This is a genomic window from Actinoplanes solisilvae (genome assembly GCF_003999975.1).
Lineage (GTDB): Bacteria > Actinomycetota > Actinomycetes > Mycobacteriales > Micromonosporaceae > Actinoplanes > Actinoplanes solisilvae.
This window is the reverse complement of the sequence record NZ_RJAC01000009.1, coordinates 168,559-225,963: the sequence shown is the minus strand read 5'-3', so window position 1 is coordinate 225,963 and position 57,405 is coordinate 168,559. Positions and strand designations below refer to the sequence as shown.

Annotated in this window: 51 protein-coding genes and 3 pseudogenes (2 of these 54 cut by a window edge); 39 read left to right on the top strand and 15 right to left on the bottom strand. The window is 70.1% G+C overall.

The window, feature by feature from the left end; translation table 11 throughout:
• Nucleotides 1-1,195, bottom strand: partial view of a M28 family peptidase gene (locus EER30_RS48855; protein ID WP_127502709.1) — the 5' portion only. Its footprint begins 410 nt before the window's first position; 1,195 of the gene's 1,605 nt are visible here — the first part of the coding sequence; its start codon is at nt 1,193-1,195; its stop codon lies off the left edge, out of view.
• A 375-nt stretch (nt 1,196-1,570) separates the two neighbouring features.
• Between EER30_RS48855 and EER30_RS23740 the strand changes: the two genes are divergently transcribed.
• The 7 genes from EER30_RS23740 to EER30_RS23710 all read left to right on the top strand — a co-directional run bounded on the left by EER30_RS23740 (nt 1,571) and on the right by EER30_RS23710 (nt 10,812).
• Nucleotides 1,571-2,338 carry a hypothetical protein gene (locus EER30_RS23740; RefSeq protein WP_127502708.1) on the top strand — a complete coding sequence of 256 codons (768 nt, stop codon included), beginning with the start codon at nt 1,571-1,573 and terminating at the stop codon, nt 2,336-2,338.
• A 46-nt stretch (nt 2,339-2,384) separates the two neighbouring features.
• Nucleotides 2,385-3,263: an alpha/beta hydrolase family protein gene (locus EER30_RS23735; RefSeq protein WP_127502707.1), complete on the top strand. Its 879-nt coding sequence runs from the start codon at nt 2,385-2,387 to the stop codon at nt 3,261-3,263.
• A 93-nt stretch (nt 3,264-3,356) separates the two neighbouring features.
• Entirely contained in the window at nt 3,357-4,472 is a 1,116-nt protein-coding gene (locus tag EER30_RS23730) for an acyl-CoA dehydrogenase family protein (RefSeq protein ID WP_205650382.1), read from the top strand.
• Nucleotides 4,469-5,287: a phosphate/phosphite/phosphonate ABC transporter substrate-binding protein gene (locus tag EER30_RS23725; protein WP_127502706.1), complete on the top strand. Its 819-nt coding sequence runs from the start codon at nt 4,469-4,471 to the stop codon at nt 5,285-5,287. Before EER30_RS23730 ends, EER30_RS23725 begins: the two co-directional genes overlap by 4 nt.
• A complete protein-coding gene (locus EER30_RS23720; RefSeq protein WP_127502705.1) occupies nt 5,265-6,434 on the top strand; it encodes a ferritin-like domain-containing protein in 1,170 nt (389 codons plus the stop codon). Before EER30_RS23725 ends, EER30_RS23720 begins: the two co-directional genes overlap by 23 nt.
• 116 nt (nt 6,435-6,550) lie before the next feature.
• Nucleotides 6,551-10,519 carry a SpoIIE family protein phosphatase gene (locus tag EER30_RS23715; RefSeq protein WP_127502704.1) on the top strand — a complete coding sequence of 1,323 codons (3,969 nt, stop codon included), beginning with the start codon at nt 6,551-6,553 and terminating at the stop codon, nt 10,517-10,519.
• Complete coding sequence (locus tag EER30_RS23710; protein WP_127502703.1) at nt 10,516-10,812, top strand: STAS domain-containing protein; 297 nt, start codon at nt 10,516-10,518, stop codon at nt 10,810-10,812. The genes EER30_RS23715 and EER30_RS23710 overlap by 4 nt, the downstream gene beginning before the upstream one ends.
• Nucleotides 10,813-10,866: 54 nt before the next feature.
• On the opposite strand, the gene EER30_RS23705 is transcribed toward EER30_RS23710, so the two are convergent.
• Entirely contained in the window at nt 10,867-11,646 is a 780-nt protein-coding gene (locus EER30_RS23705) for a hypothetical protein (RefSeq protein ID WP_127502702.1), read from the bottom strand.
• A 144-nt stretch (nt 11,647-11,790) separates the two neighbouring features.
• Nucleotides 11,791-13,098 carry an extracellular catalytic domain type 1 short-chain-length polyhydroxyalkanoate depolymerase gene (locus EER30_RS23700; RefSeq protein WP_127502701.1) on the bottom strand — a complete coding sequence of 436 codons (1,308 nt, stop codon included), beginning with the start codon at nt 13,096-13,098 and terminating at the stop codon, nt 11,791-11,793.
• Nucleotides 13,099-13,375: 277 nt separating this feature from the next.
• Here EER30_RS23700 and EER30_RS23695 point away from each other — a divergent pair, with 277 nt between their 5' ends.
• Entirely contained in the window at nt 13,376-14,311 is a 936-nt protein-coding gene (locus tag EER30_RS23695) for a PaaX family transcriptional regulator (RefSeq protein WP_127502700.1), read from the top strand.
• Between the two features lie 22 nt (nt 14,312-14,333).
• Here the strand turns inward: EER30_RS23695 and EER30_RS23690 are convergent, their stop codons facing one another.
• Nucleotides 14,334-15,104 (bottom strand): FadR/GntR family transcriptional regulator, encoded by a 771-nt coding sequence (locus tag EER30_RS23690; RefSeq protein ID WP_240670261.1) that lies wholly within the window; start codon nt 15,102-15,104, stop codon nt 14,334-14,336.
• 143 nt (nt 15,105-15,247) lie between these two features.
• On the opposite strand from EER30_RS23690, the gene EER30_RS23685 reads away from it, so the two are divergent.
• Genes EER30_RS23685 through EER30_RS23665 form a run of 5 tightly spaced genes read left to right on the top strand, consistent with a single transcriptional unit; the run spans nt 15,248 to nt 21,855 of the window.
• Complete coding sequence (locus tag EER30_RS23685; RefSeq protein WP_127502699.1) at nt 15,248-16,513, top strand: ABC transporter substrate-binding protein; 1,266 nt, start codon at nt 15,248-15,250, stop codon at nt 16,511-16,513.
• A 4-nt stretch (nt 16,514-16,517) separates the two neighbouring features.
• Nucleotides 16,518-17,468, top strand: a complete 951-nt coding sequence (locus tag EER30_RS23680) for a carbohydrate ABC transporter permease (protein ID WP_205650381.1) — start codon at nt 16,518-16,520, stop codon at nt 17,466-17,468.
• Nucleotides 17,468-18,295 (top strand): carbohydrate ABC transporter permease, encoded by an 828-nt coding sequence (locus EER30_RS23675; RefSeq protein ID WP_127502698.1) that lies wholly within the window; start codon nt 17,468-17,470, stop codon nt 18,293-18,295. Before EER30_RS23680 ends, EER30_RS23675 begins: the two co-directional genes overlap by 1 nt.
• 1 nt (nt 18,296) lies before the next feature.
• Nucleotides 18,297-19,460 carry a mandelate racemase/muconate lactonizing enzyme family protein gene (locus EER30_RS23670; RefSeq protein WP_127502697.1) on the top strand — a complete coding sequence of 388 codons (1,164 nt, stop codon included), beginning with the start codon at nt 18,297-18,299 and terminating at the stop codon, nt 19,458-19,460.
• Nucleotides 19,461-19,470: 10 nt separating this feature from the next.
• On the top strand, nt 19,471-21,855 hold the full coding sequence (locus tag EER30_RS23665; RefSeq protein WP_127502696.1) for a ricin-type beta-trefoil lectin domain protein: 2,385 nt from the start codon (nt 19,471-19,473) through the stop codon (nt 21,853-21,855).
• A gap of 151 nt (nt 21,856-22,006) precedes the next feature.
• On the opposite strand, the pseudogene EER30_RS49995 reads toward EER30_RS23665, so the two are convergent.
• Nucleotides 22,007-22,132: pseudogene (locus tag EER30_RS49995) on the bottom strand (hypothetical protein); the annotation flags it as partial.
• Nucleotides 22,133-22,728: 596 nt separating this feature from the next.
• Here EER30_RS49995 and EER30_RS23655 point away from each other — a divergent pair.
• Nucleotides 22,729-25,143, top strand: a complete 2,415-nt coding sequence (locus tag EER30_RS23655) for a penicillin-binding protein (RefSeq protein WP_127502695.1) — start codon at nt 22,729-22,731, stop codon at nt 25,141-25,143.
• Nucleotides 25,140-26,381: a diacylglycerol/lipid kinase family protein gene (locus EER30_RS23650; protein WP_127502694.1), complete on the top strand. Its 1,242-nt coding sequence runs from the start codon at nt 25,140-25,142 to the stop codon at nt 26,379-26,381. Before EER30_RS23655 ends, EER30_RS23650 begins: the two co-directional genes overlap by 4 nt.
• Nucleotides 26,382-26,388: 7 nt before the next feature.
• On the opposite strand, the gene EER30_RS23645 is transcribed toward EER30_RS23650, so the two are convergent.
• Entirely contained in the window at nt 26,389-27,270 is an 882-nt protein-coding gene (locus EER30_RS23645; protein ID WP_127502693.1) for a phosphatidylinositol mannoside acyltransferase, read from the bottom strand.
• 117 nt (nt 27,271-27,387) lie between these two features.
• Between EER30_RS23645 and EER30_RS23640 the strand changes: the two genes are divergently transcribed.
• Complete coding sequence (locus tag EER30_RS23640; RefSeq protein WP_127502692.1) at nt 27,388-28,173, top strand: class I SAM-dependent methyltransferase; 786 nt, start codon at nt 27,388-27,390, stop codon at nt 28,171-28,173.
• A gap of 157 nt (nt 28,174-28,330) precedes the next feature.
• Here EER30_RS23640 and EER30_RS23635 read toward each other — a convergent pair whose 3' ends face one another.
• Nucleotides 28,331-29,122 (bottom strand): metallophosphoesterase family protein, encoded by a 792-nt coding sequence (locus EER30_RS23635; RefSeq protein WP_127502691.1) that lies wholly within the window; start codon nt 29,120-29,122, stop codon nt 28,331-28,333.
• Between the two features lie 188 nt (nt 29,123-29,310).
• Complete coding sequence (locus tag EER30_RS23630) at nt 29,311-29,772, bottom strand: VOC family protein (RefSeq protein WP_205650380.1); 462 nt, start codon at nt 29,770-29,772, stop codon at nt 29,311-29,313.
• Nucleotides 29,773-29,886: 114 nt separating this feature from the next.
• On the opposite strand from EER30_RS23630, the gene EER30_RS23625 reads away from it, so the two are divergent.
• Both EER30_RS23625 and EER30_RS23620 read left to right on the top strand, forming a co-directional pair.
• Nucleotides 29,887-31,173 (top strand): VWA domain-containing protein, encoded by a 1,287-nt coding sequence (locus EER30_RS23625; protein WP_432417562.1) that lies wholly within the window; start codon nt 29,887-29,889, stop codon nt 31,171-31,173.
• Nucleotides 31,173-31,898 carry a peptidase gene (locus EER30_RS23620; RefSeq protein ID WP_240670260.1) on the top strand — a complete coding sequence of 242 codons (726 nt, stop codon included), beginning with the start codon at nt 31,173-31,175 and terminating at the stop codon, nt 31,896-31,898. Before EER30_RS23625 ends, EER30_RS23620 begins: the two co-directional genes overlap by 1 nt.
• Nucleotides 31,899-31,944: 46 nt before the next feature.
• On the opposite strand, the gene EER30_RS23615 is transcribed toward EER30_RS23620, so the two are convergent.
• The gene (locus tag EER30_RS23615) at nt 31,945-32,544 is read right to left on the bottom strand and encodes a dihydrofolate reductase family protein (RefSeq protein WP_127502687.1); all 600 of its coding nucleotides are present in this window, start codon (nt 32,542-32,544) and stop codon (nt 31,945-31,947) included.
• A gap of 135 nt (nt 32,545-32,679) precedes the next feature.
• Between EER30_RS23615 and EER30_RS23610 the strand changes: the two genes are divergently transcribed.
• The 5 genes from EER30_RS23610 (at nt 32,680) to EER30_RS23590 (ending at nt 34,916) form a co-directional block, all read left to right on the top strand.
• On the top strand, nt 32,680-33,006 hold the full coding sequence (locus tag EER30_RS23610) for a PadR family transcriptional regulator (RefSeq protein WP_127502686.1): 327 nt from the start codon (nt 32,680-32,682) through the stop codon (nt 33,004-33,006).
• On the top strand, nt 33,003-33,359 hold the full coding sequence (locus tag EER30_RS23605; protein WP_127502685.1) for a DUF1048 domain-containing protein: 357 nt from the start codon (nt 33,003-33,005) through the stop codon (nt 33,357-33,359). The genes EER30_RS23610 and EER30_RS23605 overlap by 4 nt, the downstream gene beginning before the upstream one ends.
• Before the next feature lies 1 nt (nt 33,360).
• Entirely contained in the window at nt 33,361-33,675 is a 315-nt protein-coding gene (locus EER30_RS23600; protein ID WP_127502684.1) for a DUF1048 domain-containing protein, read from the top strand.
• Between the two features lie 130 nt (nt 33,676-33,805).
• Nucleotides 33,806-34,450, top strand: a complete 645-nt coding sequence (locus tag EER30_RS23595; RefSeq protein WP_127502683.1) for a DUF3159 domain-containing protein — start codon at nt 33,806-33,808, stop codon at nt 34,448-34,450.
• A gap of 4 nt (nt 34,451-34,454) precedes the next feature.
• Nucleotides 34,455-34,916, top strand: coding sequence for a DUF427 domain-containing protein (locus EER30_RS23590; RefSeq protein WP_127502682.1), 462 nt, complete (start codon nt 34,455-34,457; stop codon nt 34,914-34,916).
• A 5-nt stretch (nt 34,917-34,921) separates the two neighbouring features.
• Here the strand turns inward: EER30_RS23590 and EER30_RS48850 are convergent, their stop codons facing one another.
• Nucleotides 34,922-35,779 (bottom strand): hypothetical protein, encoded by an 858-nt coding sequence (locus tag EER30_RS48850; protein WP_240670259.1) that lies wholly within the window; start codon nt 35,777-35,779, stop codon nt 34,922-34,924.
• A 179-nt stretch (nt 35,780-35,958) separates the two neighbouring features.
• Between EER30_RS48850 and EER30_RS23580 the strand changes: the two genes are divergently transcribed.
• From EER30_RS23580 to EER30_RS23560, 6 genes and pseudogenes are all read left to right on the top strand, one after another.
• The gene (locus EER30_RS23580) at nt 35,959-36,690 is read left to right on the top strand and encodes a DUF7873 family protein (protein WP_127502681.1); all 732 of its coding nucleotides are present in this window, start codon (nt 35,959-35,961) and stop codon (nt 36,688-36,690) included.
• Between the two features lie 25 nt (nt 36,691-36,715).
• Nucleotides 36,716-36,811, top strand: a pseudogene (locus tag EER30_RS47270).
• Between the two features lie 633 nt (nt 36,812-37,444).
• Nucleotides 37,445-37,783: a hypothetical protein gene (locus tag EER30_RS23575; protein ID WP_127502680.1), complete on the top strand. Its 339-nt coding sequence runs from the start codon at nt 37,445-37,447 to the stop codon at nt 37,781-37,783.
• 13 nt (nt 37,784-37,796) lie between these two features.
• Complete coding sequence (locus EER30_RS23570) at nt 37,797-37,970, top strand: CsbD family protein (protein ID WP_127502679.1); 174 nt, start codon at nt 37,797-37,799, stop codon at nt 37,968-37,970.
• 58 nt (nt 37,971-38,028) lie between these two features.
• Nucleotides 38,029-38,655, top strand: coding sequence for a DUF4232 domain-containing protein (locus EER30_RS23565; protein WP_127502678.1), 627 nt, complete (start codon nt 38,029-38,031; stop codon nt 38,653-38,655).
• Nucleotides 38,656-38,827: 172 nt separating this feature from the next.
• Nucleotides 38,828-39,400 (top strand): DUF3455 domain-containing protein, encoded by a 573-nt coding sequence (locus EER30_RS23560; RefSeq protein ID WP_127502677.1) that lies wholly within the window; start codon nt 38,828-38,830, stop codon nt 39,398-39,400.
• A gap of 46 nt (nt 39,401-39,446) precedes the next feature.
• On the opposite strand, the gene EER30_RS23555 is transcribed toward EER30_RS23560, so the two are convergent.
• Nucleotides 39,447-40,433 (bottom strand): S1 family peptidase, encoded by a 987-nt coding sequence (locus EER30_RS23555; protein WP_127502676.1) that lies wholly within the window; start codon nt 40,431-40,433, stop codon nt 39,447-39,449.
• A 109-nt stretch (nt 40,434-40,542) separates the two neighbouring features.
• Entirely contained in the window at nt 40,543-41,367 is an 825-nt protein-coding gene (locus EER30_RS23550; protein ID WP_127502675.1) for an alpha/beta fold hydrolase, read from the bottom strand.
• Between the two features lie 241 nt (nt 41,368-41,608).
• Between EER30_RS23550 and EER30_RS23545 the strand changes: the two genes are divergently transcribed.
• The 6 genes and pseudogenes from EER30_RS23545 (at nt 41,609) to EER30_RS23520 (ending at nt 47,592) form a co-directional block, all read left to right on the top strand.
• Nucleotides 41,609-42,595, top strand: a complete 987-nt coding sequence (locus tag EER30_RS23545) for an ATP-binding cassette domain-containing protein (RefSeq protein WP_127502674.1) — start codon at nt 41,609-41,611, stop codon at nt 42,593-42,595.
• On the top strand, nt 42,592-43,419 hold the full coding sequence (locus EER30_RS23540) for an ABC transporter permease (RefSeq protein WP_127502673.1): 828 nt from the start codon (nt 42,592-42,594) through the stop codon (nt 43,417-43,419). The genes EER30_RS23545 and EER30_RS23540 overlap by 4 nt, the downstream gene beginning before the upstream one ends.
• Before the next feature lie 484 nt (nt 43,420-43,903).
• Nucleotides 43,904-44,902, top strand: coding sequence for a hypothetical protein (locus tag EER30_RS23535; RefSeq protein WP_127502672.1), 999 nt, complete (start codon nt 43,904-43,906; stop codon nt 44,900-44,902).
• A gap of 194 nt (nt 44,903-45,096) precedes the next feature.
• The gene (locus EER30_RS49435; protein ID WP_255436818.1) at nt 45,097-45,231 is read left to right on the top strand and encodes a hypothetical protein; all 135 of its coding nucleotides are present in this window, start codon (nt 45,097-45,099) and stop codon (nt 45,229-45,231) included.
• An 882-nt stretch (nt 45,232-46,113) separates the two neighbouring features.
• Nucleotides 46,114-47,102: pseudogene (locus EER30_RS23525) on the top strand (IS30 family transposase).
• Between the two features lie 10 nt (nt 47,103-47,112).
• Nucleotides 47,113-47,592, top strand: a complete 480-nt coding sequence (locus EER30_RS23520; RefSeq protein ID WP_127502670.1) for a hypothetical protein — start codon at nt 47,113-47,115, stop codon at nt 47,590-47,592.
• Nucleotides 47,593-47,605: 13 nt separating this feature from the next.
• Here the strand turns inward: EER30_RS23520 and EER30_RS23515 are convergent, their stop codons facing one another.
• Entirely contained in the window at nt 47,606-50,830 is a 3,225-nt protein-coding gene (locus EER30_RS23515; protein ID WP_127502669.1) for an ATP-binding protein, read from the bottom strand.
• Between the two features lie 130 nt (nt 50,831-50,960).
• Here EER30_RS23515 and EER30_RS23510 point away from each other — a divergent pair, with 130 nt between their 5' ends.
• From EER30_RS23510 to EER30_RS23495, 4 genes are all read left to right on the top strand, one after another.
• Complete coding sequence (locus EER30_RS23510; RefSeq protein ID WP_127502668.1) at nt 50,961-51,950, top strand: Bug family tripartite tricarboxylate transporter substrate binding protein; 990 nt, start codon at nt 50,961-50,963, stop codon at nt 51,948-51,950.
• The gene (locus EER30_RS23505; RefSeq protein ID WP_127502667.1) at nt 51,947-52,444 is read left to right on the top strand and encodes a tripartite tricarboxylate transporter TctB family protein; all 498 of its coding nucleotides are present in this window, start codon (nt 51,947-51,949) and stop codon (nt 52,442-52,444) included. The genes EER30_RS23510 and EER30_RS23505 overlap by 4 nt, the downstream gene beginning before the upstream one ends.
• Before the next feature lies 1 nt (nt 52,445).
• Entirely contained in the window at nt 52,446-53,939 is a 1,494-nt protein-coding gene (locus EER30_RS23500; protein ID WP_127502666.1) for a tripartite tricarboxylate transporter permease, read from the top strand.
• Nucleotides 53,940-54,003: 64 nt separating this feature from the next.
• Nucleotides 54,004-55,257 carry an SGNH/GDSL hydrolase family protein gene (locus EER30_RS23495; RefSeq protein ID WP_127502665.1) on the top strand — a complete coding sequence of 418 codons (1,254 nt, stop codon included), beginning with the start codon at nt 54,004-54,006 and terminating at the stop codon, nt 55,255-55,257.
• A 368-nt stretch (nt 55,258-55,625) separates the two neighbouring features.
• Here EER30_RS23495 and EER30_RS23490 read toward each other — a convergent pair whose 3' ends face one another.
• Nucleotides 55,626-56,456, bottom strand: a complete 831-nt coding sequence (locus EER30_RS23490) for an enoyl-CoA hydratase/isomerase family protein (protein ID WP_127502664.1) — start codon at nt 56,454-56,456, stop codon at nt 55,626-55,628.
• A gap of 201 nt (nt 56,457-56,657) precedes the next feature.
• A protein-coding gene (locus EER30_RS23485) for a TetR/AcrR family transcriptional regulator C-terminal domain-containing protein (RefSeq protein WP_127502663.1) crosses the window boundary here: on the bottom strand, nt 56,658-57,405 show its 3' portion. 122 nt of this gene lie beyond the right edge of the window; 748 of the gene's 870 nt are visible here — the last part of the coding sequence; its start codon lies beyond the right edge, outside the window; its stop codon occupies nt 56,658-56,660.

The window sequence follows — 57,405 nt, the reverse complement described above, 5'->3', positions numbered from 1 at the left end:
CGGTGGCCTGCCGGCGTGCGGCGAAGAAGCCCTCGAAGACCTTCTCGATCTGCGCCGAGCCGTCCGGGCCGGGTCCGGCGCCGGTGCCGTCCGAGTTGTCGCCGTCGTACACACCGAACGTGTAGTTGGGCGAGCCGATCATGTCGAAGTTGAGGTAGAGCGCGATGTTCGCGTGGTCCGCCTCGCTCAGGTTGTTCACATAGAACGTCGAGCCGACCAGGTTGGCCTCCTCGGCGCCCCACCACGCGAAGCGCAGCTTGTTCTTCGACTTGAGGTTGCGGGCCTGCAGCGCGACCTCGAGGATGCCGGCGCTGCCGGTGCCGTTGTCGTTGATGCCCGCGCCCTCGGGAACCGAGTCGAGGTGCGCGCCGCTCATGACGACCTCGTTCGGGTCGCCCCACTTCGACTCGGCGATGACGTTCTCGGTCGTGCGAACGTCGGCCACTGTCTCGGTGGTGAGCGTGAGGTTCAGGCCCGCGGTGCCCGCGAAGGCAACACCCTGGGCGTACGAGATGCCGATCGCGGGGATGCCGACCGGCGTGCCCAGCGTGCCGAAGAACAGGTCGTTGCGGTCCGGCGCGGCCGAGTCACCCTGGTTCATGATGATGACGCCGGTCGCCCCCGCGGCCTCGGCGTTGGCCGCCTTCTGGCCGAACGGGCACGAGCCCCGCTGTACGAGCGCGATGCTGCCGGTCACGCCGACGAAGTCAGCCGCCTCGCAGCCCGAGGTGCTGGTGTTCGGGGTCGTGAGCTGCAGGTCGACCGGGACGACCGAGCCGGTCGCGGTCCCGCTGCCCGAGCAGTCCATGACGTCGTAGTCGGTCTGGTCGACGTACGTGGCCGGAGTGGGGGCGTTCTGCGCGAACGCCGAGCCCTCCTCCTGGCAGAAGTTGAACTCGAACGGCTGGCGGGTCACCTTGTAACCGGCCGCCCGCATAAGGGTCGAGACGTAGTCGGCGCTGCGTCCGTAGCCGGGCGTGCCCGAGGCCCGGGTGCCGCCGCTGAGCTTCGCGATCGCCTGGAAGGCGACCAGGTGGCGCAGCACGCCGGCGAGCGTGACGGACTTGACCAGGTTCTTGGTGCTGTTGTTGCTGTTGCCGTGCGCCTGTGCGGGCTGGGCAACGGCGAAGGTGCCCAGCAGCACCGCCACGAGGGCGACAGCCCCCAGACGTCTCCGCGTAGAGCGAGACACCACGTCGTGCTCCTCTCAGAAGTTGATATCCAGCAACCTAAATTCGTCTATGGCGAGGCGGAACCGGCCGACCGGGCACCGCCATGCGACGGCCGTCCAAACCGGTGCCGCTTATGCCCTTTTGCGCGTCAAGGCGTACGCAAGAAGGCTTAGCCTCTCTGTTGTGTACTCAGCGTGATCGAGGGACACGTCGTGACCAGGGCGGCACGCAAAGCTGTCCTCACGTTCCGTTATCGCCAGGATCGGCCCCATTGGCGGGCGGCCTGACCGGACAGGTCAACCACGTTGGAGATCGACTCCGGCAACGGCGTTGAGCTGCGAAAACGCCGTACGTGCCGACTTGGGCCGGGTCTTGACGGGCTGGCCATGATGTTCGGCGTGGCAGCGGAACTACCCGACCTCAGATCGCGGCGGCGGCGCCCGACCTCGCCGCGCCACTCCTTCTACGACACCTCGTACGACGCCCCGGAGAACCTCGTGCCCGTCCGGGGGGACGCGATCCAGGCGCTGAACCACGAGGTGCTGATCCGGCGCTCGCTGGAGGTATCGCCCAACGGCTTCATCACGATCGTCAGCATCATCCAGGGCGTGGCGCTGGCCCTGCTCGCCCAGAACACGTTCGCCAAGCCCGGCCTGCTGGTCTATGCCCAGAGCATCGCCCTGCTGCTGATCTTCGTGTGCGTCTTCTACTGGTACCTGGCGATGAGCGTGCTGCTGCGGTGGGCGCCGTCGTTCCTGGACTCGTTCCTGCCGTTCGCGATCGCCGGTCTGGAGATCCCGCCCGCGTTCTTCCTCGGCAACGCCCGCGCCTGGAACCTGTGGCTGGCCGCCTTCTGGACCGGCACCCTGATCGGCCTGTGGATCACCGAGAAGTGGTCGCCGCCGTCGCACTTCGGCGAGGCCCGCGACGCCCACCGCATCCTGCACGAACTGTTGCGCGACCTGCAGATGACGGCGGCGGTGAGCGCGCTGGCCCTGGGCCTGTTCGGCATGTTCGCGATGCTCGACCCGGCCCACCAGCTCTTCTGGGGCATGGCCGGCGTCACGACGGTCCTGGCCACGGTCGCCGTGATCGTCGCCCGCACCGAGGTCGGAGCATCGAAGATCCACTCTATCTTCGGCGTGAACCGGCCACCGTTCAACTAGGACGCTCTAGGGTTGCGGGCAAGGACCGCGAGCGAAGGGCCTGACGTTGCACGAGCAGAGCGTTGAGATCCCAGCCGCCGGGGCGCGTCTGTCCGGCGTGCTGACCCGGCCCGCCGCCGATGGCCGCCACCCGGGAGTGCTGCTGCTCAACGGTTCCGGCCCGCTCGACCGCGACTCCGCCATGCCCGGCATGTCGCTGGGCCTTGGCCCGCAGCTCGCGGCGGCGCTGGCGGGCCACGGCTTCGCCCTGCTGCGCTACGACAAGCGCGGCGTGGGCACCTCCGGCGGCGACTACCTCAGCGCCGGCTTCCACGACGAGTGCCGCGACGCCGCCGACGCCCTGGCCGCCCTGCGAGCGCACCCCGCGGTCGACCCGGATCGGGTCTTCGTCGTCGGCCACTCGACCGGGGCCGTGGTGGCGACCACCCTCAGAGGGCTCGCCGGCTACGTATTGCTGGCCGGGGCCGCCCGGCCCGGCGACGAGGTCATGGCCTGGCAGAGCGACCGCATCGCGGCCACCCTGCCCCGGCTGATCGGGACGATCCTGGTCCGGCGTCAGGCGCGCGAACGGGAGCGGGCCCGCCGGTCCACCACCGTGCGCCACGACCGCATGCCGGCCTCGCGCCTGACCGACCGCTGGCTGTGCGAATACATGGCCCACGACCCCCGCCCCGGCCTGGCCGCCATCGACCGCCCGCTCCTGGCCATCACCGGTGCCAAGGACCTGCAGGTCGACCCCGGCGACGTGGCCCGCATCGGCGCCCTGGTGGCCGGCCCGTTCGAGGGTGAGACGCCCGACGACCTCACCCATGTCCTGCGTCGCGACCCCGGCCCGCCGTCCCTTTGGCGCTACCGGCGCCAGCTCACCCGCCCGGTCGATGCCTGGGTCCTCGACCGCGTCATGGCGTGGCTGAGAGGCACGTGACCGGGGCAACAGGTTATCTTTGCCGGCCGGCCGAGCCCCGAGGGTCGATCTTGACTACGATCAGTTCCAGTCGGATGAGCGGAGCGTGATCTTGTGGCAGTCAATGACGACGTGACCCGGATCGTCGATGAGATCGTGGCGCCTGATGCGGCCGAGATCGACCGGTCGGCGTCCTTCCCCCGTAAGGCGGTCGACGCGCTCGCCGACGCCGGCGTGCTCGCCCTGACCGTGCCGGCCGAGTTCGGGGGCGGCGGCGGAAGCCTGCGCGACGCGGCCGCCGTGGTGCGCGCCCTCTCCACCGCCTGCGGGTCGACCGCGATGGTCGTGATGATGCACTACAGCGCCGTCGCCGCGCTGGCCGCCGCCGGCCGCGCAGCCGAGCTGCGCCAGATCGCCGACGGGCGCCACCTGAGCACCCTCGCGTTCTCCGAGGCCGGCTCGCGCAGCCACTTCTGGGCCCCGATGAGCTCGGCCACCGCCGACGGCGACGAGGTCGTTCTCGACGCCCGCAAGAGCTGGGTCACCTCGGCCGGTGAGGTCGACAGCCTGATCTGGTCGAGCCGCCCGGTGAACGGCGACGGCCCGATGACGCTGTGGTTCGTCCGCGCCGCCGCCGACGGCCTCAACGTCGCTGGCAGGTTCGACGGCCTCGGCCTGCGTGGCAACAACTCGACCCCGATGACGGCCGAGGGGGTGCGCGTCAGCCAGGACGCGATGCTCGGCGACGACGGCGCCGGCCTCGACCTGGCGCTGGCCGCCGTCCTGCCCACGTTCCTGCTGCTCAACGCCTCGGCCAGCATCGGCCTCATGGAGGCGGTGACCGCCGAGACCGTCGCCCACGTCGGCCGCACCCAGCTCGAGCACCTCGGCAAGTCCCTGGCCGAGCAGCCCGAGCCGCGGGCCGCCGTCGCCCGCATGCGCATCGACACCGACCGCACAGCCGCGCTGGTCGACGCCGCACTGACCGCGATCGAGCAGGGCCGGCCCGAGGCGCAGCTGCTGGTGCTCGAGGTCAAGGCGGCCGCCGACGAGAGCGCCGCCGCCACCGCCGACCTCGCGATGCTCACCTGCGGCGGGTCCGCGTTCCGCAAAGAGCTGGGCATCGAGCGCCGCTTCCGCGACTCGCGGGCCGCCCGCGTGATGGCCCCGACCACCGCCGCGCTGCACGACTTCGTCGGCCGGGCACTGACCGGGCAGCCGCTGCTGTGAGCCGCGAGCTGATCCTCGGCGCGGTCGCCTACGACCCCAAGGTCGTCACCATCTGGAGCGGCTTCCGGGCCTGGTTCCGCGAGCGCGGGGTCGACTTCGACTTCGTGCTCTACTCGCAGTACGAACGCCAGGTCGAGGCGCTGGTCGACGGCGCGATCGACCTGGCCTGGAACTCGCCGCTGGCCTGGATCAGGGCCGGGCGGCTGGCCCGGCGGCGCGGGCTCGACGTGCGCGCGGTCGCCATGCGCGACACCGACCGCGACCTGACCTCGGTGGTCGTCGTGCGGGCCGACTCCGACCTGCACACCCTCGACGACCTGCGCGGCCGCACGGTGGCCACCGGCGCGATCGACTCTCCCCAGTCCACCCTGCTTCCCCTGGCCCTGCTGGCCGAGCGCGACGTCAAGGTCCGGCGCCACGACGTGGGGGTCGGTCTGCACGGCGACCACATCGGTGGCGAACGTGACGCGGCCAAGGCGTTGCGGGCCGGCGAGGTCGACGCGGCCACCGTGATCGACGGGAACCTGCTGCTCTTCGGCCGCGAGGGCGTGTTGCCGTCCGGCTCGGTGCGCGTCATCGGCCAGACCGCGCCGTACGACCACTGCAACCTCACCGCCGGGCCGGGCGTCAACGCTTCGGAATTCGTACAACTGCTGCTCAGCATGTCGTACGCCGACGACCAGGCCCGCCCCCTGCTCGACCTGGAAGGCCTGAAGCAGTGGCTGCCCGGCCGCACCGACCACTACGAGGGCCTGGCCGCGACGGATTTCTATACACAGGACGGTGCGCTCAATGCCGCCGGTTATCGACCTTGACGGCCTGGGACTCGACAACGGCGGTCACCTGCTGATCGACCGGGCGCTGAGCACGCTGCGCCCCGGCGAGAGCCTGACCGTGAGCGGCCACCACCCGGCGCTCGAAATCCACCTGGCCGCCTGGTGCCGCGCCGAGGGACACCTCTACCGACGCGAGCTGACCGTGGTGAAGGGCCCGGCCGACGCCGAACGCTGGGCCCACGCCGAACGCGCCGGAGAAGCCGCCGCCACGGTCGCCGAACACGCGAAACTCCAGTGGGGCCTGGCCGCCCGGGGCGCGCTGATCGAGCCGGGCGGGCCGCCGCTGGATGTCGACTGGGCCGAGCGCGACCACGTGTGGGCCGACATCGCCCCGCAGCTCTACGCCCAGGCGAACGCCAGCCAGTGGAATCCGGCCACCGCCGTCGACTGGGCCGGGCCGCACGTCGTACCGCAGGACATCGAGACCGCGGTCGTGCAGATCATGACCTATCTGGTCGAGAACGAGCAGGCCGCGCTGATGATCCCGGCCAGAATGCTGGCCCGGCTGCACCCGCACTACCGCGAGGTCATGCAGCTGCTGGCCGCGCAGGCCGCCGACGAGGCCCGGCACGTGGAGATCTTCACCCGGCGGGCGCTGCTGCACCGCGACGTGCTGGGCGTGTCGGGCGCGGGAGGCCGGTCGTCGCTGCAGAGCCTGCTCGACGAGCCCGATTTCACCCTCGCCTCGTTCCTGCTCTCCGTGCTCGGCGAGGGCAGCTTCCTCGACCTGCTGCGCTTCATCCAGCGCCACGCCCCCGACCGGGCCACCGCCGACGTCACCCGGCTGGCCGGCCGCGACGAGGCCCGGCACGTCGCCTTCGGGGTCGCGCACACCGCCCACGTCGTGCGCAGCGACCCCGCCCACCTGATCCGGCTGCGCGCCGCCGTCGAGCGCCGTCACTCGGTGCTGGCCGACACGGCCGGCCTCAACCGTGAGGTCTTCGACTCGCTGGTCGTGCTGGCCGCCGGGTCGTGGACCCCGGCCGCGGTCGCCCGGGGCTGGCAGGAGGTGCAGCGTCTGCAGGCGGCGATGGACGAGGGCCGGCAACGCCGCCTCGAGTTCATCGGCTTCCCGCCCGACGAGGCGACCGCGATCTCGGCGCTGCACACCCGAAACTTCATGTGACGGGTTTCAAGGTCACGAACTGGGTATAACGCCACCCGCGCGGAGGACGGCGGGGCGGCGACGGTTGCGTATCCTACGAAGCGCCGAGGCGGTCGAGGACGGGGAGAGCTCGCGCAATGAGTCAGGACGTGTTCGCCGGGGGCGGGGACGTCGGCCGTGACCTCACCACGGTCAATTGGGCCAACACTCCGCTCGGTCCGCCCGACGAGTGGCCGCAGAGTCTGCGCACGGCAGTCAGCATCCTGCTGTCGTCCCGGTTCCCGATGTGGATGGCCTGGGGACCGCAGCTCACCTTCTTCTGCAACGCCGCCTACCGGCGCGACACCCTGGGCCGCAAATATCCGTGGGCGCTGGGCCGCCCGGCCAACGAGGTCTGGGCCGAGATCTGGGGCGACATCGGCCCGCGCATCGAGACCGTGCTCACCACCGGCCAGGCCACCTGGGACGCCGGACTGCTGCTCTTCCTCGAGCGCTCCGGCTACTCCGAGGAGACCTACCACACCTTCTCCTACAGCCCGCTGCGCGACGACGACGGCACTCGCGTCGGCATGCTCTGCGTGGTCAGCGAGGACACCGAACGGGTCATCGGCGAGCGGCGCATGGCCACGCTGCGTGACCTGGGCTCCGACCCCAGCGCCGTGCGCACCGAGCAGCAGGCGCTGGCCTTCGCCGGGTCCCAGCTCGGCCGCAACCCGCACGACCTGCCGTTCACACTGACCTACCTGTTCACCGACGAGGGCGTACGCCTGGCCGAGTCGACCGGTGCCGCACCCGATCGCACCTCGGGATGGCCCGCCGACGGGCTCGTCGAGGTGCAGGCGGAGGCCGCTGACCAGGCCCTGATCGTGCCGCTCCGACAACAGGGCGCCGCGCCGTACGGGTTCCTGGTCGCCGGTCTCAACCGCTTCCGCGCCCTCGACGACAACTATCGCGGCTTTGTCGAGCTGGTCGCCGGGCACCTGGCCGCCGGCATCGCGAGCGCCCGCAGCTACGAGGCCCAGCAGCGGCGGGCCGAGGAGCTGGCCGAGCTCGACCGGGCCAAGACCGCGTTCTTCTCCAACATCAGCCACGAGTTCCGCACCCCGCTGACCCTGATCATGGGGCCGGTCGACGAGCTGCGTGCCCGCACCGACATCACCGACGACAGTGTCCGGGCCGAGCTCGACGTGATCCACCGTAACGGCCTGCGGCTCGGCAAGCTGGTCAATGCCCTGCTCGACTTCTCCCGCATCGAGGCCGGCCGCATGCAGGCCCAGTTCGAGCCGGTCGACCTGGCCAACGCGACCGCCGAGCTGGCCAGCGTCTTCCGCTCGGCGATCGAGCGGGCCGGGCTCAGGTTCGAGGTCGACTGCCCGCCGCTGGCCGCACCCGTCCACGTCGACCGCGGCATGTGGGAGAAGATCATTCTCAACCTGCTGAGCAACGCCCTCAAGTTCACGTTCACCGGGGGAGTGCGCATTTCCGTACGCCCCGACGGGGACGCCGCCCAGGTAACCGTCAGCGACACCGGGGTGGGCGTGGCCGCGGACGAGATGCCGCGCCTGTTCGAGCGTTTCCACCGCATCGAGAACGCCAAGTCGCGCTCCAACGAGGGCAGCGGCATCGGGCTGGCCCTGGTCAAAGAGCTGGTCGAGCTGCACGGCGGCACGGTCACAGCGGCCAGCACACCCGGCGAGGGCACCACGTTCACCATCCGCGTGCCGTTCGGCGACGGCCACCTGCCCGAGAGCGCCGCGAGCTCCGGCTCGATCGAGACCGCCGCCGCCCCGTACGTGGAAGAGGCTCTGCGCTGGTTGCCGGCCCCGGTCTCGAAGGCCGTGAACGAACCGTCGGGCTCGCCGGCCAAGGTGCTGGTCGCCGACGACAACGCCGACATGCGCGACTATCTGACCAGGCTGCTGCGCTCGGCCGGTCACCACGTCCAGGCCCTCCCCGACGGGCAGGCCGCGCTCGAGGCGGCCCGCGCCAACACCCCCGACCTGATCGTCAGCGACGTCATGATGCCCCGGCTCGACGGCCTCGAACTCGTCGCGGCCCTGCGCGCCGACCCGCGCACCGCCGGCACTCCCGTGCTGCTGCTCTCGGCCCGCGCCGGGCAGGAGTCGTCCATCGAAGGGCTCGAGGCCGGCGCCGACGACTACCTGGTCAAGCCCTTCTCGTCCGCCGAGCTGCTGGCCCGCGTACGGGCCAATGTCGAGCTCGCCCGGCTGCGCAACCACCACGCCCGCTGGCGTACGGCCCTGGTCGACTCGCTGCAGGAGGCGTTCTTCGTCAGCGACGCCGACGGCACGATCATCGAGATCAACTCGACGTTCACCGACATCCTCGGCTACGGCCCGGAAGGCCTGCCCTACCACCCGACCCACCCCTGGTGGCCCGACCGTGACACCGACCCGGAGGGCTTCCAGCTGGTGGCCGAAGCCTTCGCGATGCTGGTCGGCCAGGACCGCGGCACCTACACGATCCCGGTCCGCCACCGCGACGGGCACCGGTTGTGGGCCGCCGCGTCGTTCAACCAGGTCGAGGACCCCGACACCGGCCGTCGCGTCGTCGTCGGCACCTTCCGCGACGTCACCGCCGAGCACTACGCCGTGCAACGCGACAGCGCCCTGGCCACGCTCAGCGTCCGCCTCTCGCAGGCCGAGACCCTGCCTGGCGCGCTGCTCGGGGTGCTGCCCACGCTGGGCGAGCTGTGGCAGGCGAACCAGGTGTACGCCGTGGTCTTCAACGGATCCGGCTCGCCCACCCTGTTCACGACCGACCCGCAGGCCCGCTGGGAGGGCCTGCCCGCCGAACGCCGCGCGGCCCTGACCGCGCTGCGCGACCGGCCGCTGCTCACCCCGGTCGGCGCCGGAGTCGCGCTCGAACACCCCGACGGGACGCTGGTCCTGATGCTCGAGCTCTCCGAGCGGCGGCCCTTCACCGAGCAGGACCGCACACTGCTGGCCCTGCTCGCCGGGCACCTCGGCCAGGGGTTGCAGCGCATCCACCAGATCGACCAGCAGCGCGAGACGGCCCTCGCCCTGCAACGGGCCATCCTCGGCCCGGCTCAGCTTCCCGCCGGTTTCGCCGTACGCTATTCGCCCGCGACCCGGCCGCTCAAGGTCGGCGGCGACTGGTACGACACGGTCACTCTCACCGGCGGCCGCATCGGCATCGTCGTCGGCGACTGCGTCGGGCACGGGCTGCAGGCGGCCACGGTGATGGGCCAGCTGCGCAGCGCCTGCCGGGCCCTGCTGCTGCAGAACACCGATCCGGCCCAGACGCTCTCGGCCCTCGACCGGTTCGCCGCCCAGCTGCCGGGGGCCATGTGCGCCACCGTCTTCTGCGGCGTGCTCGACCCGGCCACCGGAGAGCTGACGTACGCCAGTGCCGGGCACCCGCCCGCGGTGGTCAGCCACGCCGACGGGTCGATCGACCTGCTCGACGGCGGCCGGTCACGGCCCCTGGGCGTACGGGCCGCGGCCGAACGACCGGAGGCCCAATACACCGTGCCGGGCCGCGCCACGCTGCTGCTCTACACCGACGGGCTGGTCGAACGGCGGCGGCAGCCGATGACCACGGGGATCGAGCGGGTCGCCGCCGCCGTCCAGCAGGGACGGTCGGCCGCGCTCGAGGAGCTCGCCACCGACGTGATGGAGAGCATGGCCCCGGCCGGCGGGTACGACGACGACGTGGCGATGCTGCTCTACCGGCACCCCGGCCCGCTCGAACTCGACTTCCCGGCCGAGGCGACCCGGCTCGCGCCGCTGCGCACGTCGTTGCGTACGTGGCTGGCCCGTTGCGGGGTCGACCCGACCACGACCCAGAACGTGCTGGTCGCCGTGGGGGAGGCCTGCGCGAACGCGATCGAGCACGGCCACCGCCAGCTCCCGGGCGGGCTGATCCGCCTGCGGGCCGCCGCCACGGCCCACGACCTGCACATGACCATCACCGACTCCGGCATCTGGAAGACCCCGCAGCCCGCGGCCAACCCGCACCGCGGACGGGGGTTCACGCTGATGAGGGCGTTGATGTCCGAAGTGACCGTCACGACCGGCGCCGCCGGGACCATCGTCGGCCTGCAAGCGAGGATTCCCCGATGAGCACCCCACTGACCTGCACCACGGGCCGCCGCCCGGACGGCGCCGTCGTGCTCACCGCCACCGGCGAGATCGACATGAGCAACGCGGCGTCGTTCGCGGCCGCGCTGGCCGACACCGCCTCGTCCGGTGGCGGCGAGTTCGTGGTCGACCTGACCGCCGTCGACTACATCGACAGCGCGGGCCTGGCCGCGATCTTCCCCCACGCCGACCGCCTGCGGCTGCTCACGAGCCCCATGCTGGTGCCGGTGCTGACGATCGCCGGCCTCGACGACATCACCACGGTTTCGTCCTAGGGGCTGTTTTGGAATGGACCGCGCCCGCGGCCCGGCACCATTCCAAAACAGCCCCTAGGCCGGTTTCATCGTCCACGAGCCGACGGTGTCGACCGCGACGACGTTCGTGCCCGCGGGGATCGTGATCGTGCCGGAGTACTTGCCGATCTTGTTGACCAGCAGGTCCGGGTACTCCGCATAGGAGTTCACGACGAAGTTCCAGGTCCCCTTGTACGTGACCTTCGCCTTGACCGGGGATTTCAGGACGCGAAGCACCGCCGGGCCCTTGCCGGACGTCCTCGCGGGCCACACCGGCGCCTTCGCCAGGGCCTTCACCACGATCTCCCACGACCCGCTCGACTCGACGCGAAGCGTGCCCGGCTCCCCACGGAAATTGAAGGGCCGAGTTCCCTTGTACGCCCCGATCGCGTTGACGACGAGGTCGAGCGGCTCGCCGTCCCGGCCGACCGACCAGACGACGAAGTTGCCGCTGCCCCGATAGGTGATCGCCGCGAACGTGGGAACGTCGGTGGCCGGCGCCTTGAGCTTGACGACCTTGTTGCCGCGCCCTTTGTAGGTGACGTCGGCCGGGAGAGGCCCGGGCTTTGCCGGCGGCGGTGTCGTCGTAGGCGCCGGCGCGGCGGGCGGCGGGTCGGTCGCTCGCTTGACAGGCGCGCCACGCGGCGCGGACGCGACCGTCTCCTCCCCGTCACCGACGACGAGAACGACCGCTGGAAGCCCGGCACAGCACACCAGCAGAACACCGATGGCCAGGCTCAGGAACAGCGGCATCCGGCTCCTCGCCGGCGTGGCCGGGGCCGGCGGCACGTACGGCTGCACACCCGGGTCGACCATCAACCCACCGTCCCGACAAGCTGTGGCAGCAAACCCGTTCCCCCAACGAAGATCGATCCGACCGCGACAGCGTAGTCGGGACCCCGGCGGCCCGCTGACCGCCACCGGCGGGGACGGTGGCGGTCGCTCGTTTCGGACGGGAGTTCAGGCCGAGCCGCAGGCCGCGCCGTTGAGGGTGAAGTCGGTCGGCTTGCCGGTGTTGCCGGTGTGGGTCGCCTGGAATCCGACGGTGATCGACCCGTTCGGCGGGATCGCGCCGTTGTAGCTCGCGTTCCGGGCCGTCACCCGCCCCGAGGCCGGGGAGTAGCTCGCGTTCCAGCCCGAGGTGATGCTCTGCCCAGCGGGCAGGGTGAAGACCAGCGACCACCCGTTGACGGCGGTCGTTCCGGTGTTGGTGACGGTGAGGCTCGCCGTCAGCCCGGTGTTCCACGCGTTCACTGTGGTCGCGACCCGGCACGATCCCGAGGCGGGAGGGCTCGACGGCGGGCTCGACGGGGGAGTGGACGGAGGGGTGGTCGGGCCGTTGAGACCGAAGAAGGCGATCGCGGCCGCGGCCATGCCGGAGCTCGGCAGGCTGTGCCCGGCGCCCTGGATGCTGTAGGCCTCGACCTGGACCGTGCCGGACAAGTCGGCGTACCGGCGCCGGTTCCAGCCGGACTGCGGCGTGTCCGACGACGTCGGCGTCGTGCTGAGCCGGAACACGTCGGTCCACTGCTCGATCGACTCCTGAAGCAGCGAATACGGCACCAGGGTGTCGTTGGTGCCGTGCCACAGTTGCACGCGCGGGCGGGGGCCGGAATATCCCGGGTACGCCTGCCGGACCGCGTCACCCCACTGCTGAGGGGTCCGGTCCATGCCGCCGCCGGTGCACCGGCTCGATCCCGGTGGGTAGTCGGCGGCATTGGCGAAGCAGTTGAAGGGCACCCCCATGAACGCCGCCCCGGCCTTGAACACGTCGGGATAGAGGGCGAGCATCTGGTTGGTCATCATGCCGCCGGACGAGCTGCCGGTCGCGTAGACCCGGTTCGGATCGCCGCCGTACTGCCGCTGGACGTACGAGATCATGGAGACGATCGACACCGGGTCGCTGCCGCCGCCGCGCCGTTTGGCGGCGTCCGACCACGTGTCGAAGCAGTTGCCGAAGCCGGCCTGCTGGGTCGCGCTGGGATAGATGACGACGAACCCGTGCCGGTCGGCCAGGGAGGCGAACTCGCTGCCGGAGTGGAAGCCCGGGCCGGAGCCGCCGCAGCCGTGCATGGCGACCACGACGGCCGGGGCGGCCGGCCGCGAGTCCGGGACGTAGACGTGCATGCGCATCCCGCCGGGGTTGTCGCCGAAGTTCGTGACCTCGGTCAGGGTGGCGGCGAACGCCGGGGTGGCGGCGGGCACGGCCACGCCCGCGACGGCCAGCGCGGTCACAGCGGCGAGCAGGAGGGATCTTCGGATCTTCATCGCCTGGCTCCTTGGTTCGCCCGCGCGCGGCCGGTCCACGCGGTGCGCGGACGGCTCTCGCGGGAACAGCTCGACAAGGGTCTGCGCGGCCGGGCACGAGCCGGGCCGCCGATGCGCGGGACTGCCCTCGGTGCCGCGCGCCGGGAGTGCGTGACCCCCGGGATGACCGACGTGTGACAGATAGTTTTCACCCGGTACCGCAAACTGTCAATCAATGGATGTCGATGGAATGCCCTAGAGTCGGACCGGTGTCCGTCCGCGATCTCCGGGAGCCGCCGTGACGAGCCCGTACGACATCGACGAGATCTTTCCCGAAGACGCCGCCGCGTCCGTCCGGTTGCCCCGGCGGCAGAACGGCAACTCGCCCCAGGGCCTCGCCGTGACCCTGCTGGCCGACTACACGCTCCGCTCCCGGGCGTGGCTGCCGTCGGCGGCCATCGTGGACCTGCTCGCCGAGGCGGGGGTCAGCCCGGCCGGAGCGCGTACGGCGATCAGCCGGCTGGCCCGGCGCGGGGTCCTCGAGGGCCGTCGCCTGGGCCGGCGCAGCTCCTACCGACTCACCACAGCGGCCGCGGCCTTCCTGGCCGTCGGCGGAAGCACGATCGCCGCCCCCGCCCGCACCGAGCCGTGGGACGGACAGTGGACGCTGATCGCCTTCTCGCTCCCGCAGGAGCAGCGCGCCCTGCGGCGCGGGCTGCGCAGTCAGCTGCGGTGGCTGGGTTACGCGCCGCTCTACGACGGGCTGTGGGTGTGCCCGCACGACATCGGCGAGAAGGCGAAGGCCCGGCTGGCCGAGATGACCCTGGGCACCCTGACCGTCTTCCGGGCACGCCACGTCGAGCTCGACGCGGCCATCCGCCGCAACCCGGTCGACGCCTGGGACATCGCGGCGATTGCCCGGCAGTACGAGTCGTTCATCGGCCGGTGGCGCCCGGCCCGGGCCGGGCGGATCACCGGGGCCGAGGCGGTCCGCGCCCGCACCGAGGTCATGGACACCTATCGGCGGCTCCCGGTTCTCGACCCGCAGCTTCCCGCGCGGCTGCTGCCGCCGGGCTGGCTGCGTGAGCCGGCCCGCGACCTGTTCACGTCCGTCTACGACGAGCTGGCGGAACCGGCCGAGAACCACGTCCGCGCGGTGGCGAGCCGGCACGGCGGCGAGGTCCCGGGGATCGGGGCGCACACGGTCGCCCGCCTGGCGACCGGGCTCGGCTGACCGGGGCCGGGCCGCCGCGGGGTCAGCGGTCGAGGCGGGTCGGCTCGCCCGAGCCGCTGCGGCGGACCAGCCACGCCTCGGTGATGTGGGTGAACATCGCCTCGGCGGCGCCGGCCGGGTCGTGGGCGGCGATGCGCTCGTAGACGCGGCGGTGGCCCCGGTTGGACGCGACGCACAGCGCGCGCTCGGTGCGGCCCATGTAACGGGCGGTGTTGACGACCTGGCTCTCCAGCGCCCGCACGACGCTGCGCGCGATGCGGTTGCTGGACGCCTGCATGACGGTGTCGTGGAAGGCGCGGTCGTGATCGTGGTAGGCCGCCACGTCGTCGACCAGCTCGTCCATGCGGTCGACGAGGGCGAGCAGACGCTCCAGCGTCTCGGGGGAGGCCACGCGGGCGGCGACGTTGGCCATGTCCGACTCGAGGACCCGGCGGGTGGCGACGACGTCGTCGAGGATGGCGAGGGAGTCGTCCTCGGCGATGGTGGCCATGAGGATGAGCTCGTCGAGCATGTCCCACTGGGACGACGGGGTGATGATCGTGCCTGCTCCCTGGCGTACCTGCACGAGGCCCTTCTCCTGCAGGATCTTCACCGCCTCGCGCACGACCGTGCGGCTGACCGAGAACGTCTCGCACAGCACCGGCTCGGGCGGCAGCGACGTGCCGGACGGATAGACGTTGCGCACGATGCGCTCCACCAGCTCGGCGGTGAGAGCCTTGGCCAGGCTGCTCGGCCGCCGGGCCCACGCCGGGTCGGCCACGCCGCCCGCGGCCATTTCCTGCGATGACGTCATGTCGCCTCCGGTTGATCGCCGTCGCCCGGCGTCGCATCAGTGTACGACTGAACCGTTGACGATATACGTCATACGAGTTACGTTTCCGAGCACTGTAGGCCCGGGCGGCCGGTCCCCAACCGTTCCCTCAGAGGTGAACTTCGATGAAAAAGCGAGCGTTGTGGTCAGCGGTCCTCGTGGTGGGACTGGCTTTGACCGGCTGTGGCAGTGCCACCGGCTCCAAGCCGTCCACCGGCGCGACCGCCGGCAAACTGGTGGTGTGGGACTGGAAGTCCGGTGAGCCCGCCGCCGCGCCCTACGTGGCGAAGGCGAAGGCCGACTTCGCCAAGGCCCATCCCGACGTTACGGTCGAGTTCGTGGCGCAACCGTTCGAGCAGTACTACACGCTGCTCGGCGCCGCCATCCAGGCCGGCAAGGGCCCGGACGTCATGCTCTTCAACGGCGGCGGGCAGATCCGTGACCGGGTCGACGCGCTTGTGCCGCTCGACGACTACGTCGCCGGTGACAAGCAGCGCCTGGCCGGGTGGGACGCCTTCATCAAGGACGGCAAGACCTACGGCGCCCCGGTCACGCTGCAGGGCCACCCGATTTACTACAACAAGGACCTCTATTCCAAGGCCGGGCTCGACCCCGCCGCCCCGGCCACGACCTGGAACAGGTTCCTCACCGACTGCGGGGCCCTGTCCAAGGCCGGCGCCAAGTGCATCGCGCTGGGCAACAAGGAGGGCTACGGCATCCAGTTCTGGCTCTCGGCCATGGGCTCGGGCGTGCTCACCGCCCCGGAGTACGACGCCTGGATCGCCGGGAAGCGCGACTGGAACTCGCCGCACGTCAAGCAGATCTTCCAGCTCTGGAAGCAGACCGGCGACGCGAAGCTGAACAACGACGGCGCCAACTCGACGGCGATGTTCAACGACTCGTTCGCGCTGTTCCAGTCGGGCAAGGCCGCGCACGTGATCGGCCTGATGTCCGACGTCGGGCACTGGAAGGACTTCAACGAGTTCCTGACGCCCGGCAAGCTCGGCGTCATGAGCGCCCCGGTCGTCACCGCGGGCGTCACCCCGAGCCTGCCCTTCGACGGCGGCATCGGCTACGGCGTGGCCAAGTGGACCAAGGATCCGAAGGTCGCGGCCGACCTGGTCCGGTCGCTCACCTCGACCGAGGCGCTCACGGCCTTCTACACCGGCGCCGGCGCGATCGCGGCCGACACCACGATCGACGTGTCCCAGGGCGGGCCCGCCGCGGCCTCACTCGTAGCCGGTCTCAAGACCGGCAAGCCCGCGCTGCACGTCGCGCTCTCCTCGAAGACCCTCGACCTCATGGGCCGGCTGTCCCAGCAGTTGCTGAGCGGCTCGGTCACCGTCGACGAGGCGGTGAAGCAGCTGGCCGCCTCCGACAAGGCGGCCTGAGCCCGTGCCGGTCGGAAGCGCGCCGTCGGTGCGGCCGGGCATCCCGGCCCGCACCGGCGAGTCGCCGAACCGCCGACCTCGGCCCGGACGTGCGGCGCGCGCCGAGCGCCTCGCGCCCTACGTGCTGATCGCCCCCACCGTGGTGATCATCGTGCTGCTCCGGCTCTACCCGCTGCTGCTGGGGGTCAACTTCTCCTTCACCGGCGACGGCGATCGCGACGGCGCCGCGGTCGGCTTCGACAACTACCGGGAACTGCTCGGCGATCCGCTGTTCCGCACGGCCCTGGGCAACGTGGGCCTGCTGGTCGCGCTGCTGCCGGTCGCCGTGGCGATCCCCGGCCTGCTCGCCACCTTCATCTATCTGCGGGTGCCCGGCCACCGGCTCTACCGTGGCGTCTACTTCTTCCCGGCCGTGCTTTCGCCGGTCATCGTCGGCGCGATCTTCAACCTCCTGCTCGCCTTCGACGGCCCGCTCAACGCCCTGCTCGGCGGGCTGGGCGTGGGCCCGGCCGACTGGCTGGGCGACCCGGACATCGCGATCTTCACGGTGGTCGGCGTGCACGTCTGGGCCACCTTCGGCATGGCGCTCGTCGTCTTCCTGGCCGGCTTCGCGACCCTGGACCCGGCCCTGCTCGACGCCGCCCGCGTCGACGGGGCGTCGCTGCCCCGGGTCATCCGGCACATCATCGTCCCCGGGCTGACGCGCACCATCCAGTTCGTCTTCGTGACCACCATGATCGGGATGCTGACCTCGATGTTCGGTCTTCTCTTCGTGATGACCAGCGGTGGCCCCGAGGGGTCCACCTACCTGCCGGAGTACTACATCTGGATCCAGCAGGGACAGATGAACCGCCCGGCGCTCGCGTCGGCGGCCTCCACGGTCCTCTTCGTGATCATGTTGGTGGTCGGGCTGGCCCAGGTGCAGCTCCTGCAGCGCTCAGGGAGGGAGGACTGATGTCCCGCTTCCGCCTCGGACCGTGGCTCATCGCGCTCCCGATGCTCCTGCTCGCACTGGCCACGATCTATCCGCTGTTGTTTACCACCAACGTCGCCATGAAGACCCGCCGCGATTACGTGCTCGACCGCTTCGCCCTCGCCGACGGCCTGCGCTGGGAGAACCTGCGCACCGCCTGGACGAGCGTCGGCATGGGCCGCTACTTCGTCAACTCGCTGCTGGTCGTGACGGCGTCGGTGCTGCTCCTGCTGCTGCTCGGATCGATGGCGGGGTTCGCCCTGAGCCGGCTGCGGTTCCGTGGGTCGACCGCGATCTACCTGGCCTGCCTGGCCGGGCTGTTCGTGCCGTTCCAGGTGATCATGGTGCCACTGGCGCGCGTCATGGCCGACACCGCGCTCGTCGACACGTACCCCGGTCTCGTCCTGGTCTATGTGGCCCAGTTCCTGCCCTTCACCGTGTTCCTGCTGACCAGCTACTACCGGACGATCCCGCAGGAGGTCATCGACGCGGCCCGGATCGACGGCAACAGCGCGTACGGCGTCTACCGGCGGATCATGATCCCGCTGGGCACGCCGGCCCTGCTGTCGGTCGGCATCCTCAACGCCCTCTTCTGCTGGAACGACGTGCTGATGGCGCTGGTCATGATGCCGTCGGCCGAACACCGGACCCTCATGGTCGGCGTGACCTCGCTGCGCGGGCAGTACTCGGACGACATCCCCACCTTCGCCTCCGGCGTGCTGATCGCCGCCCTGCCCGTGCTGGTCGTCTACCTGTTCCTCCAGCGCCAGATCGCCGACGGTGTCGCCGCCGGCTCCACGAAGGGCTGACATGCGCATCACCGGATACCGGACACTGACCACGACGCAGGAGTGGGGCCGGCCGGTCGGCGACGCCAACGGCGTCCTCGCCGACGGGATGGTCCCAGTGCCCGTCGTCCTGGTCGACACCGACGAGGGCCTGACCGGCGTCGGCCTCGGCTCGCACGTCGAGATCGAACGGATCTTCGACGCGATCGACGGGGAGGACCCCCGAGCGGTGGCGGCACTCTACGACCGCATGCTCCGGCACGCCTTCAAGGCCGGGCACGCCGGGCCGGTCTTCGGCACGATCGGCGCGCTCGACACCGCACTGTGGGACCTCAAGGCGCAGGCGGCCGGTCAGCCGCTGTGGCGTCTGCTCGGCGGACGTGATCGGCGGGTGCCCGCGTACGCGTCGGGCCTCGACATCGGACTGGCCGACGACGAACTCGTGGCGGCGTACCAGGTCTATGCCCGGCACGGGCTGCGGGCGGCCAAGCTCAAGGGCGGCCTCGACGTCGACCGCGACCGGGAGCGCCTCCACCTGGTGCGCGACGTGCTGACCGAGGCCGGTCACGGCCGCCGGCCAGGCCTCATGCTCGACGTCAACGAGGCCTGGACCCGCAAGCAGGCCGTCCGCCACGTCGGCGAGCTGGAACGCACCCTCGACCTCATCTGGGTCGAGGAGCCCGTGCGGCGCTGGGACGCGGAGGGCCACGCCGCGGTCAGCCGTGGCATCCGGGCGTCGGTCGCCACGGGGGAGAACCTGAGCGGGCTCGAGCAGTTCCGCCCGCTGGTCGCGGCCGGGGCGGTCGACGTCGTCCAGACGGCCGCCGTCTGGGGCGTCACCCACTTCCTGCGGGTCGCGGCCCTGGCCCACGCTTTCGACCTGCCGGTCAGCCCCATCGGCAACATCCCGGTCGGCCTGCTCCACGCGGCGACGTCGGTGCCCAACCACCTGGCCAGCGAGCTGCAGGACCTGACGCCGCCGACGGGCATCGCGGTCGACCTGCACGTCGAGGACGGCGCCTTCGTCCTGGGCGACGCGCCCGGTCTCGGCGTGGCAGTCGACGAGGAGAAGATCCGGGCGGTCGCGTGGCGTCCCACCACGCCGGCCGCCACCGGGCCCGGCGTCCGTCCCGAGAAGGCCGGACGGCGACTGCTGCCGGACCCACCCCCATCCCCGAACAGGTAAGGAGACAACAGTGTCCGTACCTCCGTCCTCCCCGGCATCGCGAAGGTTGCTCGCCGGGGCCGCGGCCGCCGTGCTGGCCGCCGCCGTCGCGGTGACCGGCTCAGCCGCACCCGCCCTCGCCGCCACCACGACCCTCTACGCGTCCCCCTCCGGCACCGGCAGCGGCTGCACCAGCGCCCAGCCGTGCTCCCTGACCGCCGCGCAGACCCTGGTGCGGTCGATCAACAGCTCCATGACCGGCGACATCGTCGTGCAACTCGCGGGCGGGGTCTACCGGCTGGCGTCGCCGCTGCGCCTCACCGCCGCCGACTCCGGCACGAACGGCTACCGCGTCGTGTGGCAGGCGGCGCCGTCGGCCCGGCCCGTGATCAGCGGGGCCCGGGCCGTCACCGGATGGTCGCTCGTGGACTCCGGGCGCAACATCTGGCGGGCCAACGTCGGTGCGGGCCGCGACAGCCGGCAGCTCTACGTCGACGGGGCCATCGCCACCAGGGCGCGCACCCAGCTCAACCGGGCCGACTTCACGGCCGACAGCACCGGGATGCGGTTCACCAGCAGCGCGCTGACCTACCTCAACAACCTGGCCGCCGACAGTCGCGTCCAGATGGAGAGCGTCGGCTCGTTCACCGACCGATACGTGTCGGTGCAGACCATCGCCGGGAATCTGATCACGATGCAGCAGCCCGGCTGGAGCAACAACAACTTCGGGTACGACACGTTCACCAGCCCGCACCGGGCCGGCCCGCTCTACCTCAGCAACGCCTACGAGTTCCTCGACACGGCGGGGGAGTGGCACCTCGACCCGAGCACCGGCGCGTTGTCGTACATCCCGCTCGCCGGTCAGAGCATGAGTACCGCCAGTGTGGAGCTGCCCGTGCTCGACTCTCTGCTCAGCATCGGTGGCACCTACGCCGCTCCGGCCCACCACGTCACCTTCACGGGGATCACCTTCACCGGGACGAGCTGGCTCGGGCCCAGCGGCGCCCAGGGCTACGCGGATCAGCAGACCGGCGCCTACATCGGCGGCAACTGGAGCTGGCCCGCCTTCTCGTCGTGCCACAACGGCTGCCCGCAGTTCGAGGCGACCCGGCCCAACTGGTTCCAGTCACCCGCGGCCGTGCAGGTGTCCGCGGCCTCCGACGTCACCTTCGCCGACTCGCAGTTCATCAACCTCGGCCAGACCGCGATCGGCATCGGCAACGACGCCACGGCCCACACCAGCGGCGTCGGGCTGGGCACGGCCGACGTCACGGTCACCGGCTCGGAGATCGCGCGTAACTCGGCCGGCGGCATCGTCGTCGGCGGGGTCCGGGCCGACGCGCACCACCCCTCCGACCAGCGCATGGTCAACCGGAACATCACCGTCAGCAACAACCGGCTGCACGATCTCGGGGTCGAGCACCGGGGGATCGTGTCGGTCCTGACCACGTACGTCTCCACCGCGACGATCTCGCACAACGAGGTCTACAACATGCCGTACACCGGGATGTCGATCGGTTACGGCTGGGGCGCGAACGACGCGGGCGGCAGCAACCACTACGCCGACCGGGGCCTGTACAACTACCAGCCGCGCTACAGCACGGCCACCACCGCCTCGAACAACGTCCTGACCGGCAACTACGTCCACGACGTCATGCGGCAGATGAACGACGGCGGCTGCATCTACACCCTGTCGGCCAACCCGGGCGGCCTGATCAACGACAACTACTGCCTGCGGACCAACGGCTACTTCGGCATCTACTTCGACGAGGGCTCCCGCTACTACACGGCCCGGAACAACGTGTTCTCGTCGACCGGCACGTGGGCCACCGCCAACTACTGGTTCGCCGAGAACATGGGCAACTTCACCGTCACCGGGAACTGGTCGACCAACGGCAGCACCAACGTCACCAACGGCGACCGGGGCAACGTCGTGTCCGGCAATGTGACGGTGAGCGGAGGAAACTGGCCCGCCGGGGCGCAGGCGGTGATGGCGGCCGCCGGACCGAGCAGCGGCTCCGTCCGCCAGAACGTGCTCCTCGTCGGCGGGCCGTCCGGCCGCTGCGCCGAGGTGGGTGGGTCCAGCACGGCCAACGGCACCCAGGTTCAGCTCTGGGACTGTCACGGCGGGACCAATCAGCGCTGGACCGCCACCCCGAGCCGGCAACTGACCGTGTACGGCTCCAAATGCCTGGACGCCTCGGGCGGCGGCACCGCCAACGGCACCCCCGTGATCATCTGGGACTGCAACGGCCAGGCCAACCAGCAGTGGAACTTCAACGCCGACGGCACCATCACCGGCGCGCAGTCCGGGCTGTGCGTGGACGCCAGCGCCTACGGCACCGCCAACGGCACGAAGCTCCACCTCTGGGCCTGCCACGGCGGCACCAACCAGCAGTGGAGTCCGCGCGCCTGACGACTCCGCGGTGGGCGGGGCATTCGCGGCTCCGCCCACCGCGATGCCGTCTCAGGAAGAACTCCGCCGCCGCGCGTCCCCGGCGAGGATCAGATAGGCGGCGGCAGTCCAGGTGTAGGTTGTGCAGCACCTCGGAGTGGGTGACCGAGTCGGGCAGCGCACCGGTCGCGTCCTGGTGGTCGAAGGGGAGCTGGAACTGGTGCCGGGCCAGGCCCGGGTCGCCGACGGCCAGGGCCAGGGCGTTGAAGCAATGATCCCAGCTCCAGACCTTGTCCATCCAGTGCTTGGACATCAACACGGCGGGGCGGCCGAGGACGCCGGCCGGGGCGACCGTGGCCGACCACAGCACGTACGTGGCGAGCTCGGCGGCCGTCAGACGCAGGCCCAGGCCCGAGCCCCGGAGGCGTACGGCGTCGGCCGACTCGTAGACCAGGTCCACCCGGCCGGCCGGGTGTTCCCAGCTCAGCCGGGCGGGGTCGGCCGAGAGCCGGGCGTCGGCGCGGGCACCGTTGTGCCGGGCCTCGAGCCGCAGGATCGGGTGCATGCCCTGCCGGTGCGAGACCAGGTGCGGATCGTCGGCGCGGGTCGTCTCTGACCGGGGAGACGCAGAACCAGGATCCCGGGTGGCTGAACGGGACGTCCCGCACGGTGAAGGTCGCGGACATGACTGCCTTTCGCTGGGTACCGGCCTCGGCCGGGGGACGGCTCGCGGCGTACGCCGGTGGTGGGGTTTTGCTGTCCGGTCGGACGAGGTAGACCTGAGTGGAGCCAAGTATGGGCGAAACGGGGGGATTTGCGGGGTCGCGCGTCTTGACATCGCAGGGTGGAATAGACAGTGCTCGCTTCCGATCCGGCGCTGGTGGTGGGAGTTCCGTGAGTTCCTGGTTCCGTAGGCGCGATCACAACGTCTTCTTCAACGTCTTCGCTCTGGTGACGTGCGGCGGGGTCGCCGGGGTCGTGGTGGCAGCGGCCGCGTTCCCGGTGGCGGCCATGTCGGGGCTCACGGCCAAGGCCGGCAACGAGGCCTTCGCCAGCCTGCCCGGCGAGCTCAAGGATTTCAGCTCGCCCCAGATCAGCCGGGTCTACGCGGCCGACAACCGTACGCAGATCGCGCAGTTCTACGACGAGTTCCGCAGCGACGTGCCCCTCAAGGACATGTCGAAGTCCATCCGCGACGCGATGGTGGCGGCCGAGGACCGCGAGTTCTACAAGCACAACGGCGTCGACCTCAAGGGCATCGCACGAGCCGTCGTGAACAACAGCGGTAAGTCCGACTCCAAGCAGGGCGCCTCCACGATCACGATGCAATGGGTGCGCATGTCGCTGGTCCATACGGCGACCAGCCCGCAGGAGGTCGTGAAGGCCAGCGAGGACACCAACAAACGCAAGATCACCGAGATCAAGTACGCGATGAGGGTCGAGCAGGAGCTCAGCAAGGACCAGATTCTCGAGCGCTACCTGAACATCGCGCCGTTCGGCAAGCAGACGTTCGGGATCTTCGCCGCCAGCAAGGTCTACTTCAACAAGCGGCCCAAGGACTTGACCGTCGGCGAGGCCGCGCTGCTGGCCGCGGTCGTGCGGGCGCCGTCGTTCTACGACCCGACCACCCGCACCGGCTACGACGAGATCCGCCAGCGCCGCAACGCGTACGTGATCCCCGGAATGCTCGAGATGGGCGCGATCACGCCGCAGCAGGCCGAGGCGGCCAAGAAGGAGGCGATCCCGCGCAAGGTCGCGCCGGTCGGCAACGGGTGCGTGTCGGTGGCCAACAACAGCTGGGGATTCTTCTGCGACTATTTCTACCGCTGGTGGATGGAGCGGCCCGAGTTCGGGGCGACCACGTACGAGCGTGACCGCCGGCTCAAGAGCGGCGGCTACCGCATCACCACCACGATCGATCTCAAGGCCACCAAGCAGGCGCGCGGCCGGGTCGCCGATCTGATCGCCGAGAAGGACAAGAACGCGCTGCTGCTCGCGGCCGTCGAACCGCGTACCGGCAAGGTGCGGATGCTCGTCACCAACCGCAAGTATTCGCTCAACAACGCGAAGAACCCGCTCTCGTCCGACCCGGCCAAGCGCCGCCAGGGCATCAAAGGCTCCGCCCCTAGTACGGTGAATCCGCTGATCAGCGGTGGAGGCGACATCACCGGTTATCAGGCCGGCTCGGTCATGAAGATCTTCACGTTGATCGCGGCGCTGGAGAAGGGCTATCCGCTGCGCTACACGATCAAGGCGGAGAAGTACTACAAATCGAAATACATCATCGAGCGCTCCAACGACTCCGCCTGCCCCGGCACTCATTTCTGGTGCCCGCAGAACTCCGGCGGCGGGGGCGAGGGCATCTACAACATGTGGACCGGTTTCGGCCGTTCGATCAACACGTTCTTCGTGCCGCTGGAGGAACGCGTCGGCGCCGAGAACGTCGTCGATGTCGCGAAACGCTTCGGCATCAAGTTCCGCGACAAGGAAGACGCGAAACTGGCCGCGCCCGGCAATTCACACCAGTGGGGCGCCTTCACGCTCGGCGTCTCGGCCACCACCCCGCTCGACATGGCCGGGGCGTACGCGACCCTGGCCGCCGACGGCCTGCACTGCGAACCCACCCCGATCGAGCAGATCACCACCCGCGCCGGCGAGAACCTCGACCTCGGCAAGCCCCGCTGCGAACGCGCAACCTCGCCCGACGTGGCCCGCGCGGCGCTGGACGCGGCCCGCTGCCCGGTCGGTGACAATGCCCGGCTCGGCGGGTGCGCGGGTGCGACCGCCCCGCAGACCCGCGACGTCGTCGGTCATCCCGTCTTCGGCAAGACCGGCACCACCGACCGCGACCGCACCGCCTCGCTGATCGCCGGCACCACCTCGCTGGTCGTGGCCGGCTACCTGGTCAACCCCGACTACCAGGCACACAAGGACCGGCTCAAGCACGCCCAGGTCAACCCGGCCGTCTACCGCACGCTGGCCGACTACATGGAGGGCCGGCCGAGCGAGCAGTTCAAGCGGCCTGAGAACCGCAAGCTTGTGTACGGCGACCAGCGGCGCATCCCCGACGTCGAGTGCGACTCGATCGGCAGTGCCCGCGACCGGCTCGAGAGCGCCGGGTTCATGGCCGTGACGTCCAACAGCGAGACCGACTCGAACTGCCCGGCGGGCACCGCGGCGGGGACGAGCCCGAGTGGGCGTACGGTCAAGGGTGGGGTAGTGACGATCGAGGTCAGCAACGGCAAGGGCGGGGCGCCGACCATCCCCGGCTTCCCACCCGGAACGGATCCTCCACGACGACCACGGTGACGCCGCCGAGCGGAGGGCGGCGTGCGGCAGCGGTGATCGCCCTCGGCGCGCCGCTGCTGGCGATCGCCGCCGCCCTCGAGACCACCGTCCAGCACTTCGGAAATTTCCTGCTTTTTGCGGCCTCGGTCGCGGTCGTGACTGTCGGGGCCTGGTACGCCCTGACGCGCCGGGGGCTGCTGCGCTGGCTCGCCGTGCTGGTGGTGGCGCTGGGCGTCCTCCTCGTCGTGCTGCTCGGGCTGTCGCTGTTCCTGACGCAGGCGGTCATGCTGATCGTGTTCGCGGTCGCGGGCCGCTATGCGCTCGGTCCGTCGCACGTGTCGCACGGCTCCTCGGTCGGGGCGGCCCGTAACCCCGTCCTGCTGATCAATCCGCGGTCCGGCGACGGCGCGGCCGAACGAGCCGGGCTGGCCGCCGCGGCATCCTCGCGCGGGATCAAGACGGTCACCCTCATGCCCGGCGACGACCTGGCCGAACTGGCCGAACGCGCGATCTGCGAGGGCGCGGACGTGCTCGGCATGGCCGGCGGTGACGGGTCGCAGGCGCTGGTCGCGGCCACGGCTCGCCGGCACGGCGTGGCCTACGTCTGCGTGCCGGCCGGCACCCGCAACCACTTCGCGCTCGATCTCGGCCTCGACCGGTCCGACGTGGCGGCCGCGCTGGACGCCTTCACCGACGGGGTCGAGCGGGTCGTCGACCTGGGCTCGGTCAACGGGCAGATCTTCGTGAACAACGTCTCGCTGGGCGTCTACGCCGAGGTGGTGCGGTCCAAGGGCTACCGCCGAGCCAAGATCCGTACGTGGGGGAGGCGGCTGCCCGATCTGCTCGGCCCGGCCGCCGCACCGCTCGACCTGTCGTTCGACGGCCCCGGCGGCCGCGTCTCGGGCGGCGTGTCACTCGTGCTGGTGTCCAACAACCCGTACGACCTGACGCGCGTCGGCCGGGCCGGCGGTCGCCCGCGCCTCGACACGGGCACGCTCGGCGTCGTGACCGCGCTCGGCGCCCGCCGGGGCGGGGAGTGGGCAGCGCCGTCCTTCGAGGTGCACTCGGCCGCCGACGTCCCGGCCGGGGTCGACGGCGAGGCGATGCTGCTGACCCCGCCGCTGAGGTTCACGTCCCTGCCCGGCGCGCTGCGCGTCCGCGTCCCCCGCCACCTCACCCCCGGCCGCCGCGCCGCCGCCCTGACCCGCCGCGACCTGAACGCCCTCGTCCGCGTCGCCTCAGGCCAGCCGGCGTTCTGAACCCTGGTCAGGTGGTGCCCGGCCAGACCGGTTGCAGCACGTGCCAGTCGTGCGGATGCCGGCGGACGGCGCTCGTGAAGACGTCGGCCAGCTGCTGCGTCATAGCCGCCACCCGGGCCCGGGTGGTGCCGTCACCGCACGGGACGATCTCCGGGTGGATCCGGATCCGCAACCGCGGACCGTCGTACCAGAGCGACGCCGGCAGCAGCGCGGCCCCGGTGCGCAACGCCAGCTGCGCGGGCCCGGCCGGGAACGTCGTCGGCCCACCGCAGAACCGCACGCCGATGCCGGCCGCGGACGTGTCCCGGTCAGCGACCAGGCACACCACCTCGCCGGCACGCAGCCGCCGGGTGAGCGTGGTGACCGCCCGCCGGGTCTCGTCGGCGGGGAGCACCTCGATGCCGAGCGCCGCACGGTGGCTCACGAACCGCTGATAGAGCTGCTCCGGGCGCAGCCGTTGCGCGACCGTGGTGAACCGGTGCCCGCTCAGCACCAGCGCGGCTCCGGCCAGGTCCCAGTTGCCGCTGTGCGGCAGCGCCAGCACCACCCCGCGGCCGGCGTCGCGGGCGGCGGTCACCCGGTCCAACGACTCGAAGACCACGGCGTCGCGGATCCGGTCGCGGCTCCAGCCGGCGAGCGCGAAGAACTCCCGCCAGTAACGCAGATAGGAGCGCACGCCCCGGGCGGCCGCAGCGGTCACGGCGGGACTGTCGACGGCCTGCCCGAGCACCTGGGCCAGGTTGACCCGCAGTTGGTGTACCCCGCCTGCGCCGGACCAGCGCATCCCGGCGGCGACGGAATCGAAGACGAGCGCGGCGATCGGGCCGGGCAACCGCGGCGTGACCCGCCAGGCAAGGCCGTAGAGCCGGCTCGTCAGGTCTTCTCCCACGCGGGGATGGTAGCGGGCACCGTACACAGCGGACAGTCATGCGGCAGCCGAATCTGCGGGGCCGCCACATCCCCACCCTGTACGCGTCGACGTCCGGGGCGCGGATAGCGTGGGCGGATGAGTGTTGATCCAGTGGCGCACAACCGCGTGGCCTGGGACCGGCAGGTCGAGCAGGGCAACGAGTGGTCGCGGCCGATCTCCGCGGAGACGGTCGCCAAAGCCCGCGCCGGTGACTGGTCGGTCGTGCTCATCGGCTACCAACCCGTGGACCGCTCCTGGTTCCCCGCCGATCTGTCCGGCGTGGACGTGTTGTGCCTGGCCTCCGGCGGCGGCCAGCAAGGGCCGACGCTCGCCGCGGCCGGGGCCCGGGTCACCGTGCTGGACAACTCGCCGCGCCAGCTCGAGCAGGACGAGCTGGTCGCCCGGCGGGACGACGTGCCGCTGCGGACGATGCTCGGCGACATGCGCGACCTGTCGGCGTTCGCCGACTCCTCGTTCGACCTGGTCTTCAACCCGGTCTCGAACCTGTTCGTCCCCGAGCTGGCCCCGGTGTGGCGGGAGTCGTTCCGGGTGCTGCGGCCGGGCGGGGCGCTGCTGTGCGGTTTCCTCAACCCGGACGTCTACCTGTTCGATCACGAGGCGCTGGACCAGCGCGGCGAACTGGTGGTGCGGCACCGGCTGCCGTACAGCGACGTCACGCACTTCCCGGCCGAGGAACGCGAGCGGCTCTTCGGCGCGGACGCGCCGCTGGAGTACAGCCACAGCATGGCCGAGCAGCTCGGCGGCCAGCTCGCCGCGGGCTTCGTCATCACCGGGTTCGAGGAGGCGCCGCACCACTCGGACGCCACCGCGGGCTGGCTGCCCGGCTACTTCGCGACCCGCGCCGTCAAACCGGGAGCGTGACGGCGCGCGCCGTCAAACCGGGAGCGTGACGGCCCGCGCCGTCAAACCGGGAGCGTGACGGCGCGCGCCGTCAAACCGGGAGCGTGACGGCCCGCGCCGTCAAACCGGGAGCGTGACGGCCCGCGCCGTCAAACCGGGAGCGTGACGGCGCGAACGGTCACGGTCCCCAGCCGCCGGGGGAGCGGTGCCACACAGTCACGTCGGAGCTGTGGAAAGCGTCGTCACGCCATCGCCGGACGATAATCGATAGGCGATCGCCGGCGAGGTCGAGCAGGGTGTAGGACTGGCTCTCGCCGGCCCGCACGCGCCGGGAACAGGCGGTCCCGCTCATCAGGCCGATCATGCGGCGGTTCAACCCCGGCCAGACCGTCGCCAGGTCGATCTGCGCGGCCACGTGATCGTGCCCGCACAGCACCACGTCGACGCCGGCCTCGGCCGCCGCTTGCAGGGCTCGTCCGGCGCCGTGCACCAGGGTCTCGTGCGGCCGCTGCGGCGAGTGGAACACCGGATGATGCAGCAACAGCACCTTGAGATCGGCCGCCCCCGCGAGCGCCGAACCGATCAGCTCAGCCTGCCCCGCGTCGATCAGACCACCCTTCCAGAGGTACGGCCGGGGAGTGCTCAGCCCGAGCACCCGTAACCCGCCGTCGTGCACCGTCGGCTGTGCTTCGGCATCGACCAGCCGCTCGTACGCGTCGAGGGGTCTGGTCGCCCGCGCCAGCCGGTCGAGGGGCAGATCGTGGTTGCCGGGAACGCACGTCCAGGGCCGTCCGGCCGAGTCGAGCAGTTCCCGCGCGGCTCGGAACTGGTCGTCGCGCGCCCGCATCGTCAGATCGCCGCCGACCAGCACCCGGTCGGGGTTCTGCTCGATCAGGTCGGCCCGCAACCCGGCCACCACCGCCGCTTCCTCCGACCCGAAGTGCAGGTCGGTGACGTGGGCCAGGCGCATGATCCGAGCTTAGGTGCTCACGCGGCTCCCGACAGGGCGTGCGGGGCACTGCCTGGCGGGTGCCGTGCGGGGCGTTGCCTGGCGGGTGCCGTGGGGCGCTGCCCGCCGGGGGCTGTGCGGGTGTTGCCCGGCGGCGGTACCGCGGGCGCGTGGCCCGAGCTGCCGGTGTGCAGGGTGGTCACGTCGGCTCAGCCCGGGAGATCCTCCGGCCGTTTCTCGGCGTGCTCGCCCCGCAGCAGACCGGTGGACTGGCCGACCTCGATGAGATAGCCGTCCGGGTCGCGCATGTAGCAGCGGATCTCGATCCCCCGGTCGATCGGCGGTGTCAGAAATTCAGCGCCCCGGGCCGACCAGGTCTCGTAGCACTGCTGAATGTCGGCCACCCGCAGGTTCATGAAGATCGACGTCGTGTCGCCCGGCTCGTAGTCGGTCACGGTGATCCCGGGCTTGTCGGGCGTCGGCGGCCCGCCCGGGTTCATGATGATCCACGTGTTGGCCAGCTTCACGATGCACGGGTTCTCGTCGATCACGACGGTGCCGCCCAGCACACGGGAGTAGAAGTCGCGGGACCGCGCGAACTCGCGCACGGTGATGAACAGCGTCGCCAGAATGCCTTCGGCCGGTGCCGGAAAATCGGCGAAGTCGGGCAAGATCTCACTCCGTCCGTACGGGGTTGGTCACTGTCCCGACAACACAGGCCGGGCGATTCGTGACAACCGGCCCCGGCGTGATGCTCGCCGATGGACTCTTTATGATCTTGCCGCGTGATCCACAAAAGACTATCCATGCTGGTATTAGTCGGAATGATCAGCGCATTGTGGGCGATAGGTGACGCTCCGGCCTATGCCGACGAGGGCGAGCCGGAGGCCGTGCCGCCGAGCGTGGAGCTGGTCCTCGACGTGAGCGGCTCGATGCGGGCCAAGGACATCGACGGCGAGACCCGGATCGCGGTGGCCAAGCGGGCCTTCGGCCAGGTCGTCGACGCGCTGCCCGAGACCACGCAGCTCGGCATCCGGGTGCTCGGCGCCACCTATCCCGGCGACGACAAGAAGAAGGGCTGCCAGGACACCCAGCAGATCGTCCCGGTCGGCCCGGTCGACCGCGGCCAGGCCAAGGCCGCGATCGCCAAGCTGAAGCCGACCGGTTTCACCCCGATCGGCCTGGCCCTGCGTCGCGCCGCGGAAGATCTCGGCACCGCCGGCTCGGCCCGGCGCATCGTGCTCATCACCGACGGCGAAGACACGTGTACGCCCCCAGACCCGTGCGCGGTGGCGCGGGAGCTGGCCGCCAAGGGCACCAAGCTGGTCGTGGACACGCTCGGCCTCACCCCGGACCAGAAGACCCGCAAGCAGCTCGTCTGCATCTCGACCGCGACCGGCGGCACGTTCGCGTCGGCCAAGAGCGAGCAGGAACTGACCGACCGCGTGCAACAACTCGTGGACCGCGCTGCTGTGCCGCCGCCGGTCACGCCCGCGGCGGTCACCGGCGCTAAATCGTGCGAGCAGGCGCCCGCGCTGTCCCCGGGCGTCTACAGCGACCGGGAGCGGATCGGCGAGCACCGGTACTACCGCGTGCCGTTGCAGCCCGGGCAGGAGCTGCGGGCCTCGGTCAGCGTCGCGCTCGACCGCCCGATCAACCGCGACTACGGCGTACTGCTGAAGGCCGTGACCGCCAACGGCCGTGAACTGGTGCGCGGTCTCGACGCCGCCAGCGGCCGCGCCGACGTGATCTCGTCAGGTCTGCGCTGGTCGGCCGGGAAAGCCGAGGAGGAGAAGGCCGGCGAGGAGGAAAAGGCCGGCGAAGCGGAACAGGCCATCACCGAGGTCTGCCTGATCGTCAGCAACTCGTTCGCGTCGTCGACCCCGGCGGCCGCCCCCGGCATGCCGCTCGAGCTCAGCATCGACACGGTCGCCGCCTCGACCGCGCCCGACGCCCCCGGCCTCGGGCGGGGCTGGCTGTTCCTGCTGGTCCTGATCGTGGCCGGTCTCATCGCCGGTGTTCTGGCCGGCTGGCTGACCCGCTGGTGGGTCGCCACGTGGAGGGAGAACTGATGTACGCCGCACTCGCCGCCGCCCTGCTGCTGGCCCCCGCCGGGAGCGCGGGAAGCGCCGGCACCTCCTTCCTGACCGCCGCGCCCGTGACAGCGGGTCAGCCCGTGCAGGTCGCCGCGGTCACCGGTGACTACCTGTACTGGTCGTTCGCCACGATCGCCGGGCAGCAGCCCGACCTGACGGCCAAGGTCACGCTGCCCGCGGCGTCCGACCGGCACGGCCCGCAGGCGTGGACGATCGAGGTCTTCGACGGTCTGCGACGCCGCCAGCCGTGCGTGGCGGGGGAGCAGAGCCCGATCGTCACGGCCGACACCGCCGAGGTCACCCTCGGTTGCCGGCTGCGGCAGGTGCGCTCGTGGGCCGAGCCCTCCGACCTCGATCCGCTTCCCGGGACCTATTTCGTACGCCTGTCGTCGACTGAGATGCCGGAACGCGATCTGGGCCTGCCCGTGAAGGTCGACCTCACGCTGACCGCCGAGATGGGCGACACCGGAGCCGACCAGGGCAAACTGTCCGCACCCCTGAACCCGGTCAACCGCCCGGGCGCCGTGCTCGCGGACGTCCCGACGCCGGCGGCTTCCGAGGAGCCGGAGTCCGGCGCGTCGTGGGACTTCGTGCCCGAGTTCTCGTCGCGCTGGGTCTGGACGGCCACCGGCGGCATCCTCGCCGCGGTCGCCGGCCTGGTCGGCTTCTCGTTCACCAGAAGGCGTACGCGCCGCGCCTGACCCGCGAAAGCCGCCGCCCGTTGCTGGTGAACGGGCGGCGGCCGGGTCAGCGGCGCACCAGGTAGCGCAGGTGGGTGACGCCGGTGCCCTCGACGACGCTGACCGGGCCGTCGAGTTGCAGGGGCGCGCCGGCGAACTGGCCGAAGAACGGGGTGCCCCGGCCGAGCAGCACCGGCACCAGGTCGACGTGCACCTCGTCGAGCAGGCCGGCCTCCAGGCACTGCCGGGCCATCTGGCCGCCGTTGACGCCCACCTCGCGGTCGCCGGCGATCTTCTGGGCCGTCGCGACCGCCTCCTCGATGCCGCCGGTGACGAATACGAAGTTCTCGTCGGCGACCGGGCGGTTCTCGGGCGGACGGTGCGTGAGCACGACCGTCGTGACGTTCATGGGGTGGCGCCCGCCCCACGCGTTCGTGAAGTCGTACAGGTGACGCCCGACGATCAGGGCGCCCATCCGAGCCCGTAGATCGCGCACCAGTTCGGTGCTCGCCGCCGACATGCGCAGCGGCGGGATGGTCGGGCTGCCCGACGGTGTTTCGACGTCGCCGTTGCCGTACCACTGGAACAGCAGGTCGAAGCCGCTGTCCTCGGGCCCCGCGATGAAGCCGTCGATCGACATCGTCGCGCCCGTGCTGACCGTACCCATGATCGTGTCTCCTCTGCTTCGAACCCGATTACACCCCCTGGTCGGAGCCGGGCCGCCGCATTCGACATCGCGAGCTACTCGGTGATACGTTGTACCGGTACTTAGTGACACCGAGTACCGCAATGGGGGGCCGCGTTGGACGACCTGACCGAGATGTTGAAGGGCACGCTCGAGGGTTGCGTGCTCGAGATCATCGGCGGCGAGGAGACCTACGGGTACGCCATCACGCGCCGGTTGAACGAGCTCGGCTTCACCGACGTCATCGAGGGCACGGTCTACACGATTCTGCTGCGGCTGGAGAGGAACCGGCTCGTCCAGGTGACGAAACGACCGTCCGGGGTGGGGCCGCCCCGCAAGTTCTACGCCCTCAACGACGCCGGGCGTACGGAGCTCGCGAAGTTCTGGGCGAAATGGCAGTACGTCTCGTCACGCATCGACAAGCTCAAGGAGGGTGTGCGATGAGCTTCTGGGACACGATCACGGGCAACGATCTCACCAGGGAGTGGAAGGCCTTCGAGGTCCGGGCGCAGGCCCTGCCGGCCGAGCACCGCGCGGCGTGGGACCAGATCACGGCTGGTCTCTTCCGCTACGGCGACTTCACCGGCCGCAACCTGATGCCGATCCTCGACGCCGCCCTGGGGTTGCTCGAAGAGGCGGTGGCCGACGGGCAGAGCGTCCAGGAGGTGCTCGGCGACGACATCCCGGGCTTCTGCGCGGCGCTGGCCGGCGGCGAGGGCGCCCGCACCTATCGCGACCGGTGGCGCGAGCAGTTGAACCGCACCGTCGCCCGCAAACTGAGCCGGCTGGGAGGCTGACGTGGGCATCAAGGACGTTCTCGAGGGCAAGAAGCAGTGGCGGGCACACGTGGCCCGAGTCAAGGCGCTGCCGCCCGACTATCGCATCGTCTATCAGGAGATGCAGAAATACCTGTTCAAGGTTGGCCCGGTCGAGCTGTCCGAGGGCGATCTGCTCGCTGATCTCGTCGACTTCTTCGAGCAGGGAGCCGCGTCCGGCCAGGGCGTACTGGAGCTCGTCGGCACCGACGTCGCCGCGTTCGCCGACGATCTCATCAAGGACTCGCGCACGTACGCGGAGCTCTATCAGGAATCCCTGCGAGCGAAACAGGCTTAGTGAACAGCCGGCCGGGCCCCGAGCCTGGCCGGCCTACGCTTGACGCCACTTTCCACCTGGAGTGAGACCCGGCTCCGGCTGCGGTTAGGCTTCCCTTACTGCCTTCCTGGCGAGTTGAACGGGGTGGGGGATGACGCAGCCGGAGTCGCTGTCGACGCTGCTGAACGGGCGGCGCGCCGCGCTCGACGCCACCCTGCCCGCAGCCGGCTTCGTGATCGGCTGGCTCGCCGCCGGCCAGTCGATCTGGGCCGGCGCCGGCGTCGCGGTCGCGAGCGCCCTCGGCGTCTCCATCTATCGCCTGCGCCGCGGCGAGAAACCCCGCGCGGTGCTGATCGGCCTGCTCGGCGTCTGCGTGGCCGCCCTGATCGCCCTGCGCACCGGCCGCGCCGAAGACTTCTTCCTCATCCAGCTGTTCAGCAACGCCGCGAGCGCCCTGGCCTGGGCGGTCAGCATCGTGATCCGCTGGCCCCTGCTGGGCCTGGTCGTCGGCGGCGTGCTCGGCCAGCGCACCCGGTGGCGGCGCGACCCGGCGCTGTTGCGCTCCTACAGCCGGGCGAGCTGGGTGTGGGTGCTGCAGTACGTCGTACGGGTGGCGGTGTTCCTGCCCCTCTACGCGGCGGGGCAGGTCTTCGCCCTGGGCGTGGCCCGCGTGGCGCTGACCTGGCCGCTGGTCGCCGCGTGCCTGGCGGTGAGCTGGTGGGTCATCCGCCGCACCCTGCCCGAGGGCCATCCGGGCCTGCGCCACCCCGTCGCGCCGGAACCTGCCGCAAACTGACTACATGGAGTCGGTTTGGGACTACCCGCGGCCGCCGCGGCTGGAGCGCACCAACGCCCGGGTGACGATCGTGCACGCAGACCGGATGATCGTCGACAGCGACCGCTGCTGGCGAGTCCTGGAAACCTCACACCCGCCCGTCTACTACGTGCCGCGTGACGACATCGCCGACGGCGCTTTGGAGCCCGGCGAGGGCCGCTCGTACTGCGAGTTCAAGGGCATCGCCGGCTATTGGGATCTCGTCGCCGGCGACAACCGGGTGCGACAGGCCGGCTGGTCCTACGAACACCCGACACCCGCGTACGCCGAAATCGCCGGGGCAGTCGCCTTCTACCCGAGCCGTGTCGACGAATGCCGGGTAGCCGGCGAATTGGTCCACCCCCAGGAAGGCGACTTCTACGGCGGCTGGATCACGTCCGACATAACCGGCCCGTTCAAAGGCGGCCCCGGAACCGGCGGCTGGTGAGCCTCCTAACCTGCGGCTGATGTGATCCGATCGGGGCGGACGACGATAGTGCTCACGGTGGCGTCGCCCCAGACCGTCGTGTTGAGGACCATCTTCTGGTCGGTAGACAGCATGGTGAATTCGGGAACGAAGCGTTCGGTGAAGACAGCGGCGAAATGGCTGCGAAGCGAGGCCGAGCCGCTACCGGCCAGATCCCACGCATCGGCCAGCCGCACCCGAACCCAGCAGCCCTCGGACTCGTCGGCGTCAAGGCCGGCGTAGTCGACGGTGAGGAGGAACTCTTGTCTCTCGTCGAGGAGACCGAATTCGAGGGCGAGGCGCCACCAGGCCGCGTTGACCTTGGCAGGCATGTCCGGGTCGTCTACATGAACTATCTCGTGCGGCTCCGAGTCGAATCGACCGTGCTCAGAGGTGCAGGACGCGGGTCCTTGACCGGAAGCCGGTAGTGGGTAGGAAACCTCCGTGGTCATCCGTTCGATGAACTCGAGACCGGCCCGGGCCAGGTCCGCCGCGACGTCGTCGTCTGTTCGTGAGACGCGCGAACGATGTGCCTCGTAGCCACGGTCCTGGACGGTCGGGAATCGCCGAGGTGTGTTCGCCAGCCATGCGTCGATTGCCTCTGGAGAGTTCCTGATCGCGTCGATGAGTTCTTGCACGGCTTCGCGTTTGGCCGGGCTGACGTGCAGGTCCAGGTCGGCCTCGGTCACCTCCCGATAGGTCATGGCGAGTTGCCACCAGAACTTCATCAGGACGCGGCATTCCTCCTGCTCGCGATCGTCGGCCAGGCGATCCATGACGATCGCCTGGGTGAGTCGGAGCTGATTCTCGTCGCGGAAGCCATGACGCAAGTCGACCAAGGACACAGGCGAATCCTAAGGGCAACCCGCCGCCCTGGATCGAGCGTCTGGAGGCGGTCGGCGACTCGAGAGCGCGGGCGCCGACGAGGAACGTGCTGCGGCGAAGGCGGCCTGGCTGGGCCGTGAAAACGGGTCGTGAGTTGTGATCGATGGGTGCTAAGTTCCCGGGGCTGAAAGGGGACATCGTGCCGAAGCTGAACCAGATCATCGCCGTCGAGAAGGGCGTCAAGAGCAAGGCGTTCGCCGATCTGAGCGACGCCCATCACGCTGTGCAGAAGACTGGGCCGCTCGCCGGCATCTCGCGCACGTACCAGCCGAAGGACGAGGAGGGCGAGACGCTGCCCGCCGAGTCGACGCGGGTGCAGATCAAAGCCGAGGACATTCTGCGTGAGGTCTCGGCCACGCTCACCCGGCTGTTCGACGTCACCGCGACGAAGGACTGGACGAACTGCGTGGCCCGCGCCGACGTGACAGTGGACGGACGCGTCATCGCCGCCCAGGTGCCGGTGACGTACCTGCTGTTCCTGGAGAAGCAGCTCGTCGACATGCACACGTTCGTCAAGAAGCTGCCGGTGCTCGACGCGGCCGAGTCGTGGCTGCGCGACGACTCCACCGACAGCTGGCGGACCGAGCCGGTGCGCACCAACCGCACCAAGAAGGTCCCCCGCAACCACGTCAAGGCCGAGGCCACCGAGAAGCACCCGGCGCAGGTCGAGGTGTACTACGAGGACGTCGCGGTCGGCTATTGGACGACGGTGAAGTTCTCGGGTGCGCTGCCGGCCAAGCGGGTCAACGAGATCCTCGACCGGGTGCTGAAGCTGCAGACGGCGGTCAAGTTCGCGCGCGAGGAGGCCAACAACACCGAGGCCACCGACCAGCGGGTCGGCGCGGCCGTCTTCGACTACCTGTTCGGGTAGCCGCCATGGATTCCCCCGTGGGAGCGCGGGGGTGCGCCGGACTCGGCGCGAAAGCTGACAGCTGAGGCTGAAGCTGAATCCACCGGTCACAGTGCGGGTTCGAGCCCCGCCCCCCGCACCACCCGCGCGGGGGTAGCCCAATTGGCAGAGGCAGCCGGTATGAGACTCAGATTCTCGCTCCAACGTCAGCATTCACCACTGATCACCAGGTCGACCGAGCAGGGACGAGGACATTGGATGCCGGTTCGAGTCCGGTCCGCCGCGCTTTCGAGTGGCGGTAGTTTAAAGGCAAAACCCGATGTCGTAACGAATGATCCACGCTCTTAAACGTGCTGGTGTGTGCAATTCGGTGGTATTCGGAGGCCCGGGGATTGGCCATATCCCCGGGCCTCGCCACATCTCGGTGCACGGCGCCCGGATCGGTTGTGGCGCGACGACCGAATTCGATGTCACCTGCCGGGTTCGCCAGGTCGGCTGCTCCTGCGAGCGCCCGACACCCGCGTACGCCGAAATCGCCGGGAGCAGTCGCCAACGACGATCGACGTCGCGGTGGCGGCCATGGCGACCGGTACGGAGCATGGCCAGTTCTGGACCAACGGGGATGTCGACGTCTTCGTCGGTTTCCGGGGCGGCGCGCTCACCTGGTCGCTGGATTCCGCGTTCTGCTACCGCCGGCCGATGCCTGGTGCCGACGAGTTCCGTGAGCTGCATGCGCGTCTGACCGATCTGTGGCTCGCCACCGCTCAGCGTCTCGATGCCACCGTCGGCCGGGTTCTCGACGAATGGGTCCAGCGAACAAGCGTGGGACAGCGGCACCGACCACGCCGTCGATCCGGCCGGTGGCTGGCCGGCCGAGCTCGGCTGGTCGACCTATCTCGGCCCCGGTCTGGGCCTGCCCGCACCGCCGTCGGCGGAGATCGCCGACCGGACCCGCCGGCTCGCGAACGGCGCCCTGCTGATCACGCTGCTCGACGACCCCGCCGCCGTCGACGTGCTCCGCTACGAGGAGATCCACACCGTATGGGGCCGGTTTGTGAAGCCAGATGATTGTCGTCGGGCAAGTATGGGTATGCGGGGCGGGTCAGCGATTTGATGTGGAGGCTGTCATGGCATTCGACGACAAGGTCGACAACAAGGCCGAGGAAGTCGGCGGCAAGGTGAAAGAGGGCGTCGGCAAGGCGACCGACAACGAGCGTCTCGAAGCCGAGGGCAAGGCCGACCAGAGTAGCTCGAAGCTCAAGCAGGCCGTCGAGGACGTCAAGGACGCCTTCAAGTCCTGACGCCCGGCGTCATAAGGATCACGGTTAGGGAAGCGGGGCGCGGCGGTATCAGTCGGGCATGAAACGCCTTCTTGCGCTGCTCGCCGCGCCCGCTCTCCTTCTGACCGGCTGCTCCACGTCGACCGACACCACGACGACGACGCCCGCGCCCGCCCCGACCACGGCACCCACGACCACGTCCCCGGAGCCGGAACCGGAGCCCACCACCGCCACGACGACACGCCCCACTCAGGGCGGCGGAGGCGGTTCCTCGACCACGCGATGTCGCACCGCCGACTTGACCCTCAAGACCGGCGACGCCGACGCGGGGGCCGGCTCGCGCAGCGTCAACCTCATCTTCACCAACAAGTCGCAGCGCACCTGCACGCTGTTCGGCTACCCGGGTGTCTCGTGGGTCGCCGGCGCCAAGGGCACGCAGGTGAACGAGCCGTTCAACCGCCAGGAGGGCGCCGCCGGCCGTACGACTGTCACGCTGAAACCGGGCGGGGTGGCGTACTCGCTGTTGATCTGGCCCTTCTTCGCGAATTTCGACGAGGCGCGGTGCAAGCCGGTCGAGGTGCGCGGCTATCGCGTCTTCCCGCCGGACGAGACGGCGTCGGCTTTCGTCAGCAGCCCGCAGACCGTGTGTTCGGCCAAGGGCGTCGGGCTCGGCATGGTGCAACCGGTGACGACCACCGCAGGCTGAGGCAGGATGCATTCTGACCTGCGGAAACACGGTGGAAACATCTGGCTCGCCCGTTCGTACAGTCCATCGGGGACGTTCGGGTGACATCGACGTTGATCTAGATCTGGACGCGGGGATGCTCCGTGTCCCTCGTCGAAGGGGCGACGCTCACGCCCCCGGACGAGGAGATTCCATGCTCAACACGAAGCGTTCCCGGGTCCACGCCGCCGCCGGGGTGGGGATGGCGGTCGTGGTGACCGCCGTCGGCGCCGTGACCTTCAACGCCTCAGCGGCCGAGGTCGTCGCGCCCGCCGCCGTCGGGCCGGACGCGCGGGCCGTGTCGATCCCGGGCATCCCGAAGGACATCAGGCCCCCGAAGGGCGCCAAGCCGATCGGAGCGTACGTGGTCACGAGCGGCACTCAGACCTACACGTGCACCGGCGGCGTCTTCACCGGCGCGTCCGTGCCCGAGGCCCAACTGATCGGCACCGGCGGCCGGGTCCACCACTTCGGCGGCCCGAGCTGGCAGTCCACCCGTGACAACTCGCTGGTCACCGCGAAGAAGCTCGCCGAGTCGCCGCGCACGGGCACGATCCCCGAGCTGCTGCTCGAAGTCGTCACCAGCACGGGCGGGGGCGTTCTGGGCCGGTCGACGCACATCAGCCGGCTTCTCACCTCGGGCGGCACCGCCCCGGCCGGCGCCTGCGTCGACGGCGCGAAGAAGGCCGTCAACTACGGAGCCGTCTACGTCTTCTGGAAGGCCTGATCAGCCCGGGCCGGTGTTCCGTGGGGGCACCGGCCCCAGCCCGGCCCTAGCCTCGGCGGCGACGGGTTCCTTTGCGGGGCTTGGCCGCCCACATCACCAGGGCGCCGATCAGCAACACGATCGGGAGCGCCGCCAGCCAGAGCATGGGGTTCAGGGGCTCGTTGCCGTGCGGGCTCGGCGGCGCCGCCTCGCGGTGGGCCACGGCCGGCTGATCGGTCGGCTTCTTCGTCGTCGGTCTCGGCTTCGGGGGCGGGGGCTTCAGGTCCTTGCCGACGACCGAGAGGATCCACGGGGCGATCGCGTCGACCCGGCTGGCCGTGTCGGCACCCGTGTGCGGGCAGCGCGGCCCTCGGCTGACCACTCCGACCACGATCGCGGGGCTGGCCGCCGTACCGCTGCCGGTGAAATACGGTCCGCCCGAGTCGTGCGGGCAGGCACTGGTGTCGTCGCGTGGCGCGGTGCCGACGATCGACATCTCCAGCTTCGACCGGGACGTCACCTTGAACTGGCCGACCTGCAGCACGTCGGTCGTCTTCTTCGCCGTCCCGCTGGTCAGCCCGAAGCCGGCCAGCCGCAGTCTGAGACCGTCACCCGGCTTGGTGCGGCCGAGCTTCAGCGGGGTGATGCCGGTGACCGCCTTGTCGAGCCGGGCCAGAGCGACGTCGGCCGTGCCGTGCTGGCGTACCTCGATCACGTTCGCGCTGACTCCGGCCTTACCGGTCAGGTCGGCGCGCCCGATGGTGGCGATCGTGCGATCGGCGACCGGGCGGGACACCCGTTTCTCGTTCTCGTCCTTGAAGCAGTGGCCCGCGGTGAGCACCCAGTGCGGTGAGATGAGGCCGCCGGAGCACGAACTGTTCCGTTTGCCGCCGTCCGGGGTGGGAATGCCGATGTCGGTCAGCTTCACCGCGAACCTGTACGTTCCGTCGGGAACGTCCTCACCGTGCGCGATCGCGTGGGCCGGAGTGGCCTGAGCCCCGGCGGACAGCGCTGCTGCGACCACCGCGACGACGACCTTCGACAGCGTCTTCATCGAGGACGACTGTAGGCGCGGACCGCCAATCACGGACCGCAGCCCCGAGGTTGCTCGACCGCATCACAAACAGCAACCTCGGGGCGGTGCCGACCCGTCTTCGATCAGATCAGGACTTGAGCCACTCGAGCAGGTCCTTGTTGATCGTGTCGGCCTGCGTCGTCGGCATGCCGTGCGGGAAGCCCTCGTACGACTTCAGGGTGCCGTTCTTGACGAGCTTGGCTGACAGAGGACCCGCGTCGGCGTACGGGACGATCTGGTCGTCGGTGCCGTGCATGACCAGGACCGGGATCGTGATCTTCTTGAGGTCCTCGGTGAAGTCGGTCTGCGAGAACGCGACGATGCCGTCGTAGTGGGCCTTCGCGCCGCCGGCCATGCCCTGACGCCACCAATTCTGGATGATCGCCTCGTTCGGCTCGGCGCCCGGACGGTTGTAACCGTAGAACGGGCCGGACGGCAGGTCCCGATAGAACGTCGTACGGCTCGCCGCGAGCTGGGCCTGCAGGTCGTCGAAGACCGCCTTGGGCAGGCCGCCCGGGTTCGCGTCGGTCTGCACCATCAGCGGCGGCACCGCGCTGATCAGCACCGCCCGGGCGGCGCGGCTCTCACCGTGCCGGCCGAGGTAGCGGGTCAGCTCCCCGCCGCCGGTGGAGTGGCCGACGTGAATGACGTCGTGCAGGTCGAGGTGCTCGATGACGGCGAGCAGGTCGTCGGCGTAATGGTCCATGTCGTGGCCGTCGCTGACCTGCGAGCTGCGCCCGTGGCCGCGCCGGTCGGCCGCGATGACCCGGTAGCCCTGCGACAGGAAGAACAGCATCTGCGTGTCCCAGTCGTCGGCCGACAACGGCCAGCCGTGACTGAAGACGATCGGCTGCCCCGAACCCCAGTCCTTGTAGAAGATCTCGACGCCGTCGGTGGTCGTCACGTAACCCATGCGGGCCTCCGCTGTGTGTTGGTTCTTGGCACGCTTCCCGCACGTCAAGCTATGTCTTCCACACCGCCGGGAGAAGAACAACGTGATGAACGACTACTTATTGAATTGAGTGTCACGACTCAGCGCGACCGTCTCAGCGGCGTGTGCGGCCGTGCCAGCCGCGTGTGCGGGGCATGCCAGCGGGGCGCGGCAGTCTCTTCGTGGGCGGTGCCGTGGGCGCCGCAACGGAGGGAGGAACGCCATGAGTGATCTCGTGGTGCGGGCGGAGGGCCTGCGCAAGCGGTTCGGCAAGACGCAGGCGCTGGACGGGGTCGACCTCGCCATGCGCCGGGGGACGGTGCTCGGCGTGCTCGGGCCCAACGGCGCGGGCAAGACCACCGCCGTACGGGTCCTGGCCACGCTGCTCAAACCCGACGCGGGCACGGCCGAGGTCGCGGGCATCGACGTGCTCAAGGAGCCCGGCCGGGTGCGCCGCCGCATCGGCCTGACCGGGCAGTACGCGAGCGTCGACGAGGACCTGACCGGCACCCAGAACCTGGTGCTGATCGGCCGGCTGCTCGACCTGACCACCCGCGACGCGCGGAAGCGCGCGGCCGAGCTGCTCGAGTGGTTCGACCTGACCGAGGCGGCCGGCCGGATGGCCAAGACCTACTCGGGCGGCATGCGGCGCCGGCTCGACCTGGCCGCCAGCCTCGTCGGCCACCCCGAGGTGATCTTCCTCGACGAGCCGACCACCGGTCTCGACCCGGCCAAGCGCGAGGACATGTGGGGCGTCGTACGCACCCAGGTCACGCAGGGCGCCAGCGTGCTGCTGACCACGCAATACCTGGAGGAGGCCGATGCCCTGGCCGACGAGATCGTGGTCATCAACCAGGGCCGCGTGATCGCTCACGACACCCCCGACGGGCTCAAGCGCCGCGTCGGAGGTCTGACCCTTCGCGTACGCCCGGCCGACCCGGCCAAGGTGCCCGACGTGCTCAAGGTTCTCGACCTGGTCGCCGCCCCCGGCACGAAGGCGTCAGCCGACGAGGCCGCCGGCACCCGCGGGGGCGCGGTCAGCGTTCCCGTCGCCGCCGACACCGCGCTCGACATCGCCGTACCCGAACTGCGCCGCGCCGGCGTCGAACTCATCGACCTGGGCCTGCACCTGCCCAGCCTCGACGAGGTCTTCCACGCCCTGACCACCGATCCCCGCAACGACGCCCCCAAGGAGAGTGAACTGGTATGACCACCCTCGACGTCCCCACCCGCGGCCTCGCCGGCGACCTCGACCGTCCACGCGGCGGCGCACTGGCGGCGTTAATCAGGCACAGCCTCGCCCTGGCCCGCCGCAGCCTGATCAAAACAGCCCGTACGCCCGAGGCCCTGATCGACGTCACCCTGCAGCCGGTCATCTTCCTACTGATCTTCACCTACCTGTTCGGTGGCGCGATCGGCACCGGCGACCGCGGCGAATACCTGCAGTTCCTGCTGCCCGGCCTGCTGGCCCAATCGCTGGCCCTAGGCGGCATCGCGCTCGGCCAGAACCTCAACGCCGACATCGAAAAAGGTGTCTTCGACCGCTTCCGGTCCCTGCCGGTAGCCCGCTCAGCACCACTGGTCGGCGCGGTCGCGGCCGACATCGTGCGCTACCTGACCGTCTGCGTCGTCATGCTCGGCTTCGGCTACATCATGGGCTTCCGAGTCGACACCGGCTTCGTCCCGGCCGTCGCCGCGGTCGCCCTGTCTATCGGCTTCGGGCTCTGCTTCTGCTGGATCTCGGTCTGGGTCGGCATGCTGGTCCGCACGTCGGGCGCCGTCCAGGGCGTCATGTTCCTGCTGGTCTTCCCGCTCTCCTTCGGCAGCAACGTCTTCGTCCAGACCGACACGCTGCCCGGGTGGCTGCAGGCCTTCGTCCACGTCAACCCGATCACCCCACTGGTAGCCACAATCCGAGGCCTGCTGATCGGCGGCCCGGTCGCCGACCACCTGCTGGTCACCCTGGCCTGGATGGCGGGCCTGCTGGTGGTCTTCGTCCCGCTGGCCCTGCGCGCCTACGCCCGCCGCACCTGACCACCTCACCCCGGCTGGGCCGATGGGATGGACCGAGTCCATCCCATCGGCCCAGCTTTCGCCGTCACCACCGACCGCCGCATGATGCCCGCAACCACAGAAGCCCATCGTCACCAAGGCCGAACCCCGCACCTGACCGTCCAGTTGCTTCCCGCACTCCAACCGACGATGACGCGCTCTTCTGTCGATGAGAGGTGCGACACGAGGTCGCACGAAGTGAGTGAGTACGTCGATTGGAGGTCGGGTTGATGCCCGAGACGTAGCTCCCGGTCAGTGGATACCGTCGCCTCCGGGGTTAAGAGGGCACCCGACCCGGCCTGCCTCCGCCGAACCACTGACGGACAGCAGGAACCAGCACCTCTGCACTCCTGAAATCGCCCCAGTGGCTTGCTTGAGCCGTGTGCCGCGCGAATTGCACGCACGGTTCTGAGGGACCCCGGCGCAGCAATGCGTCGGGGCTACCCGACCGCAGCCGATCATGCAGATGGGAATTCCTTTCGCGTTGTCCGATCATGTTTCCGGATTTCGGTTACGGACTCGAAACAGCGAGATTTTCGGCCGTCGGTACATCGGCCGATCAGAGGGCCATCATCGTTCGGAAGATTTCTGTCGTCTACCGGACAAAGAAACGGAGATCATAGATTTTCGCACTGTCGATGGTCTTGTTAGTTTCGTTCCCACCCGGCCGGGGGTGAATTCAGAGATGGTCACCGGCCACTCCCCTTTGGAGGTGTTCGAAATCACCACTCAAGCCACGTCGCGTAGCGGCCGGGTCGCTCGCCGTAAACGCCTCGGCGTGCTGGGAGATCCCAAGACCGGTGGCCTGATCGGTGTCATCAGCCTCGTGCTCACCCTGATCGGCGTGGTTGTCGCCTTCCTGTCCTGGCAAGGTGACAAAGACGAACGAGATCGGGCCGCTCGCCCAACCGCGGCGGGATCCGCGGGGACGGCAGGCGTCTCCGAGAACGGTACTCGGGCAACCGTAAGCAGCTCAGCCGACACAATAGGATCTGGGTCTTCGCCACACATCCCTCCACCGTCGACACGGCCGAGTAGCGGGATCAGCGATCCCCGTGTCTACTATGTCTTCGATCTCCCAATGCGAGGCGGCTACGCATACGATATCGATGTCGACACCGATCGGCCCCCAAATTACGGTAGTCGGGAGGCAAGTACCGACGATCTTTACCGGAGCAGATTGGAAAGCAATTTGAAAGAATGGCAGCTGTACGTCCCTCAGGCGCCAAAACGAAAAATCAAACGAGGGGTATTTCAGGTAATGGAAGCGCACGCCACCCCCGTGGACTGCCTGAAGCTGAGAACAACCACCGGTAGCGATTCGATCGACGCCGTCTTCGCCTCCGTGGGTACCAAGGCGTGCGTCTTGACGGGTCAGGGCCGGTGGGCGATGATCAGCATTACGGGACTACCCAAGAAATCCGATGAGTTCCTTCGAATCAAAGTGACCTTGCTGCGGCTGTGACTCCATTTCGGCACTGTGCTGAAAGCGTGCGAACATTCGAAAGACATCACTCATATAGCCGTGATCCGCGCATGGCAATGACGTGTCGGGTGTTCGCCTGGCGCCGTCCGGCAGCCTCATGAGCACAATTTTCCGTGGGTCGGTGCACGCCACGCTGCGCCGAGTCCGCCACTCGTCCGTGGAATAGTCCTGGGGTGACTGACGACGAGGACGGCCTGACCGTTCACGACATGGTGCCGGTGAGTGACGGAACGTGGGCCGGCTTGCTCTTCGACAACCCGAGTATCGGCCTGCCGGCCAGACTGACCTGGAGCTTTCGGTCCCGTTAGCCGAGGTGCACCGGGATTACGGCGGCAGTGAAGTCTTCCTGGACGTCGACGGGCTGCCCTTGCCCGCAGCAACCAGTTGGCGCGACATGACCGGGATGGCGGCCGAAGCGCTCGGTGAACCCGCCGAGGCCCGGCATTCCAATTCCGGCCCGTGGACTGGTGAGTCCTCGGGCCCCGCTCCGTGAGTTCCCTGCTTTCATGGAGCGACGTTCGCGAGAACAAGCGTTTGTCCTGGACGCGGCGGAGGTCTAGAGGTTCGGCGGTTCAAGAACAACTGCCGTGAACAGGCTCACCTGTTGTTGGGGACGAAGCTGATACTCGTGGGCGCCGGGGTGGTCGAGGGGCCAGGCGCAATACACGTCGTCGCTTCCGAGTGACTCCAAGGGGCATAGTTCGACGTACTCAATGCGTCGCGTTGCTTGATCGTTCCAAAACAGCCAAGCACTTCTGTCTGTGTCGTAGGATCCTTTCCCGTCGTAGGGAGTGGCGGTCAACGCCGCGTGGGGTCCGGTATGCCCGGCCTCGTATTCGCATCGATCCGGATACCGGCAATCGGAGTCCTGGGTCTCTCGCTCCTCGATCCATGCGGTCTCGCCAGCTGTCAGCAGCACGCTTCGGTGCACGTCGGACGTGTGTCCGGGGCGTCAGTCATGGCGGCGATGATGCACTATCGGGTGCCGGTTTTGCAACCCTTTGTCCGTCACGGGCAAGCCTTCTCGCGGGATGTTGGAAGCGGTGCCTCATCGTTTTGCTCACTCATTGACAGAGCGCTATATGGTGAATTGATCGGGCGGTGACGGGTGGGAGCAGATGGTCGGGAATTTTCTTCAGGGCGAGTTCAGGCGGTCGTAGCATTTGATCTTGATGGTTCGGTGGGACAGGATGCCCGCCGTGCGTGTACCGCTGACATCGAACGACCGTGAAGAGATTTCCCGCGGACTCGCGGAAGGCTTGCTGTATAAGGAAATCGGGGTTCGGATCGCCCGGGACCCGTCGATCGTGTCGCGGGAAGTCGCCCGGCACGGCGGCCGGACCGGGTACGGGCGATGGCCGCGGACATCGCCGCCGCAGCGGCCCGTAAACGGCCGAAGCTGTTCGCCGTCGACCGGTCGCCCCGGCTACGCAAGGTGGTGGTCGAGCGGTTGCGGGCCGGGTGGTCGCCGGCCTCGATCGCGGGTCGCTTGCCCGAGCTGGTGCCCGGCGACAACGCTGTGCGGGTGTCACACGAAGCCATCTACCAGTGGGTCTACGCCCAGCCTGTCTCCACCCTCGCCCGCGAGCTGATCGCCCTGCGCACCGGCCGCCCGGCCCGCCGCTCCGGGCCTCGACCCGAGCCGGCGCCCCGCATCCGCGAGCCCTGCTACCTCGACGAACGACCCGCCGACGTCGAAGGCCGCGCCGTGCCCGGGCACTGGGAAGGCGACCTGGTGATCGGCAAGAACGGCAAGACCGCCGTCGCCACCCTGGTCGAACGCACCTCACGATTCCTGATCCTGGTCCCGCTGACCGGCCGCGACTCGCTCACCGTCACCGACGCAGTCATCGCCGCCACCGACGGCCTCCCGCCGCAGATCCGCCGGTCCCTGACCTGGGACTGCGGCGCCGAGATGGCCCGCCACGCCAGCATCACCGCCACCGGCCTGCCCGTGTTCTTCGCCCACCCGCACAGCCCGTGGCAGCGCGGCAGCAACGAAAACCTGAACCGGATCGTCCGCGAATACTTCCCGAAAGGCGTCCCGATCACCTCCAGCCCCGACTACCTCGCCCGGGTCGCCGCCGAAATCAACGACCGACCCCGTAAGATCTTCGATTGGAAGAAGCCCTCCGAGATATTCACCGAACTCGTAGAGTCACATGCTTCGACTGCCTGAATCTGCCCAGGTGATCAGTTTGGTCGGAGTCGTTTTTGCGCTGTATTTCGCCTCTTTGCAGACGCGTCGGCTGCAGAAGCAGATACACATCTCCAACCTCTACAGTAGATACGACGCATTGCATCACGCGAATGAACGGTACGACGCCGGACTGGCCATGCTTTTCCAACGGCCGGACCTCAGGCCGTACATCTTTCAGCGCAGACCCGTGGACCTCGTCGGTGAGGACCTCGATCGTGCTCTCATCGTGGCCGACCAGATGGCGGGTGCCGTCGACCATGCGATACGAGTGGGCGAACGTTTCCCCGACGACGAACACGGAGGCTGGGCCTCGGTGGCCGAAGAGATGGCCAAGACGCCGCTGTTCCGCGCGATCGTGAAAGAGAAGCCACTCGATTTCCCCGACCTCGGTCGATATTTCACGGAAGAGCTGGACCGGAACGGGCCTCGCGACAGGGACGGGAACGGGGACGGGGACGGGCGCTCATAGGAGCACGACCGGGTCAGGTGGAACGGCCCAGGCGCAGGTCGGAGCGGCCCACCAGAGCCGACGCGGTTTTGCCGTCGGCGTTCCAGCCCAGGGCGTACGCCTCGGCGAAGAGGTCTTCGCTCAGCTCGTCGTGGAGGCGGTCGCTGAGTTCGCGGATCTGCGGGTTGCTGTGGTCATGGTTGCCCCGCAGGCGTGCGGCCGCGCCCAGCAGTTGGGCTGCTTCGCGGGGGCGGCCCTTGAGGGCGGCCAGTTCGGCCGCGCTCAGCGACACCAGGGACATGATGGGCATGTCGCGGGTCTCGATCGCGGCCGCGTAGGCCCGGGTCAAGGCCTTCTCGGCGCCGGCCTCGTCGCCCAGTTTCACGCACAGGGTCGCCCGGATGGCGCCGGAGATCGCCCGTCCGTGGTCGCCGGCGAACGACGGGTCGGCGTCCATCTCGGCCTCGGCCACGTCGAGCAGGTTGCGGGCGCGTGGCAGGTCGCCCAGGCGCACCCACAGGCCGGCCTCGAGGGCGTTGAGCAGGATGAGCAGCTCGGGGGAGGCCGAGCGTTCCGCCCGTTCGCGGGTCGCGTGCAGCATGGACACGGCTTGGTCGTTGTCGCCGCGGCGCATGTGTACTTCGATCCAGCGCAGGTCGATGAAGAGCTCGTCGCTGATGTTGAGCGAGCCGAACTGGCGGGCCAGCGCGCGGGCCCGGCGCAGGTCGTCCAGGGCGCCTTCGAGGTCGCCGTCGTACTGGCGCAGCAGGGCCCGCATCGGCAGGGCGGTGGCCTGCCCCCAGCGGTCGCCGACGCGGGCGAAGCAGTCGAGCGCGGTCTTCACGTCCGCGCCGACCTGTTGGAGGTCGCCCTGGTTCTCGGCGAACTGGGCCCGGAACAGGTGGGCCAGGCCGGACAGCCAGACGTCGGGGCCGTCGATGATCTTTCGGATGATGGCCAGTGACGCCTCGTCCTCCTGCAGGAAGAACAGGCTCACCGCGGTGAGGGCGCCGGACAGCCCGGGCAGTGCGGGATAGGCGAGCAGCCGATCGGCCAGCGCGCGCAGCTCGGCCTCGCCACGTTCGACCGCCTCGGCGCTCATCGCGGAGCGGGTGCTGATCCGGTTGAGCAGCAGCACGGCTTCGGCGGTGTCGCGCCGCAGCGTGGGCCCGGCCGCGGGCTGGGAGAGCGCCTGCTCCAGCCAGAACGTCGCGTCGGCGTGGCGGCCGAACATCTGCCAGTACCAGGCCAGGTTCATCGCGAGGGTGACCGCCTCCTCGCCGTCGCCGATGTCGCAGAGGTGGCGCAGAGCGGAGAGCGCGTTGTCGTACTCGGCGTTCAGCACGCTTAGCGCCGTCAGCTGGCCGGCCGCGCGCAGCTCGGGGTCGAGGCGGGCGACGAGCTGGGCCAGGTGCCGCGCGGCCAGTCCCCGCGTGGATTCGAGCGCCCCCTGCTCGGCGAGGCGTTCGGTGCCGTACTCGCGGAGGGTTTCCAGCATGCGGTAGCGGCCGGGCTCGGGCGCGAGCTGCAGGATCGACCGGTCGACGAGGGCGGCGAGCAGCTCGGGCACCTCGACCTCGGGCACGGAAGTCCCGGCGCGGATCGCGACGGCCGTCGCCGCCGTCACGCCGCCGGGCAGCACCGAGACCCGCTCGGCCACCACCCGTTCGTCGTCGCCGAGCAGGTCCCAGCTCCAGGAAATCACCGCGCGCAGGGTGCGGTGACGTGGGGCGGCCGTACGGTTTCCGCTGGTCAGCATGCGGAACCGGTCGGACAGCCCGGCGGTCAGCTCGGCCAGTGACAGCGTACGCAGCCGGGCCGCCGCCAGTTCGAGAGCCAGTGGCATGCCGTCCAGCGCCCGCACCACCCGCACGACATCACCGAGCGTGTCCTCGTCGACGTCAAAGCCCGGGCGTACGGCGGCAGCCCGCTCGATGAAGAGGCGCACCGACGCCGCCCGCCGCGCCTGGGCGACGCCGTCCTCCGGGTCGGGCAGTGTGAGCGGGCCGAGCGGGACCAGCCCTTCACCGTCGACGGCCAGGGGCTCGCGGCTGGTCGCCAGCACCCGCAGCCCGGTGCAGCGTGGCAGCAGCGCCGCGACCAGGTGGGCCACGGCGTCGATGAGGTGCTCGCAGTTGTCGACGACGAGCAGGGTCTCGCGGCCTTCGAGGGTGTCGGCCAGCTGTTCCACCTCGTCGGACTCGGCCCGCACCTTGTTCGCCTCGGCGAACAGTGCGGCGCCGCGCAGGCCGATCGAGGTCTGCACGGCCGCGGCGACCTTGGCCGGCTCGGTGATCGCGGCCAGGTCGACCAGCCAGGTGCCGTCGCCATATTCGTGCCGGTGGCGGCGGCCCGACTCGATGGCGAGCCGGGTCTTGCCGGCGCCGCCGGGCCCGAGCACGGTGACCAGGCGGCCCGCGGCCAGCAGCGTGTCGACCCGGGCGAGGTCGTCGTCGCGCCCGACGAAGCTGGTCAGCGGGGCGGGCAGGTTGCTGGGCGCAAGATCAACGGCCGACCCAGCCGAGACGGGGGAGGGGCCCTGGAGCAGGCGCATGTGCCTCTGGCGCAGGGCTGCGCCCGGGTCGGCGCCGAGCGAGTCGGCCAAACTCTCGCGCACCTGCTCGTAGAGCGCGAGCGCTTCCGCCTGCCGCCCTTGGGCCTCGAGCACATCCATGAGCAGCGCCGCGGCCCGTTCGTCCACCGGCTGCTCGGCGAGGAGAGTGGTCAGCCGGTCAGCCGCGCTCGCCAGCCGGCCCAGGGCCAGTTCGGCCTCGGCCAGGTCGGCGGCGGTCTCGACCGAGGTGCGGGCGAGGCGGGTCGCGGTGGCCGGTGCGACCGCGGCGATCACCGCGGGTTCGGCCCCGACCGGATCGCTCCACAGGGCGGCGGCCTCGTCGAGCAGGGCAGCCGCCTCACGGTGGTCTCCCGCCCGCAGCCGGTCACGACCGTCCGCGGCCAGCTTCTCGTAGCGCAGCACGTCAACGTCCCCCGGCGCGATGTCGAGCCGGTACCCGCCTTCGACCTGCGCCACCGCCACCGTCTTACGCAGCCGGGACACGAGGGACTGAAGTGCGTTGGGCGGGTCACCCGGGCGCTCGTCGGGCCACAGCGCGTCGACCAGCGTGCCCGCGTCCACCGCCCGCCCACCGGCCAGCGCCAGCCGCACCAGCAGCCCCCGCAGCCGCGCGCCCGGCACGGGCACCACGGCGTCGCCGCGGCGCACCTCGAAGGCGCCCAGCAGCGTCACACGGAGGTCCATGCCTTTGATTTTTCCGCGCCGACGCCACCCGGTGCGAACCGGCCCCTCAGGACGTGCGCCACGACGCCTTGTGGAGCAGACTGAAGATCCAGCAGCATGAATATCTCGGTCGGCCGGAGGTGAGGTGCGGATGGCCTGGAGACCGGCGGGCCCGGGCCCGTACGTGGCGGCTGCTCTGGCCACGATCGCGCTGGTCGCGACGACCGTGTTCGGCGGGGACGACAACGCCGGCTTCCTCAACGGGCGCCAGTTGCGGCTGATGGCGCCGGCCGCGCCCGGTGGCGGGTGGGACCAGACCTCCCGCGAGATGCAGGCGGCGCTGCGCACGGAGGCCGGGCGCACCGAGGTCTACAACGTGGCCGGCGCGGGCGGCACGATCGGGCTGAGCCAGTTCGTGCGGCACGAGGGCGACCCGACCCAGCTCATGGTGATGGGCCTGGTGATGATCGGGGCGATCGAGAGCAACGACTCGCCGGTGGGGCTCGACCGCACCAAGCCACTGGCCCGGCTGACCACCGACTACGAGGTCATCGTCGTGCCGGCCGACTCGCCCGTGAAGTCGATGACCGACCTGGCCGGCCGCATGAAGAGCAACCTCGGCGCGGTGTCGTGGGCGGGCGGCTCGGCCGGCGGCATCGAGCAGATCCTGGCCGGGCTGGTCGCCGAGGCGGTCGGCGCCGATCCGGCCGGCGTCAACTACGTGGCTCACTCGGGCGGCGGCGAGGCCCTGTCGACGCTGCTCTCCGGGCGCGCGACCGCGGGCGTCTCGGGCGTCTCCGAGCTGGAGGGCCAGATCAAGGCGGGCACGATCCGGGCGATCGCCGTGTCGAGCCCGCAGCGGCTGCCGGCCCTGCCCGACGTGCCCACGCTCAAGGAACAGCAGGTCGACGTTGAGCTGGCCAACTGGCGTGGCGTGGTGGCCCCGCCCGGCATCGACGCCGACGACGAGCGTCAGCTGGAAGACCTTCTCGTACGCATGACGCGCACCCCCGCCTGGCAGGAGACCCTGCAACGCCGCGGCTGGATCGACGCCACGCTGACCGGCCCCCAGTTCGAGCAGTACATCGCCGACGAACGCCGCACCGTCACCGACGTCCTCAAGAAGATGGGCCTCACATGACCGATCTCGAGGAGGGGCCCGTCCGGCCCGAGACGCCCGAGGTCGAGCACGCCGAGGCCCGCGCGTCCGGGCTGCTGGGGGTGATCATGGTGATCGCGGCCGTGGTCGTGCTGGTCGACGCCGCCCGGCTGCGCGACTCCGACGACGCACTCGGTCCGGCCGCGGCACCGACCCTGCTGGGGGTGCTGCTGGGCCTGGTCGGTGGTGCTCTGGCCTTCCAGTCCCGCCACTTCCTGCGTACGCCGAAAGCCCGCCCTGCGCATCTCTGGCGCCTGGCCGTCCTGGTCGTCACCCTCGTCGTGTACGCCCTGCTGCTGCCGCTCATGGGGTTCGTGGTGTGCGGTACCGGGCTGTTCACGGTCGCCGCGCTGCTGCTCGGGGCGCCGCATCCCGCGCGCGTGGTGGCGTACGGCTGGACCTTGGCGGTTGTGGTCTTTCTGGTGTTCGACGTGCTGATCGGGTTGTCGCTGCCGGCCGGGCCGTGGGGGTTCTGACATGGGCGACCTGCTCAACGGCTTCGCCGACGCGCTGACCCCGGGCAATCTGCTGTGGGCGTTCGTCGGCGTCACGATCGGCACGGCCGTCGGGGTGCTGCCCGGCATCGGACCGGCGCTGACGGTCGCGCTGCTGCTGCCGGTCACGTTCCGCCTCGAACCGGCGGCCGCGCTGATCATGTTCGCGGGCATCTACTACGGCGGCATGTACGGCGGTTCGACCACCTCGATCCTGCTCAACACCCCGGGGGAGAGCGCGTCGGTCGCGACCGCGCTGGAGGGCAACAAGATGGCCCGCGCCGGACGAGGAGCGGCCGCGCTCGCCACCGCCGCGCTGGGCAGCTTCGTCGCGGGAACGATCGGCACCATCGCACTGTCGGCCGCCGCTCCGTTCGTCGCCGACATCGCGGTCAACTTCGGGCCCCCCGAGTACGTGGCCCTGATGGCGGTCGCCTTCGTGACGGTGAGCGCGCTGCTCGGGCCGAGCCTGCTCAAGGGCGGGGCGAGCCTGGTCATCGGCGCGACGATCGGGCTGGTCGGCATCGACACGCAGACCGGTCAGGCCCGGCTCGCGTTCGGGCTGCCGTCACTGTTCGACGGCATCGACGTGGTGATCGTGGTGGTGGCGCTGTTCGCGCTGGGCGAGACCTTCGCCCACCTGGTCGCCGGCACCGGGGACAGCCGTGTCGAACCGTTGCGCGGCGCCCCGATGCTGTCGCGCGAGGACTTCCGCCGCTCGTGGCCGGCCTGGCTGCGCGGAACGGCGCTGGGCTTCCCGATCGGCAGCCTGCCCGCGGGCGGCGCCGACGTGCCCACGTTCCTGAGCTACAGCCTCGAGAAACGGCTCTCCAAGCACCGATCGCAGTTCGGGCACGGGGCGATCGAGGGCGTGGCCGGGCCCGAGGCGGCCAACAACGCGGCGGCGGCGGGCGTGCTCGTGCCGCTGCTCACGATCGGGCTGCCGACCTCGGCGACCGCTGCTGTCATTCTCACTGCTTTCCAATCGTACGGGTTGCAGCCCGGCCCGCAGCTCTTCAGCGAATCGGGCGAGCTGGTGTGGGCGCTGATCGCGAGCCTCTACATCGGCAACGTGCTGCTGCTCGTGCTCAACCTGCCCCTCGTACGCGCCTGGGCCCGGCTGCTCACCATCCCGGCGTACGGGATCTATGCCGGTGTTCTGGTCTTCGCCTGCCTCGGGGCGTTCGCCGCGGGCGGGACGATCGCCGACCTGATCGTGCTGACCGTGCTCGGATTGCTGGGCCTGCTGATGCGCTCGGCCGGCGTTCCCGTCGCCCCGGCCGTCGTCGGGCTGATCCTCGCGCCGCTGGCCGAGCAGCAACTGCGGCGGTCCCTCGCACTGTCCGAAGGTGACTGGTCGACGCTGGTGTCCTCGCCGCTGACCGTCGTGCTCTGGATCGTCGTGCTGCTCGCACTGCTCTCGCCCCTGTTACGACGACTGATACAGACTCGTAAAGCAACATCGTTGAAACATTGACGTCCTCCTAACTGCATGATCGGATCGAAGACCCGAATGTTTTTCGGTTCTTCTGGAGGTCGTCTTGTCGTTGTGGCGCCGGTTCGCCGTACCCGCTGCACTTGCCCTTGTCGCTCTGACCGCCACCGCCGTCCCCACCGCCACCGCCGCCCAGGCCGCCCTGCCGACCGCCGCCGTCGCCCTCGGCGACAGCTTCATCAGCGGTGAGGGCGCCGGCGCCTACCAGCCCGTCGTCGACGCGAACGGGCAGGCCCAGTCGTTCCCCGGCTGGTCGGCGGCGAACAACAACGCCTTCTTCTGCCACCGCTCGGCCAACGCGTCCCTGCTGCGGGCCTCCCTGCCCGGCATCCAGGACCGGTTCAACCTGGCCTGCTCGGGCGGGCAGCCGCACGACATCGCCAACGCGTCGAGCGCCCGCGAGAAAGGCCGTACGGTCGCGTCGCAGCTCGCCCAGTTGCGCGCGGTCGGGCAGACCCACGACATCGACCTGGTCCTGATCGGCCTCGGCTCGAATAACACGCAGTTCACATTCGGCGACGTGGCCGTCAAGTGCGCGAACCGTTTCGTGGCCGACGCGTGGACCGGCTGGTGGGAGTTCTGGGCCTACATCGGCGGCCCCGTTCCCCAGGCCCCCTGCGCGTCCGGCGACCTGGCCACGCAGGCCCAGCTCAACGCGGCCCAGGCCGAGACCACCGCGGCCGTACGTCAAATCTTGAGCACCCTCGACGAGATCGACACGGACGGCGTGCACCGCGTGGTCTTCCAGGACTACACGAACCCGCTTCCGTTCGACCTCGAGGGCAGCCTCCACGAGGAGGACGGCCGCGCCGACGACCGCGACAAGTTCCGCGACCTCGGGGCCGAGCGCTACCGCGCGGGCTGCCCGATCCACCGCGCCAGCCTCGCCGCCGGACACCTCTTCTCGGGCGGGCTCGGCACGCTGGTGTCGGGTGTGCACAGCCAGCTCCGCTCGGAGTTCCCGGCCGACGACCTGGTCTACCTGAACGTGCAGCGAGCCTTCGACGGCGCCCGCCTGTGCGAGACGTCGCCCAACCCGGCGACCGCCCTGGCCACCCCGATCCGCCTGATGGACGGCCCGACCGGCACCTTCCTGACCGACCTGGCCGGCCGCGACAAGATCGCCATCCAGCGCATCGCCAACTCCTGCGTCACGTACTTCCAGACCTGCCAGGAATCGTGGCACCCCAACGCGGCCGGCCACGGCGTGCTGGGCCAGTGTCTGTCGGGCGCGGCGACGACAGCCGCCCGCTCGGTGCAGTGCATCCGCCAGTCGAACGGCGCGATCACGATCAGCTGATCGCCTAGCCCGGCCGCGGCGTCGTCGCGGCCGGGCGCTGGCCGGCGTTTGCGGCCGGTTGCGGTGATCGGTCAGCTTGCCCCCGGGCATTTACCTAAATGTGGGCCTCTCCTCCGTTGGATCGTTCAGCTCGGGACCACGACGTCGGCGGGCTTGGGTAGCCGCGGCCGCCCCGCGACGGGCCGCTCGTCGGGGAGATCACGTCACCGGCCGGCTGCGCGATGTTCCGCGCTCGCGAAGTTGATCCGGACCCGCCGGCCGTCGTGGCCGCGCTGGCGACTGCGGGGCACGAGGGCGCATCGGCCGGGCGGGTCCGGAACTGTGATCCGGGCGTTGGCGCGAGGAAGAGGCCCGGATCTTCGGGAAAGCTACTTCTGGCGCAGGGCGCCGATCACCTCGCCCAGGTTGGTCTCGACGCCGTCGGGCTGCTGCAGGCCCTGCTCGAACAGCGTCTTGACGAAGGGGCGGTGCTCGGGCCGGCCGGCGGTGCCGAAGTACGCCTTCAGGCCCTCGGCCAGCTCGACGTCGGCGGGCAGTGTCGCCTCGTTCACCAGGTTCTTGATGCCCGACACGGCGACCCGGTCGAAGGCGGCGATCCGGCGGGCGAAGCCGTCGACGAACTCCGAGATGTCGGCGTCGGGGATGACCCGGTTCACATAGCCGTACGAAGCGGCCAGGTCGGCCGGGATGTCGTCGCCGCCGAGCAGGATCTCCAGGGCCCGCGCACGGCCGGCCAGCCGGGAAAGGCGGGCCATCGCGCCGCCGCCGGGGACCGCGCCCACGCCGACCTCGAACTGACCGAAGATCGCCTTCTCGGAGGCGAAGCGGATGTCCGTGGCCAGAGCGAACTCGCTGCCCGCCCCGCGGGTGCGGCCGCGGATCTCGGCGATCGTGGCCACCGGCAGCCGGGCCAGCCGGATGAAGTTGTCGACGTAGGGGTGCAGCCCGGTCGGGCCGGGCTGCATGGCGACCACGCGGGCCGTGTCGGACAGGAAGTCCCAGTGGGCCATGAAGTAGCCGGGTGTCTCGCTGCGGAAGACGACGACCGTCAGATCCGGATTCAACTCGATTCTCCCGATCAGGTCGGCCAGCTGCTCGACCGTGTCGGGGTCCATCAGGTTGACCGGCCCGTTGGCGATCGTGACCCGCCAGTAGGACGGGCTGACCGCGTCGATGCTGAACTGCGAGGCGGAAGTCATGCGTTCAGCATGGAACCGCCCACGGGCCGGTCGCACCTGTGCAAGACCCTGGTGCGGGGTCCCTGGGGTGCGCGTCACGCACCCTGGCGCAGCGAGCGGAAACCGGCTCGCACTTCCTGGGTGAGCAGCTCAGGCTGCTCCCACGCGGCGAGGTGGCCGCCCTCCGGTGCCGGGGGGCGCGGACCGGACGGCCCGCGAGGACTACGTGAGCTGAGTCGCGAGGCCGTCGAGGAGGCGGGTGAGGCCGTAGTCGAGGAGGATGTCGAGGTCGAGCTCGTGGCCGGGGGTGGCCATGAAGCGGGCCATCAGCGGAAGCCGGCCACTGCCGATGACCTCGGCGAAGCGGTGCTGCTGGGTGGCGAACCATTCGGTGTCGGTCAGGCCGGTGTCCTGCTCGGCCTGCGCTTCCTCCTCCAGGTTCACCGCGGTTCCGCGTACGTAGTTGGCGACTGTCACGGCGGCGCGGAACTGGGTGTTGGGGTCGAGGCCGTGACCCTCCAGTGCGCGCATCGTCCATTCGGTGTGGGCCATCGCGTGCGGGGCCAGCAGCGGGCGGGTGAACGAGATCGCCTGGGCCAGCCACATGTGCCGGCGGTACATCGACCACTGCAGGCGGGCCAGCGCCTCGACGCACACGCGCCAGTCGTCGCGGTCGGGGTCGAGCTCGGGTGGGGGCGGGTTGAGGGCCATCACCCGGTCCATCATCAGCAGGACCAGCTCTTCCTTGTCGGCCACGTGGCGATAGACGGACATCGTCGGGATGCCCAGTTCGCCGGCCAGGCGGCGCATCGACAGGCCGGTCAAGCCTTCGGCGTCGGCGATCGTGACGGCGGTGCGTACGACCAGTTCTCGATCGGGGTCGGCCGACGGCGCGCCGGCGACGACGGTGCCGAAGCCGGGCTTGGCGTACACCAGACCCTCGTCGCGCAGGTGGGCGATCACCTTGCTG

Bases quoted from the DNA above. Each gene is read 5' to 3' on its own strand.
- EER30_RS23720 (WP_127502705.1), top strand. From the start codon at position 5,265: ATGCCGCCGGTTATCGACCTTGACGGCCTGGGACTCGACAACGGCGGT.
- EER30_RS23715 (WP_127502704.1), top strand. From the start codon at position 6,551: ATGAGTCAGGACGTGTTCGCCGGGGGCGGGGACGTCGGCCGTGACCTC.
- EER30_RS23710 (WP_127502703.1), top strand. From the start codon at position 10,516: ATGAGCACCCCACTGACCTGCACCACGGGCCGCCGCCCGGACGGCGCC.
- EER30_RS23705 (WP_127502702.1), bottom strand. From the start codon at position 11,646: ATGGTCGACCCGGGTGTGCAGCCGTACGTGCCGCCGGCCCCGGCCACG.
- EER30_RS23700 (WP_127502701.1), bottom strand. From the start codon at position 13,098: ATGAAGATCCGAAGATCCCTCCTGCTCGCCGCTGTGACCGCGCTGGCC.
- EER30_RS23690 (WP_240670261.1), bottom strand. From the start codon at position 15,104: ATGACGTCATCGCAGGAAATGGCCGCGGGCGGCGTGGCCGACCCGGCG.
- EER30_RS23685 (WP_127502699.1), top strand. From the start codon at position 15,248: ATGAAAAAGCGAGCGTTGTGGTCAGCGGTCCTCGTGGTGGGACTGGCT.
- EER30_RS23675 (WP_127502698.1), top strand. From the start codon at position 17,468: ATGTCCCGCTTCCGCCTCGGACCGTGGCTCATCGCGCTCCCGATGCTC.
- EER30_RS23670 (WP_127502697.1), top strand. From the start codon at position 18,297: ATGCGCATCACCGGATACCGGACACTGACCACGACGCAGGAGTGGGGC.
- EER30_RS23640 (WP_127502692.1), top strand. From the start codon at position 27,388: ATGAGTGTTGATCCAGTGGCGCACAACCGCGTGGCCTGGGACCGGCAG.
- EER30_RS23635 (WP_127502691.1), bottom strand. From the start codon at position 29,122: ATGCGCCTGGCCCACGTCACCGACCTGCACTTCGGGTCGGAGGAAGCG.
- EER30_RS23620 (WP_240670260.1), top strand. From the start codon at position 31,173: ATGTACGCCGCACTCGCCGCCGCCCTGCTGCTGGCCCCCGCCGGGAGC.
- EER30_RS23615 (WP_127502687.1), bottom strand. From the start codon at position 32,544: ATGGGTACGGTCAGCACGGGCGCGACGATGTCGATCGACGGCTTCATC.
- EER30_RS23605 (WP_127502685.1), top strand. From the start codon at position 33,003: ATGAGCTTCTGGGACACGATCACGGGCAACGATCTCACCAGGGAGTGG.
- EER30_RS23595 (WP_127502683.1), top strand. From the start codon at position 33,806: ATGACGCAGCCGGAGTCGCTGTCGACGCTGCTGAACGGGCGGCGCGCC.
- EER30_RS23590 (WP_127502682.1), top strand. From the start codon at position 34,455: ATGGAGTCGGTTTGGGACTACCCGCGGCCGCCGCGGCTGGAGCGCACC.
- EER30_RS23575 (WP_127502680.1), top strand. From the start codon at position 37,445: ATGCCACCGTCGGCCGGGTTCTCGACGAATGGGTCCAGCGAACAAGCG.
- EER30_RS23570 (WP_127502679.1), top strand. From the start codon at position 37,797: ATGGCATTCGACGACAAGGTCGACAACAAGGCCGAGGAAGTCGGCGGC.
- EER30_RS23565 (WP_127502678.1), top strand. From the start codon at position 38,029: ATGAAACGCCTTCTTGCGCTGCTCGCCGCGCCCGCTCTCCTTCTGACC.
- EER30_RS23560 (WP_127502677.1), top strand. From the start codon at position 38,828: ATGCTCAACACGAAGCGTTCCCGGGTCCACGCCGCCGCCGGGGTGGGG.
- EER30_RS23555 (WP_127502676.1), bottom strand. From the start codon at position 40,433: ATGAAGACGCTGTCGAAGGTCGTCGTCGCGGTGGTCGCAGCAGCGCTG.
- EER30_RS23550 (WP_127502675.1), bottom strand. From the start codon at position 41,367: ATGGGTTACGTGACGACCACCGACGGCGTCGAGATCTTCTACAAGGAC.
- EER30_RS23545 (WP_127502674.1), top strand. From the start codon at position 41,609: ATGAGTGATCTCGTGGTGCGGGCGGAGGGCCTGCGCAAGCGGTTCGGC.
- EER30_RS23540 (WP_127502673.1), top strand. From the start codon at position 42,592: ATGACCACCCTCGACGTCCCCACCCGCGGCCTCGCCGGCGACCTCGAC.
- EER30_RS23535 (WP_127502672.1), top strand. From the start codon at position 43,904: ATGGGAATTCCTTTCGCGTTGTCCGATCATGTTTCCGGATTTCGGTTA.
- EER30_RS23515 (WP_127502669.1), bottom strand. From the start codon at position 50,830: ATGGACCTCCGTGTGACGCTGCTGGGCGCCTTCGAGGTGCGCCGCGGC.
- EER30_RS23510 (WP_127502668.1), top strand. From the start codon at position 50,961: ATGGCCTGGAGACCGGCGGGCCCGGGCCCGTACGTGGCGGCTGCTCTG.
- EER30_RS23505 (WP_127502667.1), top strand. From the start codon at position 51,947: ATGACCGATCTCGAGGAGGGGCCCGTCCGGCCCGAGACGCCCGAGGTC.
- EER30_RS23500 (WP_127502666.1), top strand. From the start codon at position 52,446: ATGGGCGACCTGCTCAACGGCTTCGCCGACGCGCTGACCCCGGGCAAT.
- EER30_RS23490 (WP_127502664.1), bottom strand. From the start codon at position 56,456: ATGACTTCCGCCTCGCAGTTCAGCATCGACGCGGTCAGCCCGTCCTAC.